The sequence below is a fragment of the Agarivorans gilvus genome (assembly GCF_001420915.1).
Lineage (GTDB): Bacteria > Pseudomonadota > Gammaproteobacteria > Enterobacterales > Celerinatantimonadaceae > Agarivorans > Agarivorans gilvus.
The window spans coordinates 3328195-3377500 of sequence record NZ_CP013021.1; the positions used below are offsets into that span (position 1 = coordinate 3328195).

Annotated in this window: 45 protein-coding genes, 3 tRNA genes, 1 rRNA gene and 1 pseudogene (2 of these 50 running past the window's edge); 28 read left to right on the top strand and 22 right to left on the bottom strand. The window is 46.9% G+C overall.

The window, feature by feature from the left end; translation table 11 throughout:
• A protein-coding gene (epmB, locus tag AR383_RS15795) for an EF-P beta-lysylation protein EpmB (protein WP_055734001.1) crosses the window boundary here: on the bottom strand, positions 1-260 show its beginning. The gene continues 763 nt to the left of window position 1, outside the view; 260 of the gene's 1023 nt are visible here — the first part of the coding sequence; its start codon is at positions 258-260; its stop codon lies beyond the left edge, outside the window.
• 33 nt (positions 261-293) lie between these two features.
• Here epmB and efp point away from each other — a divergent pair, with 33 nt between their 5' ends.
• The gene (gene efp / locus AR383_RS15800) at positions 294-860 is read left to right on the top strand and encodes an elongation factor P (protein ID WP_055734002.1); all 567 of its coding nucleotides are present in this window, start codon (positions 294-296) and stop codon (positions 858-860) included.
• A gap of 231 nt (positions 861-1091) precedes the next feature.
• Positions 1092-1313 (top strand): hypothetical protein, encoded by a 222-nt coding sequence (locus AR383_RS15805; protein ID WP_157051760.1) that lies wholly within the window; start codon positions 1092-1094, stop codon positions 1311-1313.
• 28 nt (positions 1314-1341) lie between these two features.
• On the opposite strand, the gene frdD is transcribed toward AR383_RS15805, so the two are convergent.
• The 4 genes from frdD to frdA are packed head-to-tail and all read right to left on the bottom strand — an operon-like array spanning position 1342 to position 4626.
• A complete protein-coding gene (gene frdD / locus AR383_RS15810) occupies positions 1342-1695 on the bottom strand; it encodes a fumarate reductase subunit FrdD (protein ID WP_055734004.1) in 354 nt (117 codons plus the stop codon).
• A 9-nt stretch (positions 1696-1704) separates the two neighbouring features.
• Positions 1705-2094, bottom strand: a complete 390-nt coding sequence (locus AR383_RS15815) for a fumarate reductase subunit C (RefSeq protein ID WP_055734005.1) — start codon at positions 2092-2094, stop codon at positions 1705-1707.
• A gap of 2 nt (positions 2095-2096) precedes the next feature.
• Complete coding sequence (locus AR383_RS15820; RefSeq protein ID WP_055734006.1) at positions 2097-2831, bottom strand: succinate dehydrogenase/fumarate reductase iron-sulfur subunit; 735 nt, start codon at positions 2829-2831, stop codon at positions 2097-2099.
• A gap of 1 nt (position 2832) precedes the next feature.
• The gene (gene frdA / locus AR383_RS15825) at positions 2833-4626 is read right to left on the bottom strand and encodes a fumarate reductase (quinol) flavoprotein subunit (protein WP_055735071.1); all 1794 of its coding nucleotides are present in this window, start codon (positions 4624-4626) and stop codon (positions 2833-2835) included.
• A gap of 197 nt (positions 4627-4823) precedes the next feature.
• On the opposite strand from frdA, the gene epmA reads away from it, so the two are divergent.
• Positions 4824-5798: an elongation factor P--(R)-beta-lysine ligase gene (gene epmA / locus AR383_RS15830; protein WP_055734007.1), complete on the top strand. Its 975-nt coding sequence runs from the start codon at positions 4824-4826 to the stop codon at positions 5796-5798.
• A gap of 32 nt (positions 5799-5830) precedes the next feature.
• On the opposite strand, the pseudogene AR383_RS15835 reads toward epmA, so the two are convergent.
• The 4 genes and pseudogenes from AR383_RS15835 to rsgA all read right to left on the bottom strand — a co-directional run bounded on the left by AR383_RS15835 (position 5831) and on the right by rsgA (position 12622).
• Positions 5831-7233 (bottom strand): annotated as a pseudogene (locus AR383_RS15835) (SLC13 family permease).
• Between the two features lie 68 nt (positions 7234-7301).
• Positions 7302-10568, bottom strand: coding sequence for a miniconductance mechanosensitive channel MscM (gene mscM / locus AR383_RS15840; RefSeq protein ID WP_083481643.1), 3267 nt, complete (start codon positions 10566-10568; stop codon positions 7302-7304).
• Positions 10569-10695: 127 nt separating this feature from the next.
• Positions 10696-11547, bottom strand: a complete 852-nt coding sequence (gene asd, locus AR383_RS15845) for an archaetidylserine decarboxylase (protein WP_055734009.1) — start codon at positions 11545-11547, stop codon at positions 10696-10698.
• Between the two features lie 31 nt (positions 11548-11578).
• On the bottom strand, positions 11579-12622 hold the full coding sequence (rsgA, locus tag AR383_RS15850; protein WP_055734010.1) for a small ribosomal subunit biogenesis GTPase RsgA: 1044 nt from the start codon (positions 12620-12622) through the stop codon (positions 11579-11581).
• A 91-nt stretch (positions 12623-12713) separates the two neighbouring features.
• On the opposite strand from rsgA, the gene orn reads away from it, so the two are divergent.
• The 4 genes from orn (at position 12714) to AR383_RS15870 (ending at position 14411) form a co-directional block, all read left to right on the top strand.
• Positions 12714-13268, top strand: coding sequence for an oligoribonuclease (gene orn / locus AR383_RS15855; RefSeq protein WP_055734011.1), 555 nt, complete (start codon positions 12714-12716; stop codon positions 13266-13268).
• Positions 13269-13395: 127 nt separating this feature from the next.
• Positions 13396-13471, top strand: a tRNA-Gly gene (locus AR383_RS15860).
• A gap of 310 nt (positions 13472-13781) precedes the next feature.
• A tRNA-Gly gene (locus tag AR383_RS15865) sits at positions 13782-13857 on the top strand.
• Positions 13858-14335: 478 nt separating this feature from the next.
• Positions 14336-14411: transfer RNA gene (locus AR383_RS15870), tRNA-Gly, on the top strand.
• A 119-nt stretch (positions 14412-14530) separates the two neighbouring features.
• Here AR383_RS15870 and ppgK read toward each other — a convergent pair.
• The gene (gene ppgK, locus AR383_RS15875; protein ID WP_055734012.1) at positions 14531-15283 is read right to left on the bottom strand and encodes a polyphosphate--glucose phosphotransferase; all 753 of its coding nucleotides are present in this window, start codon (positions 15281-15283) and stop codon (positions 14531-14533) included.
• A 58-nt stretch (positions 15284-15341) separates the two neighbouring features.
• On the bottom strand, positions 15342-16475 hold the full coding sequence (gene queG, locus AR383_RS15880) for a tRNA epoxyqueuosine(34) reductase QueG (protein ID WP_055734013.1): 1134 nt from the start codon (positions 16473-16475) through the stop codon (positions 15342-15344).
• On the opposite strand from queG, the gene AR383_RS15885 reads away from it, so the two are divergent.
• The 11 genes from AR383_RS15885 (at position 16474) to AR383_RS15930 (ending at position 27911) form a co-directional block, all read left to right on the top strand.
• Positions 16474-17976: an NAD(P)H-hydrate dehydratase gene (locus tag AR383_RS15885; protein WP_055734014.1), complete on the top strand. Its 1503-nt coding sequence runs from the start codon at positions 16474-16476 to the stop codon at positions 17974-17976. The two genes, queG and AR383_RS15885, sit on opposite strands and share 2 nt — an antisense overlap.
• A gap of 4 nt (positions 17977-17980) precedes the next feature.
• Entirely contained in the window at positions 17981-18451 is a 471-nt protein-coding gene (gene tsaE / locus AR383_RS15890) for a tRNA (adenosine(37)-N6)-threonylcarbamoyltransferase complex ATPase subunit type 1 TsaE (protein WP_055734015.1), read from the top strand.
• Positions 18441-19790, top strand: a complete 1350-nt coding sequence (locus tag AR383_RS15895; protein ID WP_055734016.1) for an N-acetylmuramoyl-L-alanine amidase — start codon at positions 18441-18443, stop codon at positions 19788-19790. Before tsaE ends, AR383_RS15895 begins: the two co-directional genes overlap by 11 nt.
• A 4-nt stretch (positions 19791-19794) precedes the next feature.
• Positions 19795-21618 carry a DNA mismatch repair endonuclease MutL gene (gene mutL / locus AR383_RS15900; protein WP_055734017.1) on the top strand — a complete coding sequence of 608 codons (1824 nt, stop codon included), beginning with the start codon at positions 19795-19797 and terminating at the stop codon, positions 21616-21618.
• Positions 21608-22534, top strand: coding sequence for a tRNA (adenosine(37)-N6)-dimethylallyltransferase MiaA (gene miaA, locus AR383_RS15905; protein WP_055734018.1), 927 nt, complete (start codon positions 21608-21610; stop codon positions 22532-22534). The genes mutL and miaA overlap by 11 nt, the downstream gene beginning before the upstream one ends.
• A gap of 86 nt (positions 22535-22620) precedes the next feature.
• Positions 22621-22869, top strand: coding sequence for an RNA chaperone Hfq (hfq, locus tag AR383_RS15910; RefSeq protein WP_055734019.1), 249 nt, complete (start codon positions 22621-22623; stop codon positions 22867-22869).
• 50 nt (positions 22870-22919) lie between these two features.
• Positions 22920-24212: a ribosome rescue GTPase HflX gene (gene hflX / locus AR383_RS15915; RefSeq protein WP_055734020.1), complete on the top strand. Its 1293-nt coding sequence runs from the start codon at positions 22920-22922 to the stop codon at positions 24210-24212.
• Between the two features lie 28 nt (positions 24213-24240).
• The gene (hflK, locus tag AR383_RS15920; protein WP_055734021.1) at positions 24241-25425 is read left to right on the top strand and encodes an FtsH protease activity modulator HflK; all 1185 of its coding nucleotides are present in this window, start codon (positions 24241-24243) and stop codon (positions 25423-25425) included.
• A 3-nt stretch (positions 25426-25428) separates the two neighbouring features.
• Positions 25429-26307, top strand: a complete 879-nt coding sequence (gene hflC / locus AR383_RS15925; protein WP_055734022.1) for a protease modulator HflC — start codon at positions 25429-25431, stop codon at positions 26305-26307.
• A gap of 32 nt (positions 26308-26339) precedes the next feature.
• Positions 26340-26528: a DUF2065 domain-containing protein gene (locus tag AR383_RS21370; protein ID WP_083481645.1), complete on the top strand. Its 189-nt coding sequence runs from the start codon at positions 26340-26342 to the stop codon at positions 26526-26528.
• Between the two features lie 87 nt (positions 26529-26615).
• Entirely contained in the window at positions 26616-27911 is a 1296-nt protein-coding gene (locus AR383_RS15930) for an adenylosuccinate synthase (protein WP_055734023.1), read from the top strand.
• A 75-nt stretch (positions 27912-27986) separates the two neighbouring features.
• On the opposite strand, the gene ispB is transcribed toward AR383_RS15930, so the two are convergent.
• A complete protein-coding gene (gene ispB / locus AR383_RS15935; protein WP_055734024.1) occupies positions 27987-28958 on the bottom strand; it encodes an octaprenyl diphosphate synthase in 972 nt (323 codons plus the stop codon).
• Between the two features lie 243 nt (positions 28959-29201).
• Here ispB and rplU point away from each other — a divergent pair, with 243 nt between their 5' ends.
• The 6 genes from rplU to folA all read left to right on the top strand — a co-directional run bounded on the left by rplU (position 29202) and on the right by folA (position 32927).
• On the top strand, positions 29202-29513 hold the full coding sequence (gene rplU, locus AR383_RS15940; RefSeq protein WP_055734025.1) for a 50S ribosomal protein L21: 312 nt from the start codon (positions 29202-29204) through the stop codon (positions 29511-29513).
• Between the two features lie 17 nt (positions 29514-29530).
• Positions 29531-29788: a 50S ribosomal protein L27 gene (rpmA, locus tag AR383_RS15945; RefSeq protein ID WP_055734026.1), complete on the top strand. Its 258-nt coding sequence runs from the start codon at positions 29531-29533 to the stop codon at positions 29786-29788.
• Between the two features lie 122 nt (positions 29789-29910).
• Complete coding sequence (gene cgtA / locus AR383_RS15950; protein ID WP_055734027.1) at positions 29911-31074, top strand: Obg family GTPase CgtA; 1164 nt, start codon at positions 29911-29913, stop codon at positions 31072-31074.
• A gap of 48 nt (positions 31075-31122) precedes the next feature.
• The gene (locus AR383_RS15955; protein ID WP_083481646.1) at positions 31123-31944 is read left to right on the top strand and encodes a threonine/serine exporter family protein; all 822 of its coding nucleotides are present in this window, start codon (positions 31123-31125) and stop codon (positions 31942-31944) included.
• A gap of 1 nt (position 31945) precedes the next feature.
• Positions 31946-32413, top strand: coding sequence for a threonine/serine exporter family protein (locus AR383_RS15960; protein WP_055734028.1), 468 nt, complete (start codon positions 31946-31948; stop codon positions 32411-32413).
• Between the two features lie 25 nt (positions 32414-32438).
• Positions 32439-32927, top strand: a complete 489-nt coding sequence (folA, locus tag AR383_RS15965) for a type 3 dihydrofolate reductase (protein WP_055734029.1) — start codon at positions 32439-32441, stop codon at positions 32925-32927.
• On the opposite strand, the gene AR383_RS15970 is transcribed toward folA, so the two are convergent.
• From AR383_RS15970 to lptD, 6 genes are all read right to left on the bottom strand, one after another.
• Positions 32917-33750, bottom strand: a complete 834-nt coding sequence (locus AR383_RS15970) for a symmetrical bis(5'-nucleosyl)-tetraphosphatase (protein WP_055734030.1) — start codon at positions 33748-33750, stop codon at positions 32917-32919. The two genes, folA and AR383_RS15970, sit on opposite strands and share 11 nt — an antisense overlap.
• Before the next feature lie 12 nt (positions 33751-33762).
• Positions 33763-34146 carry a Co2+/Mg2+ efflux protein ApaG gene (apaG, locus tag AR383_RS15975; protein ID WP_055734031.1) on the bottom strand — a complete coding sequence of 128 codons (384 nt, stop codon included), beginning with the start codon at positions 34144-34146 and terminating at the stop codon, positions 33763-33765.
• A complete protein-coding gene (rsmA, locus tag AR383_RS15980) occupies positions 34136-34969 on the bottom strand; it encodes a 16S rRNA (adenine(1518)-N(6)/adenine(1519)-N(6))-dimethyltransferase RsmA (protein ID WP_055734032.1) in 834 nt (277 codons plus the stop codon). The genes apaG and rsmA overlap by 11 nt, the downstream gene beginning before the upstream one ends.
• Positions 34962-35960 (bottom strand): 4-hydroxythreonine-4-phosphate dehydrogenase PdxA, encoded by a 999-nt coding sequence (gene pdxA / locus AR383_RS15985; protein WP_055734033.1) that lies wholly within the window; start codon positions 35958-35960, stop codon positions 34962-34964. The genes rsmA and pdxA overlap by 8 nt, the downstream gene beginning before the upstream one ends.
• Complete coding sequence (surA, locus tag AR383_RS15990) at positions 35957-37234, bottom strand: peptidylprolyl isomerase SurA (RefSeq protein WP_055734034.1); 1278 nt, start codon at positions 37232-37234, stop codon at positions 35957-35959. The genes pdxA and surA overlap by 4 nt, the downstream gene beginning before the upstream one ends.
• Positions 37235-37295: 61 nt before the next feature.
• Positions 37296-39572 carry an LPS assembly protein LptD gene (lptD, locus tag AR383_RS15995; RefSeq protein WP_188407571.1) on the bottom strand — a complete coding sequence of 759 codons (2277 nt, stop codon included), beginning with the start codon at positions 39570-39572 and terminating at the stop codon, positions 37296-37298.
• Positions 39573-39722: 150 nt separating this feature from the next.
• Here lptD and AR383_RS16000 point away from each other — a divergent pair, with 150 nt between their 5' ends.
• Genes AR383_RS16000 through djlA form a run of 3 tightly spaced genes read left to right on the top strand, consistent with a single transcriptional unit; the run spans position 39723 to position 42203 of the window.
• Positions 39723-40721: an aminoglycoside phosphotransferase family protein gene (locus tag AR383_RS16000; protein WP_055734036.1), complete on the top strand. Its 999-nt coding sequence runs from the start codon at positions 39723-39725 to the stop codon at positions 40719-40721.
• Complete coding sequence (murU, locus tag AR383_RS16005; RefSeq protein WP_055734037.1) at positions 40708-41382, top strand: N-acetylmuramate alpha-1-phosphate uridylyltransferase MurU; 675 nt, start codon at positions 40708-40710, stop codon at positions 41380-41382. Before AR383_RS16000 ends, murU begins: the two co-directional genes overlap by 14 nt.
• 8 nt (positions 41383-41390) lie before the next feature.
• The gene (djlA, locus tag AR383_RS16010) at positions 41391-42203 is read left to right on the top strand and encodes a co-chaperone DjlA (protein WP_055734038.1); all 813 of its coding nucleotides are present in this window, start codon (positions 41391-41393) and stop codon (positions 42201-42203) included.
• 401 nt (positions 42204-42604) lie between these two features.
• Here the strand turns inward: djlA and AR383_RS16015 are convergent, their stop codons facing one another.
• The 4 genes from AR383_RS16015 to rapA all read right to left on the bottom strand — a co-directional run bounded on the left by AR383_RS16015 (position 42605) and on the right by rapA (position 48124).
• Entirely contained in the window at positions 42605-43561 is a 957-nt protein-coding gene (locus AR383_RS16015; RefSeq protein WP_055734039.1) for a D-2-hydroxyacid dehydrogenase, read from the bottom strand.
• Positions 43562-43641: 80 nt separating this feature from the next.
• A complete protein-coding gene (locus AR383_RS16020; RefSeq protein ID WP_055734040.1) occupies positions 43642-44421 on the bottom strand; it encodes a DUF3530 family protein in 780 nt (259 codons plus the stop codon).
• Positions 44422-44482: 61 nt separating this feature from the next.
• A complete protein-coding gene (locus tag AR383_RS16025; RefSeq protein WP_055734041.1) occupies positions 44483-45133 on the bottom strand; it encodes a pseudouridine synthase in 651 nt (216 codons plus the stop codon).
• A 72-nt stretch (positions 45134-45205) separates the two neighbouring features.
• Positions 45206-48124 (bottom strand): RNA polymerase-associated protein RapA, encoded by a 2919-nt coding sequence (rapA, locus tag AR383_RS16030; RefSeq protein ID WP_055734042.1) that lies wholly within the window; start codon positions 48122-48124, stop codon positions 45206-45208.
• A 578-nt stretch (positions 48125-48702) separates the two neighbouring features.
• On the opposite strand from rapA, the gene AR383_RS16035 reads away from it, so the two are divergent.
• A 16S ribosomal RNA gene (locus tag AR383_RS16035) occupies positions 48703-49306 on the top strand (it continues 937 nt past the right edge of the window).

Consider the following 49306-nt stretch of genomic DNA (forward strand, 5'->3'; position numbering starts at 1 on the left):
GCGGCTTCAATAAATTCTGCGCGTAGGGGTAATACTTGCAGGAGCAAGGGGTCATTCGCTTGGCCTTTTTGCATGCGTTGGGCGAAGCTGAGTGGAACACGCATCGGGAACAATTTACGTGCTGCTATGTCTTGCTGATAGTTTTCTGCGTCTAGTTGCAGGTAATCCAGTAAATCTTTGGGATCTGTGAAGGCATTTGCCAGCTCTTTTTGCCAATTTCCCTGCACAGCAGCGCCGTTTCGCGGTATTATTCGCAGCATTAAATTGAAATTACCTTGTAAGTAGAGGACCAAATGGCGTCATATAGTACCAGTGAATTCAAAGGCGGGCTAAAAATTATGCTCGACGGCGAGCCTTATGCAATCTTAGAAAATGAATTTGTTAAGCCAGGTAAAGGGCAGGCATTTAACCGCGTTAAGTTACGCCGCTTGTTAACTGGCAAGGTTATTGAGAAAACCTTTAAGTCGGGTGAGTCTGTAGAGTCGGCCGATGTAATGGATCACGAATTGGCCTATCTATACAACGATGGTGAATTCTACCACTTCATGAACAACGATACTTTTGAACAAATTGCCGCTGATGAAAAAGCCGTGGGCGAAGCTGCCAAATGGTTGGTTGAGCAAGATGTTTGTGTCATCACCACCTGGAATGAAAACCCAATTGCAGTGACGCCACCTAACTTTGTGGAGTTAGAAGTGACAGAAACAGACCCTGGTCTTAAAGGCGATACTGCAGGCACCGGCGGTAAACCTGCTACTTTGAGCACTGGTGCCGTGGTTCGAGTGCCGTTGTTCATTCAAATTGGTGAAGTGGTAAAAGTGGATACGCGTAGCGCTGAATACGTAGGCCGTGTGAAGTAAGCCAATAGCTTAAAAATGCGGGAAAAGGGTGGCTTAGGTCACCCTTTTTTTATGTGGCGTTACTTATCCAAACTAGCGATATTCGCTGTATTTATAGATGAAAATTATGTTTTCCAGTTGAAAAAATAATCACTATCTCTCATTTTGATTTAGGTCAAAATTCAACTTTGCTTAAACCGAGCTTGTCTGCAATGCTTAATCTACCACCCACTTAGTGATAAAAAGGTTAAAATGATGGATGTAGTTGCTGACGCGCCCACCGCACATATTAACAAACGCTATTCAAATCGATTGAGTTTCGCCAAAGGTGGAGGGGATTACCCTACCGGCGTGTTTGAGCAGTTGGCATGTAAAGAAGCAGAGTTAGAATTACTTAAACAAAGAGAAATGCAATTAGAATCAGAGATCCACTCACTCAAGCGAAACTGTCAGAGAGATTTAAAAGCGGGCTAAAATTAAGCCCGCTTGTTTTAATGGCTATTTACAGTAAGCCTAGTAAGAGCAAGGTGGCGCAGGCTACTGAACCTGCAAAGGCCACTCCATAAAAGATCGCTTTTACTAGGTTTCCCGCATGTATCCCAAAGTCATGTAGCGCGTGGTATAAGCGGTGCATGCAAAGCCACAGCGGCAAGCTAACAATAATCCAAATTAGCGCGGCGCCAAACCAGTTTTGTGAAAAGGCTAAGATCCGCTCGTAGGAGAACTGCTCTATTGGAATAATGCCCAGCGGCACCAATAAGCCAGTAATTAATATTGCGATAGGTGTAAACAGGGCCGCTACCATGCCGCCGGCGCCAAACATTCCCCAAAATACCGGTTCGTTAGAACGTTTCATTTGTTTCTCCTAAATCAATACTAAAACTAGGCCAGCTAAGCTAATCAGCGCTAGAGCTGCGTACATCCCTGTCACAATCCAGTTGTCTGGAATGCGCTTTTGGCCAATCCATAGGTTGGCTGCTTTGGGTGCTAGATTAAACCAGGTGACGCTGTGGTATAGCGTCCACACTAGGCTAAGCAGATGAAACAGCAGCCAAGCAGGGTGGCTCATTACCTCCAACCAGCTGTTAAATGCTGCTGCGCCTTGGCTTAAACGAAACAGGCCAAATAACAATACGAAGCTGTAGATGGCAATAACGAGGCTGGAGCCTTCACGAATAATGTACTTGGTATGAAAAGTATTCTTGAGCCACCAAGTTGCCCCCATTTTTCGAACATAAGGTTTACGTTTGCTCATGCTTACTCTCCTGGTTTGAACATGGCTATCACATAGTCTTTGGCGCTTTCGACTTTGCCAAGTTGAATCGCTGCCGCGGGATCCACGTCTTTTGGACAGACTTGCGAGCAATAACCAACAAAGGTACAACCCCATGCGCCTTCTTCAGCGTTAACGATTTTCATTCGCTCGGCCTTGCCCTTATCGCGGCTATCTTGGTTGTAACGATGCAGTAGAGCCAGCGCTGCCGGTCCAGTGAAAGAGTTATCTAGGCCGTATTGTGGGCAAGCTGCGTAACACAAGCCGCAATTTATACACATAGAAAATTGTTTATACTGGGCCAGCTGTTTCGGACTTTGATTATGACAACCGTCTTCGAGAGAGGCTGGTTGATCATTGATGATGTAGGGCTTAATCGCTTCCAACTTCGCAATGAAGTCACTCATGTCTACCACTAAGTCTCGCTCGATGGGGAAGTTGGCTAAGGCCTCTATTTTCATTCCCTCGGGGTAGTCACGCAGGAAGGTTTTACAACCAAGCTTAGGAATGCCGTTGACCATCATGCCGCAGCTTCCACAAATTGCCATGCGGCAAGACCAGCGGTAACTAAGGGTAGGATCTAATTCGTCTTTAATGTAAGCCAGTGCTTCGAGTACCGACATTTCGCGAGTGTAAGGCACGTCGTAGCTTTGCCAAACAGGTTCTTGGTCGGTTTCTGGGCGGTAGCGCAGAATATCGATTTTCATTACATCAGCCATATTAGTTTGCCTCCGCTTGTTTTTTTGCAGCTTCTTGAGCATCGGCCGCGGCGCCATATACGCGCTCGGCAGGCGCCGATTTAGTGATTTTTACATCACTGTAGCTAATTTCGGGGGCGTCATCTGGGCGGTATTTTGCCAGTGTATGCTTCAAGTAATTTTCGTCGTCACGCTGTTCGTAACCGTCGATACGTTGATGCGAACCGCGGCTTTCTTTACGGTTGATAGCCGATACAGCCATCGCTTCGGCTACATCGAGTAAGTAGCCTAGCTCTACTGCATATAACCACTCGGTATTAAATACTTCGCTATCATCAACTAGCTTGATGTTTTTATAGCGTTGTTTTAATTCGGCAATTTTATCAATGGTTTGCTGCATGGTTTCTGCGGTGCGGTAAATGCCTACGCCCGCTTCCATGGTGCGGCCTAATTCATTACGAATGTCGGCGGGCTTTTCTTCACCTTGGGTATTCTTTAGTGCTTGGTAGTTGGCCAAAATTTGTTCGGCTTTGGCTAGCAATGGGGCGCTGTCATCGTGCTCAGTGACAATGGCGTTGCGCGCAGCCGATTCGCCGGCGACTTGACCGAATACGGTAATTTCGGTGAGAGAGTTAGAGCCTAAGCGGTTAGCGCCATGTAGACCCACTGAAGAACACTCGCCGGCGGCATACAAGCCTTTCAAGGATGTGGCGCAACGACCATCGGTTTCAATGCCACCCATGGTGTAGTGAACGGTGGGGCGCACTGGAATCGGTTCTTTTACTGGGTCAACGCCCATGTAGGCCTTAGCCAATTCACAAATAAAGGGTAGACGCTCGTGTAAGTAATCAGCGCCTAAGTGAGTTAAGTCAAGATTGACATAGTCGCCGTTGGGGCCTTCTATGGTGCGTCCTAGTTGTGCTTCTTGCCAGAAACATTGGCTTAAGCGATCACGTGGACCCAGTTCCATGTATTTGTTTTTAGGCTCGCCAACTGGGGTTTCTGGCCCTAAGCCGTAGTCTTGTAGATAGCGGTAGCCGTCTTTGTTGGTCAAGATACCGCCTTCGCCGCGACAGCCTTCGGTCATTAGAATGCCTGAGCCGGGTAAGCCAGTGGGATGATATTGAACAAATTCCATATCGCGAAGCGCGACCCCGTGGCGGTAGGCCAGCGCCATACCGTCACCGGTCACGATGCCACCGTTAGTATTAAAACGATATACGCGGCCGGCGCCACCGGTGGCAATAATTACCGATTTTGCTTGAATCAACTTAGCTATGCCTTCGGCGATGTCTAAGGCGATTACGCCTTTGGCTTGCCCATCTTCTACGATTAAATCGAGAACGAAGTGCTCATCAAAGCGTTTGATACTGGGATACTTGGTTGAGGTTTGAAATAGCGTATGAAGAATATGAAATCCGCTTTTGTCTGCGGCAAACCAAGTGCGTTCTATTTTCATTCCACCAAAACGGCGCACATTTACCGTACCGTCGGGGCGACGTGACCAGGGACAACCCCAGTGTTCTAGTTGAGTGAGTTCTTTAGGCGCTCGCTCTACAAAGAATTCAACCACGTCTTGCTCGCATAACCAGTCACCGCCGGATACGGTGTCATTAAAATGGTTATCGTAGCTGTCATGGTCTTGTGCGACACCAGCTGCTCCGCCCTCTGCGGCAACGGTGTGGCTGCGCATTGGGTAAACTTTTGAAATGAGCGCTACCTCAAGCTCTGGGTGTTGCTCTGCTACTTCAATAGCGGCTCGCAAACCTGCCCCACCTGCGCCAACAATAGCGACATCGGTTTTGATTACTTCCACGCTTTTCTCCTCACGAAATAAGCCTACAATGATTGTGCGGGTATTCACTTTTTGATGCTTGACCAAAATCAAATATTGACGCTACTTTGGCCAAGTCGCTGAGATAATTTAGCTTTTGCGATATAACTCCCGATTTTGTTAGCAAAATGGTATAAAAGCCCGCGATATTATCTAACCCTCTGCAGGAAACAATTTGCATGTCTGAAACACTTTGGCAACCCTCCGCCAGCATCGAAGTCCTAAAACACAAAGCTAAAATTATTAGTGAAATCAGGCGTTTTTTTGCGCAGCGACAGGTTTTGGAAGTCGACACGCCTAGTTTGAGTCAAGCCTGTGTAAGTGACGTGCATCTACATAGTTTTTCCACCACGCTTACTGGGCCTGCTGCACCTCATTCCCAGCCGCTGTATTTACAAACTTCTCCCGAGTTTCATATGAAGCGTTTACTGGCTGCGGGCAGTGGTTGTATCTATCAAATTGCGAAGGCTTTTCGTAATGAGGAGGCGGGGCGCATACACAACCCTGAATTTACTATGTTGGAATGGTATCGCTTGGGCTTTGATCATTTCGACTTAATGGATGAGATAGACGTTTTGCTTGAGCAAGTGCTCGCTTGGCAGCCAGCGGAGCGTTTGTCTTATGTAGAGGCTTTTGAGCGGCATCTGGGGATTAACCCCTTAAACGCGACACAAGCTGAGTTTATTGAATCGGCAAAAGCCTTCAATGTGGCAGATTTGGTGGCACAAGAAACGAATAGAGACACTATTTTGCAACTGTTATTTAGCTATGCAGTGGAACCTAAAATTGGTCAACAACGTCCTTGTTTTGTGTATCACTTCCCGGCCTCTCAGGCGGCGCTAGCTAAAATTTCTGCTCAAGATCCGCAAGTGGCTGAGCGTTTTGAACTGTATTACCAAGGGGTAGAGCTAGCTAACGGTTTTCATGAGCTTACCGATGCCAGTGAACAAGCACAGCGTTTTGCTAAGGATCAGCGCGTAAGAGCGGCTCAGGGCTTAGCGCCAGCACAAATCGACCAGCGCTTCTTGGCCGCCTTGAGTGCTGGTTTACCCGCTTGTGCGGGAGTGGCCTTGGGAATCGATCGTCTATTGATGCTAGCTTTAGATGAGCAGCACTTGGCTGCGGTACAAAGTTTCAGCATTGAGCGGGCATAACAAAGGGGGGGGGCACCAAGGCCCCCAAATGATTACAGTAATACCATCATTGCAATGTAGAGAAGCGCAAGACCTGTGCCACCGATGATGCCGCCGACTTTAATTAAGTCTTTGGTTTCGATGAAACCAGTGGAGTAAGCCAAGGCGTTTGGCGGCGTACTCACCGGTAGCATCATGCCTAGCGAGGCTGACAAAGCCACAATGACCAGTAGGGTAGTTATGCCACCGTCGCCATCTAAACCGCTTAGGCTGGTGGCCACGGCTGCGGCAATCGGCATAATTAAGTTAGCGGTGGCAGTATTTGACATAAAGTTGGCCATCACCACACAAATGATGGATAGCACCACGATTACCGCCATGGTGGGTAGAGCAGTAAAGTCGATGGAGGTGGCTATTTTGGACGCTAAGCCGCTTTCTTCCAAGGCCATGCCCATGGCTATCCCCCTGCAACTAACCACAATACATCCCAATTGAATAATTTGAGATCTTCTTTGCTAATCACCCCGGTGAGGGTAAATATTGCCAGAGGAATAATCGCCACCACATAGCTGTTCATGCCATGCCATGCGGTACTAAGCCAAAGTAAAATGGTTAACGCAAAGGTGAAATAAACGATGTAAGCGCGTGGACTTCTCTGAAATTTTCCATCCAGTTTTAATTCTAGTACGCCAGTTTTAGAGGGATAAAATTTACATAGAATGAACCACGCAATTGCTAGTTGAACTACTACGAAGGGAATACCAAAGGACATCCATGAGGCAAAGGTCACTTGCCCTTCAGGAATGTATTGCAGGGCAATCGCATTGGGCGGTGTACCGATGGGGGTGCCTATCCCACCGGTATTAGCTGCAACCGGAATAGCTAAAATAAGTCCTTTCATGCCTAGGTCAGATTTAGGTGCAGCGGCGATTAACGGCCCGACAATGGCTAGCATCATTACGGTGGTGGCGGTATTACTCATAAACATACTGAATACAGCGGTAATCAACATGATGCCAAGCATGATCATAGGAATGCGTTTACCAAAGGGTTTTAGTAATACTCGCGCTAGGTTGTTATCTAGTTCAAATTTGGAAGCCGCAATGGCTAAGGCAAAACCGCCCATAAATAGAATAATAATGGGCGATGAAAAGGCATTAAAGATATGGCTGTAGGGGATCAGCTCGCCCATCGGAACAGGGCCATTGTCGATAACGAAAGCGTTTATCCCCTGATTGGATATCAGCACTAATTCAAGCGTGATAATGAGCAGTGAGGTGGCAAATACCGGCACCGGCTCAAATATCCATAGTAGCGCCGCCAATACAAAAATCGCGATGATTCTATGCTGAATTATCGTCAGTTCAGGTAGCGGAATGGTGCTGGTGGGAAGAGCTAAGATAAGAAGTGGAATTACAAAACAAACCAAGAGCTTATAGTTTTTATGCAGGGCCATGTTATTCAGTCCTAGACTAATCAATTGGGGTAGCGAGGTTTACCCCACTACGATACCCAAAGCCCTGTTTAGGTATTGAGAGATATATCTAATTGTGGGTAGGCTATCTCTATGTTATTTGCCTTAAACTTGTCATTGATCAAACTGTAAAGCTCGTGACTCATCGGTAAGCGGTAATTCATTTCGCTTACGTGCACTCGCATCTCAAACTTCAAGCCGTTGTTGGTAAATTCGGTGAAGTAGATCTCGGGCGGCGGGTTATCTAAGACTAAACTGTTTTCTTGTACCGCTTGTTGCAATAACTCGGTGACCAATTGGCAATCTGAGCCTTGTTTTACTTGAACTTTTAATACCACACGAGTGATCGGATCGGTTAGTGACCAGTTTACAAACTGCTCGGTAATAAAGGCTTTGTTGGGCACAATAATTTCTTTGCGGTCCCAGTCAACAATGGTGGTGGCGCGAGTTTCAATATTAGAAATGGTGCCGGTGAGCTCACGTATCGTCACGGTGTCACCAATACGAATGGGTTTCTCAAATAAGATAATTAGGCCGGAAATAAAGTTGGCAAAGATTTCTTGTAAACCAAAGCCTAAGCCCACACTGAGCGCGGCGACTAACCATTGCAGCTTAGACCACTCGATACCCAGCAAGCCAAATCCGGAAAAGATACTAAATAAAATAACCAAATAGTTAACAATGGTGGTAATCGCAAAGCCGGTTCCCGGTCCTAGGGATAGATGCTGCAGCAACATTAATTCCAGTAAGCCGGGCAGATTGCGAACCACCACTACGGCGAAGGCAAAAACCAATAAGGCTGAGCCTAGCGAGCGTAAGGTGATGGCATCAACCGTGGCAATGCCCGCGCGATTGCTGCTGCTTTCCCATAGCGTGACATTATCAAGAAAAGAAAACGCGCTGGTCATCTCAGACCAAACAAACAATAACACTAAGGCCAGTGATAACAGCAAGGCGACTCGCAGTAGCCCTAAGGATTGAGCACTGATGGTATCTAAGTCGATCTCTGGCTCTTCGATGTTTTCGCTTAGCGTAGGGTTGCCAAGTTCTTCTTCCGCATGTTGTTGGGCAATCATCTCTGCTCGACGCGTTTTAGCGCGATCAAAGGCAATCCTGCGACGTTGCAACAGCATCCAGCGATGAACCAGTAAATAAGCCAGTAGGAATACACTGGCGATAACGAAGCTAATTACGATTTGCCAGTAGACGCTTAAGGCGGTGGCGAAAAATCCTGCTGCGACGGCTGTCGCCGCGATTAAAGGAACACTAATCAAACTTCCCCAAATCAGCTTCTTGGCTAGTTGCGGCGCTTTAATGATATCTAAGCGGTAGTCCACTGGCAGTTCAAGTTTATAGATAAGATGGAAGCCATAGGCTATCCATAACATGAGGGCGATAAAGCTTAAGCGCGCTAAGCCGCTATAGGCTGGGTGAGAGCTTTGTAAGATGCCAAGGCTCAGCACAAACACCCCCGGTAAGCTGGTATAAACTAGGCGTCTAATTAAGCTTATGGCTTGGCTGATATTGACTAAAGGCCATTTAAAATGGGTATTGAGTAGGCCATTTTTCTGGCAAAACTGTTGTAACAGTTGGAATAGCCATAAGACTGTGGCCACTTTCATTAGTGCTTCGCCCACATCACGAGCAAAGGGGTATTCCCAATTGTAATTGAGTGCAAAACCAAGACTGCCGATAAATAAGGCTAGGGGAGTTGCAAAGGCCGCACTCACTAATAGATTGGTGAAGGTATAACTGTATTTGTCGCGAGTAATATTGCCTATCTTTGACGCGATACGTTGTAAATAGGCTTTTAGCCACTGTTGCTTTAAATAATGAACATAGATGATGCTGGCAAAGACTAGACAGAACCATAGCAACCACCACCAAGATAAACTCTCTAAGGCTTGGCTTAGTTGGCTAAGTTGTTGGGGGGAAAATAACCAGATAACAGCTTGGCGAATCTCACTGAAAAAGCTCAGATCGATGGCTTTTACATCGGCCGTCCAAAACAATTCTTGGTTGGCTTCTTGATTGATGGAGTGCAGTTGGTCATTGAGCTTGGAGTAATCGAGTTTTAGTCGAGCTAGCTCAAATAAGCGGGCATCTAACTCTAACAAATACTTGTCGGAGAGCTGCTGATTAAGCTTGAGCTGTTGGTTTAAAGTTTGTTGCTGAGCTTCCGTTAAGCTTTTAATAAACGCTTGCTGCTGCTGTTGCTCGATCGCGCGTTGGCTGTATATCAGATTTTGATGGCGGTGTTTGTTGATCCGCACTTGAATGATTTGTTGTTCAATTTGCGCTACGGCTTTGGGCTTAGGCAGGCTAGCAATTTGCTCACGTAAGTACTCGCCGTAAGAGCGGGTTACCTTAAGCCAAGAGACCTGCTCTTTGAAGTTAGCGAAGGTTAGCTTGATGTAATCAAGCTCTTCATTAACCTGCTGCTGTAGGCTAGCGATGTGCTCGCTTTGTTCAAACAAGGCTGATAATTGATTTTGTAAATATTGGTTTTGTTGTAATAGCTCTTCAACAAAAGGTTCCTGCATTAATTCAGGAGAGGAAAAAGCCAATTGCTGAGAAAGGTTTTTAGCTTCCGCACGGTGTTCCTCGGTTAAACGGTTTTTCAGGCGCTCTACAATGCGCTTTTCAGCAAGCTGCTTGCGGTGTTGCAGGCTAAGTTCCAGTTGCAATAATTCATTGCGATGGTTGGCACTTTGGGCTGCCAATTCGAGCATGGCTATTTGCGCGCTGAGGCTAGCCTCATTCACTTGGGCTTTTACCCGCTGTGCTTCTTCAATTTCACTTAATACGCCAAATTGCAATTGCTCTAGTTGGCGACGAACAGTTTTTAGTTGTTCACGCAGGGGGCCACTGCGCTGGTGGCTTTCACTGACATCGAGATCGATGGCGTATTGTTGCTGTTTTAGCTCGTCAATTTTGAGGTTGGTATTGTTGAGCTGGGTCTGCCAAGAGACTAATTGAGCGTTCAGTTGCTTGGTATTGTAGCGACTCAGTTGCGGTAATTGCGGGGCTTGGTATTGATTTATCTCGTTTTGAATATTTTTACGTAATTGAGCAAAGTTGTTGATGACATTACGGTAAGTTTTGGCTTTTTCACGATATTGATTCCCTTCTTTGAGCAGGGCTAGGGATTCTTCGTAAATTAGCTGCTGTTGCTGAGTATTGAGGTTGTTGGGCTGGGTATCAAGGTTGCTTATTAAGCCTTTTAAATGAGTTTCGCCGGCGCTATTGGCTAACACCGAAGTGCTTAACAACAGTAGGAAAAAAACGAGACATTGGCGAAGAAGTTTTGAAGTCATGAGGAGCAGCCTAGCTGAGTCGCGTTTGCCATATTAATACAGCCCTAGTGTATATTAAATCAATGAAATTAGTGTATTGATTGTAAAAAGGATGGCCCAAAGCTGATTGCTTGGGCCAATTTAGGGACTAGCGTTGGGTGGCGAAATGACTACCCATGACGGTGGCCTTGCCGGGGGCTAAAGAGGCTTCAAATTCAACGGCATCTTTAGCAAACAACATCACCACTGTTGAGCCTAACTTAAAGCGCCCCATTTCATCGCCTTTATCTAGGCTGATGTCTTGATCTTGATAATCCCAAGTGAAGACTTGTTTCGCTCCTGGCGGGGTAATAGTGCCAGACCATACGGTCTCAATGCTGGCAACGATGGTGGCGCCAACCAATACCATGGCCATGGGGCCTAAGTCGGTGTCAAAAATGGCGACTACGCGTTCGTTTCTGGCAAACAAATTCGGCACGTTAGCCGCGGTTAGCGGGTTTACCGAAAATAGCTGGCCGGGTACATAAACCATTTTACGTAGCTTGCCTTTACAGGGCATGTGAATGCGGTGGTAGTCTTTGGGGGCTAAATAAATCGTAGCAAATTCGCCATCGGCAAATTCTTCAGCGAGGGCTTTATCGCCGCCCAGTAAATCGCGAGCGCTGTAGTCATGGCCTTTAGCCTGAATAATTCGGCCATGTTGAATTTGTCCTAACTGGCTAACTGCACCATCTACTGGGTGGGCTAATTGCTTAGCATCAGCCACGATGGGGCGGGCGCCTGATTTTAGAGGGCGAGTAAAAAAGGCGTTAAAGCTAGCATAGTCGCTGGCCTCACCGTGCAGTGCATCGCTCATATCCACCTGATAGTGATTGATGAATTTTTGGATGAGCCAATGGCTGAGTTTTCCGGCTTCTGCTTCAGCGAGTTTTCCTACTAAACGGGATAAACCATGCTGGGGAAAGCAGTATTGAGCGGTAACTTTGATTTTGTCTAACACACTTCACTCTCGTTATATTAAATTTATTCAGTTAGTTATTTTTACCGGGAATATTCCGGTTGGGTTTGTTGGCTTCCATCGTTTCTAGGATCCGCTGATAACTATCAAAGCGTTGCTGTGAAACGCTGCCAGAGTCTATGGCCTCTTGTATTGCACAACCAGGATCGCCTTGGTGCTTACAGTCGCGGAAACGGCATTGGTTTAACCAAGGCCGCAACTCTATAAAGCCCCATGCGACCCTTTCTTTGGCTAAGTGCCAAAGCTGAAACTCTCGCACTCCTGGAGAGTCAATTAATCTGCCACCACAACTTAAGTGATATAACCGGGCGGTAGTGGTGGTGTGTTGTCCAAGGCCAGAGACTTCCGAGACTTCTTTGGTATCGATGCTTTGTTCTGGCAATAATGCATTTACCAAGGAGCTTTTTCCTACCCCCGATTGGCCAACAAAAATACTGGTTTTATTGTTTAAGTATTGGTTTAAATCATTTAAACCTTCAACTTGCTTAGTACTGGCGAACACCACCTTATAACCCAGTCCCTGATAAAGTGATAATTGGCGCTCTATGGCTTGGCGCTGCTTGGTATCGAGTAGGTCTACTTTGTTGAGCAGAATCACCGGCTCTAAGCCTACGTCTTCAACTGCTACGAGGTAGCGGTCAACAATGCTGGTGGAAAACTCGGGAAGAACAGCTGAAACGATCACTACTTGATCGATATTGGCGGCGATGGCTTTGATGCCGTCATAAAAATCGGGACGGGTTAATTCTGAACGACGCTCGTGGCGAGCTTCAATTACCCCGCGAATGCCGGACTGCTCTTCACTACCGGCGCGCCATACCACTTCGTCTCCGGTGACTAAAGAACCTAGAGAGCGGCGCATATTGCAACGAAAAACCTCGCCAGTACTAGACTCAACGTCAGCATGTTGGCCAAAGCGGCTGATGATGGTGCCTTCCTGTTGAGGCCCTAATTGCTCATCAAGCCATTGATGGGTTTCTTGCTTTTTTAAGCGCTTTTGTTGGTTGCTGCGCACTCGGCGAAGCTGACCTTGGCTCAGTTTCTTTCTCTTTGTCACGAAAACTGCTATTCAAGTAAGGGTAATAAATCGCTATGATACCGCTTATCAAAGATTTGCGGAAAATTTTTCCACATTAAATAGGGTTCACATGAGTGTTAGCGAACAGAATTTAGTTTGGGTTGATATGGAGATGACAGGTCTCGAGCCCATGAGTGATCGTGTTTTAGAGATCGCGACCATTGTTACCGATGCACAATTAAATATTTTAGCTGAAGGGCCAGTGATCGCGGTTCATCAGCCTGATGACGTGCTGGCGGGCATGGATGAATGGTGCACCAATACTCATACTGGGTCTGGTTTGGTTGACCGAGTGCGAGCCAGTAAGGTGAACGAGCAGCAAGCGGCTGAACAAACGATTGAGTTCATCAAACAGTGGGTTCCCAAAGGCGTATCACCGATGTGTGGTAATAGCATTGGTCAAGACCGTCGCTTTATGCATCAATACTTGCCCGAATTAGAACAATTCTTTCATTATCGAAATATTGATGTGAGCACCGTTAAAGAATTAGCGCGCCGTTGGCGGCCTGAAGTTTTAAATGGATTCAGCAAAAGCGGTACCCATTTAGCTTTAGATGATATTCGCGAATCCATCGCGGAAATGCAGCACTATCAGAAAACTTTCTTTAAACTGGGCGAAAACTAAACAAACAGTTTTAACGACGTGTTTTTTTTAATTTCAGCTCTTGCAAAGGTAAAAATTCCTCGTATAATTCGCAGCCCTAAACAGCGTGAAGCCACGGCTTGAGCTTGTTTAGTTATTGCTTATTTAAGCGGCACTAGCTCAGTTGGTAGAGCGCAACCTTGCCAAGGTTGAGGTCACCGGTTCGAACCCGGTGTGCCGCTCCAAACTAAAGCGCACTGGCTTTGAATGTTTTAAATATTCTAAATAGTGATACAGGATTAAGCGGCACTAGCTCAGTGTGGGTATAAAGAGTAGCGCAACCTTCGGGTGAAGCGAAATACACACAAAATAGTGATATAGATTTAAGCGGCACTAGCTCAGTGTGGGTATGAAGAGTAGCGCAACCTTTGGGTGAAGCGAAATACACACTAAATAGTGATAAAGATTTAAGCGGCACTAGCTCAGTGTGGGTATAAAGAGTAGCGCAACCTTCGGGTGAAGCGAAAAACACACTAAATAGTGATAAAGATTTAAGCGGCACTAGCTCAGTTGGTAGAGCGCAACCTTGCCAAGGTTGAGGTCACCGGTTCGAACCCGGTGTGCCGCTCCAAACTAAAGCGCACTGGCTTTGAATGTTTTAAATATTCTAAATAGTGATAGAGAATTAAGCGGCACTAGCTCAGTGTGGGTATGAAGAGTAGCGCAACCTTCGGGTGAAGCGAAATACACACTAAATAGTGATAAAGATTTAAGCGGCACTAGCTCAGTGTGGGTATGAAGAGTAGCGCAACCTTTGGGTGAAGCGAAATACACACTAAATAGTGATAAAGATTTAAGCGGCACTAGCTCAGTGTGGGTATAAAGAGTAGCGCAACCTTCGGGTGAAGCGAAAAACACACTAAATAGTGATAAAGATTTAAGCGGCACTAGCTCAGTGTGGGTATAAAGAGTAGCGCAACCTTCGGGTGAAGCGAAAAACACACTAAATAGTGATAAAGATTTAAGCGGCACTAGCTCAGTGTGGGTATAAAGAGTAGCGCAACCTTCGGGTGAAGCGAAAAACACACTAAATAGTGATAAAGATTTAAGCGGCACTAGCTCAGTTGGTAGAGCGCAACCTTGCCAAGGTTGAGGTCACCGGTTCGAACCCGGTGTGCCGCTCCAAATTTAAAGCCCTGCATCATTGATGTAGGGCTTTTTTATTGTGGTGAAACGGCCTTGCAAGGGAATAACCCTTATGGGTCATATGAGTCATAAGGCTATTCCTTTGGACAGACTGTGGTTTAGTTTTTAATCAGGGATAGTTGGTGTTGAGCGTACATGGCGGCACCAACAATGCCCGCTTGATTTAAGCCTTGGGCTGGCAGCACTTCGGCTTTTACATCTAATTGCTCGGAAAACTTCTCAAATTTTTTGCTGGCGCCGCCGCCAATAATGAAGCAGTCGGGAGACATTAAGAACTCCAAACGCTGTAAGTACAGGTTAAAACGCTTCCCCCACTTTTTCCAACTTAGGTCTTCGGCTTCGCGCACACGGGCACTGGTGTAGTGTTCAGCTACTTTATCTTTCAAAATAATGTGACCAAATTCGGTATTGGGTAGTAGCTCACCATTAACAAATACGGCGCTACCTAGGCCCGTGCCCACGGTGATAATGACTACTACACCTGCGTGGTGGGAGCCTGCACCAAAGTCCATTTCAGCCATGCCGGCTGCATCGGCATCGTTCACCACATAGCAGGGGCAATCGGTAAATTCGGCGAACAAGGCTTCAACATTGGTACCGATCCAGCTTTTATCGATATTTGAAGCTGTTTGGGCTACCCCATGGGTGACGGTAGCGGGAAAACCGCAACCAATCGGACCTTGCCAAGCAAAGTGTTCGACCATTTTTTTTAGCGTTGCCGCGACAGACTGTGGCGTTGCCGGTTGGGGGGTAGCAATGCGGTGCCGCTCGCTGACGAGTTGACCCGTTTTTGAGTTTACAATAGCGGCTTTTATACCAGTGCCACCTATATCAACGCCAAGTAAGTGCATAAGCTGTTTCCAATTATTTTAGTTTGAAAAGTGTAACAGAACCTTATTTGTTGAGGCACTAAGCGTCGCGGCTTAAGCCTTTTTCTATAATACGGATCAAGCGAGCGGTTTTTCTAGCGTTTTTTGCCGCTTTTGTTTGTTGTTGAGTGATGGCCCAATCAACATGGAGCTGTGCTATTTCGCCTAAACCTTGTTTGTTTTGCAAGGCGGCTAATATGGACTCGTCATAGTTAGCATTACCTAGGGCAATGGCGATATTACGCATCCATTGTTGGAAACCGATACGGCGAATGGCTGAACCCTCGGTGTGTTTTAAGAATTCTTGTTCAGTCCAGGCGAATAGCTCTAATAAGCGAACCTGATTGAGTTGGCCACGCGCGGCAAAATCGGCCTCTTGGCTAAGTTGGGCATAGCGATTCCAAGGGCAAACCAATTGGCAGTCGTCACAGCCATATATTCGATTGCCCATCAGTGGCCGCAGCTGTTCATCAATTACACCATCGTATTCAATGGTGAGATAAGAGATACAGCGGCGAGCATCTACCTGATAAGGTTCAACAATCGCTTGAGTAGGACATATAGTTAGGCAAGCAACACAATCACCACACTGTTGGTTTACAGCTTGGTCAATTGGCAGCGGTAGGTCAATAAACAGTTCGCCTAAGAAAAACCAAGAGCCGGCATCTTGGTTAATCAGTAGGCTGTGTTTACCAGTCCAACCCAAACCGGCTTTGGTCGCCAATTGGCGCTCGAGCACAGGGGCTGAGTCTACAAAAGGGCGGGTATTGAGTTGCTGCTGGCAAAACTCGCTAATTGCTTTGGCTAGCTGGTTTAAACGTTTGCGCATTAGCTTGTGGTAGTCGCGGCCTAAGGCGTAGCGGCTAATATAGGCTTGTTGGTCGTCTTTGAGGCTGGCGGCGAACTTGGCATCCTCTGGTAAATAGTCCATTCGTACCGAGATAATTCTTTGAGTACCTAGATGCAAGAGCTCGGGGTGTTTACGTAATTCTAGATTACGCGCTAGGTAGTCCATTTCACCGTGATAATTCTTGGCTAACCACTGGTCTAGGTCTGAGTGATGTTGACTGAGATCCACATCTGTTATGCCGATCTGCTGAAAACCTAGCGATTTAGCGGTTAGCTTGATATGTTGAACCAGCTTTTTTAAGTCGATTTCGGTTGGTAGGGACATGGCGCAAACGCAAGAATTATTTTCCAGTAGTTTACCACAGACTTTGTGGTGCGCCGAGCAGGTGAAAACTCAGGAAGCTTTGCTGGCTAAGCAGCAAGGTATTTCTTTGTCTCAGTTAATGGAGCGGGCAGGGCAAGCGGCGTTTGCTTACATGCAAAGCCGTTGGCCAAAAGCACGGCAAATTTTGGTGTTAGCTGGCGGCGGTAACAATGGTGGCGACGCTTATGTGTTAGCGCGTTTAGCTAAGTTGTCCGGTAAGCAGATCCAACTATTGGAACTAGGCCAAGTGGAAGGTCTGCCAGAAGAAGCTCATCTGGCGCGCGAGGCTTGGTTGGCTGCGGGCGGCCGAGCAGAAAACTTGGAGCGAATAAATTGGCAGTGTGATGTGGTGGTTGACGGTGTGCTAGGCACGGGGCTCGCATCACCACTGAGAGAGCCCTTAATGGAGCTTTTTTCCCGAGTTAATCAAACCAAGGCTGAGGTGCTGGCTCTAGATATTCCTTCAGGCTTGTGTGCCGATTCGGGGCGAAACTGGGGACAGGTGATTCAAGCTACCGCCACGATTACCTTTATTGCCTTAAAGCAAGGTTTATTCACAGGACAAGCCGCCGAGTATGTGGGGGAGTTAGTACTCGCTGACTTAGGTGTGGGTGAGGCGTTTGAGCAGCAAAACCAGTCTAGCGTGAAGCGTTTGCCAAGGCATTTACTTGATCCTATGTTAGCGCCTCGCTCACGTTTAGCGCATAAAGGTCATTGCGGTCGAGCACTGTTAGTGGGCGGTAACCAAGGAATGGCTGGCGCGATACGTATGGCTGCTGAAGCCTGTTTACGCAGCGGCGCTGGCTTAGTAAATGTACTCACTCATGGTGACAGTATCGGCACTGTTAGTTATGGCCGTCCCGAATTGATGGTGAGCGCAGCAGCGCTTCGCCAAGATCAGTTTTTACAGCAGGCGACTTGTTGCGTTATTGGGCCAGGCTTAGGGCAAGATGATTGGGCTAAGCAGTTATTTATATGGGCTTTGGATGCCGCCGTTCCTTGTTTGGTGGATGCCGATGGCCTAAATTTACTGGCAAAACAATCGCTGCATCGGGTTGATTGGATTTTAACGCCGCATCCAGGTGAGGCTGCTCGCTTACTGGCGTGCTCGGTGGCCGAAGTCGAAGTTGATAGGGTTAGCGCAGCGCGGCAAATTCAAGCTCGTTATGGTGGGGTTTGTGTACTCAAAGGCGCTGGAACGGTGATTGCCGGAGAGGAGCAACAGCTGAGCATCTGCTGCGCGGGTAATCCGGGCATGGCTTCGGGTGGGATGGGCGATGTATTGTCTGGTATAATCGGCGGCTTGCTTGCTCAACTGGCCGAGCGCTACAGCCTATTTGAAATTGCTTGTTTAGCTGTCAATATTCATGGGCAAGCGGCAGATTTGGCAGCGAAGCAAGGTGAACGAGGAATGTTAGCCTCAGATTTAATGCCTTTTATAAGACAACGAGTGAATCCGTAGAATAATGAAAACGTGGCAAATTGATTTAAGCGATGCAGAACAAACCGTAGCCTTAGGCGCTCGACTAGCAAGAGCCTGCCAGCAAGCCTGCGTGATCTATCTGGAGGGTGATTTAGGTGCGGGAAAAACCACCTTAACTCGTGGTTTTATTCAAGGAAAGGGGCATTTAGGCAAGGTAAAAAGTCCCACCTATACTTTAGTTGAGCCCTATCAGTTAGGGGAGTGGCGAGTAAATCATTTTGATTTATACCGTTTAGCCGATCCTGAAGAGCTTGAGTTTATTGGGATCCGTGATTATTTTGCTGATGACTGTTTGTGTATAGTGGAGTGGCCTGAGAAGGGTCAGGGCTTTTTGCCTGAAGCTGATTTATTAGTTGAATTAGTATACTGTGGTGAGCAGCGCCGTGCTGAAGTGAGCGCGTTGACCGAACAAGGACAACAAATAGTGGAGTGGTTGAGTCAAGATGAGGCGTAGCCGAGTTATAAGCTCATGGGTTGGCTTATGTTTATGTCTAATGTGCAGTCTGGCCTTTGCATCCAGCAAAGTGTCGGGGGTTCGCGTGTGGAGCGGTCCAGATAATACCCGGATCGTTCTGGATTTGTCTGCCGCTGTAGAATTTAGCCACTTCAATTTAAGCCAGCCGAATCGCTTGGTGCTTGATCTCAAAAACAGCCAAATGGCGACTAAGCTAAGCGAGGTTGAGCTTAGCGGTAACTTAGTGAAGAAACTGCGCCCTAGTACTCCCAAGGCTAAACAAGACTACCGCTTAGTGGTTGAGCTAAACCAAGCGGTTAATCCTACTATTTTTTCTTTAAAACCCACGGGTAATTATGGTCATCGTTTGGTGATCGACCTGCCCGATAAAGCGGGTAAAGAGCAAACCCAAAAACAACAGCAACAGATCTCTAAGGTTAAAAAGCAGCAGCAATTGGCCGGTAATCGCGACATTATTATTGCTATTGATGCGGGGCATGGCGGGGAAGATCCCGGCGCCATTGGCAGGCGAAAAACCTATGAAAAAAATGTCACCCTGGCGATAGCCAAACGGGTGCAACGTTTAATCAATCAGGAGCTGGGTTTAAAAGCGGTACTGATCCGTCAAGGCGATTACTTTGTAAACTTGAATAAACGCTCGCAAATTGCCCGTAAAAACAAGGCCGACTTTTTAGTTTCTATTCACGCCGATGGCTTCACCTCTTCACAGCCTAAAGGTGCCTCGGTGTGGGTGGTATCCACTCGTAGAGCTAAGAGTGAAGTGGGGCGGCATTTAGAAGAGCACGAGGCCGAGTCTGACCTGCTGGGTGGGGTTGGCGAAGTGATGGGAAGTGTGGAAAATGATGCTCATCTCAACTTCGCCCTGATTGATATGCAGATGGATTATTCCATGAACACGGCATACGAGGTGGCTAGTAAAGTATTGGGTGAACTGGGGCGCGTAACCAGTTTGCATAAGAAACGGCCAGAACACGCCAGCTTAGCGGTACTTCGTTCGCCTGATATCCCTTCTATTTTGGTAGAGGCGGGCTTTATCACAAACCTTAACGAAGAGAAATTACTCAACTCTGGCAATCATCAAGAGCGTATTGCTCAGGCTGTGGTGAAGGGGATTAAAACCCATTATCGTAACAAGCCGCTGGCCGGCACTTTGTATGCCCAAACCTATGGGGTACGCAAGCATACTGTGCAAAAAGGCGAATCACTGTCGGTATTGGCTGCCCGCTATAATACCAGTGTGGCGGGGCTGAAAAAGGCCAATAAATTGTCTTCAAATACGCTGCGCATTGGTCAAGTTTTGACAATTCCTAATAGTTAATTTCATGCCTATTCAAATATTGCCAGCCCAGCTGGCGAACCAAATTGCCGCCGGAGAAGTGGTAGAACGCCCTGCTTCGGTGGTGAAAGAACTGATTGAAAATTGCCTCGACGCTGGTGCGACTAGAATCGATGTGGAAATCGATAAGGGCGGCGCCAAGCGGATCCTGATTCGCGACAATGGCTGCGGCATCGAAAAAGAGCAATTGGCCTTGGCTTTAAGCCGTCATGCTACGAGTAAAATTGGCAGTTTAGATGACTTAAGCGCAATTGCTACCTTAGGATTTCGTGGGGAAGCTCTAGCCAGTATAAGTTCGGTCTCGCGTTTAAGTTTAAGCTCAAGAACGTTAGAGCAAGAGCAGGCTTGGCAAGCTAGGGCCGAAGGGCGAGATATGCAGGTGAGCTTGCAGCCCTGTGCTCATCCGGTGGGCAGCTCGGTTGAGGTGCTCGACCTATTTTTTAATACACCGGCTCGGCGAAAGTTTTTACGCACCGAAAAAACCGAGTTTTCACACATCGATGAATTGTTAAAGCGCCTTGCCTTAAGTCGTTTCGACGTGGCTGTTAGCCTAAAACACAATGGCAAGCTGATTCGCCAATACCGTATTGCTAAGGATCTTGATAAGCAATTGAAGCGAGTGGGAGCGGTGCTTGGCGCGCCGTTTATTCAGCATTGTTTGCATATTGATAACCGACATGATGATTTACGTTTGCATGGCTGGCTTGGATTGCCAGAGGTGGCGCGAGCGCAAAATGACCAACAGTTCTTTTATGTGAATGGCCGGATGATGCGCGACAAATTATTGCAGCATGCGATTCGTCAAGCTTTCGCCGCCTATCTACCGGAAGAATTACACGCTAGCTATGTGTTATTTCTGGAGTTGCCGCTAGAGCAGGTCGACGTCAATGTTCATCCTGCCAAACACGAAGTGCGTTTCCATCAAGCTCGTTTGGTACACGATTACATTGTACAGGTGTTAGGTTCTGCTTTGGCGAAACTACCACAAGCTGAGAGCTCGGCTGATTTGTGGCAGGGGGACGATGAGCAAATTGCTGATGAAACTTCTGTTATGGAGCCTTTAGCACAGCATAGTTACGCGGCGGTGCCTCGCTCTGAGTCGTCTGGGGCTAGCCGAGGCTCTTATCAATCGCCACTGTACCGCGCCGACCGCCCTCGAGCGAGTGAGCGGGAGGCTAACCACCAATGGTTGAGTCGTAGTGCCGCGTTTGACGCACCTAGCCTTGCTGGCGAGGAAAACACGAGTAGCTCTAGTCCGTTATTAAGTCCGCTACACCTAGAGCAGCAACGCTATTTATTGGCTCGTTATCGCGATGAGCTGGTGGTATTGGATTTATCGGTTTGTCAGCAAAGTTTGGCGTTTAAATTAGCCTTACAGCAATGGCCTCAAGGCTTAGATTCGGTACCTTTATTGTTGCCTTTAAAGCTGAGTTTAGAGCAAGACTTGGTGCAGCTAGTTGAACAACAAAGCGAAGCTTTGCGCCGTATGGGCTTTGCTTTTAATATTATTAATCGTCAGCAGTTAGCATTGACTCAGGTACCGAAGTTGTTCCGTAAGGTGGATTTCGCTCAGCTCTTACCGCGCTTGCTTGGTGCCATGATTCAGCTTCCTGAAGCCGAGTGGCAACAAGCTGAAGCCTTGCTAAGTGGCCTAATTAAGTTACAGCCCAATGCAGATGACTTTACTTGGCAGCAGGCCTTGGAATTAATTCAGCAGCTACAGCAACAGTACCACCACGAACTCCCCAAAGTGTTTTGGCGGCGGCTGGATTTGACAACTTGTATACAGGGGTTTGCTAATGAGCACTAAGCTGCCGGTGATTACACTGATGGGGCCCACGGCTTCTGGCAAGACTGCATTGGCCATTGACTTACATAAGCAATATGGCATGGAAGTGGTGAGCGTTGATTCGGCCTTAATTTATCGAGGCATGGATATTGGCACCGCCAAGCCCACCCCAGCCGAGCAAGCAGAGGCGCCGCACGCCCTAATTGATATTTGTGAGCCCACGGAAGTGTATTCGGCTGCAGATTTTCGCAAAGATGCTTTGGCGGAAATTAATGCAATTCACCAGCGTGGCAATATTCCCTTGTTAGTGGGCGGGACCATGCTGTATTTCAAAGCCTTGGTAGATGGCATTGCCGACTTGCCAGAAGCTGACGCTCAGCTTAGAGAGCAGATTAAGCAGCAGGCTGCAGCTAGCTCTTGGCAAGCCTTGCATCAGCAATTGGCGAACTTTGACCCTAACAGTGCGGCGCGAATTAATGCTAACGACCATCAGCGTTTAATGCGGGCCATTGAAGTGTATCGACTAACTGGTAAAAGCTTAACTGAGTTAAACCAACAACCAGTGGCCAAGTTACCTTTTGATATTCATCAGTTTGCCATTGCACCTCAAGAAAAAGCCCAATTACATCTCTTGATTGAGAAACGTTTTAAGCTGATGTTGGAACTTGGCTTTGAGGCTGAGGTCAAAGCGCTGATGCAGCGTGGAGACCTTGATCTTAGCCTGCCATCGATGAGGAGTGTTGGTTATCGTCAAATGTGGCAATATCTCAGTGGCGAAATAGAGTATGAAGAGATGGTATTCCGTGGCATAGTGGCCACCAGACAATTAGCCAAGAAACAAATGAATTGGCTGAAAAGCTGGCCCTCTCTTACTTGGTTACGCAGTGGGGAAGCTACAAACAGTAAAATTATTACCCAATCACTTAGTGATACTTGAAATTGCAGCTATAAGGCTCCAAGTTAGTGGTATATAATCGATTTTGAACGATGCCAAATTAATTTATAAGAAAAAGGAACAATAACATGGCGAAGGGGCAATCATTACAAGACCCATTTTTGAATGCGTTACGACGTGAGCGTATTCCCGTTTCAATTTATTTAGTAAACGGTATTAAGTTGCAAGGCCAAGTTGAATCATTTGATCAGTTTGTCATCTTGTTGAAGAACACTGTCAGCCAGATGGTATACAAACATGCTATCTCTACTGTGGTACCAGCGCGAGCTGTTCCTCACCATACCCCAGTACCTGGCGAAACCAAAACCGACGAATAGCACCTTGCGAAGGCGTATTAGCCTTGGTAAGTGCCAAGGAGTAAATTAGCTTGTTTGACCGTTATGAAGCAGGTGAACAAGCCATCTTAGTGCATGTAAATTTTACTGACGAAGATGAGCGAGAAGACCTGCAAGAACTGAAGATGTTAGTCAGTTCAGCAGGCGTTAACGCGGTCGCTACCGTTACTGGTAGCCGAGTTTCTCCTCACCCCAAGTATTTTGTTGGGGCGGGGAAAGCTGAAGAAATCGCAGAATTAGTAAAAAGTGCCCAAGCAGACGTGATTATTTTCAATCATGCTTTGTCGCCAGCACAGGAGCGAAATTTAGAGATGCTCTGTGAGGCGAGGGTGCTAGATCGAACTACCCTCATATTAGACATTTTTGCTCAACGTGCGCGTACCCACGAAGGTAAGCTACAGGTTGAGTTAGCCCAGTTGCGCCACATGTCGACACGTTTGATTCGTGGCTGGACTCACCTAGAGCGACAAAAGGGCGGTATTGGCCTACGTGGTCCGGGGGAAACCCAGTTGGAAACCGACCGTCGATTACTCCGAGCACGAATTAAGCAAATCATGCAGCGCCTAGAAAAGGTGGGTAAGCAGCGCGAACAGGGGCGAAGGGCACGGCAACGGGCTGAAGTACCTACGGTGTCTTTAGCTGGTTATACTAATGCTGGTAAATCAACTCTGTTTAATCGTATGACAGAATCGACGGTGTATGCGGCCGATCAGTTGTTTGCGACACTTGACCCTACTCTGCGGAAGATCGATATCGACGATGTTGGCAAGGTGATTCTTGCTGATACCGTGGGCTTTATTCGCCACCTCCCTCACGATCTGGTGGCTGCATTTAAAGCGACCTTAACCGAAACTCGAGAAGCTCAGCTATTATTACATGTGATTGATTATAGTGATGAAAGAATGGCTGAAAATGTTGAACAGGTTGAGGTAGTATTGGATGAAATTGGGGCTGGAGAAACCCCGTTTCTGCAAGTGTTTAATAAGGTGGACCAACACCCCGATATGAGTCCTCGTATCGAGCGTGACGAAAATGGTTTACCGCAAAAAGTGTGGGTATCGGCCTTAACGGGTGAAGGTTTGCCTTTGTTGTACAAGGCAATCAGTGAACGTTTGGTCGGTGATATGGTTAACCATACTTTGCGTTTGCCGCCAAGTGAAGGACGCTTGCGTAGTCGTTTATATCAGTTAGACTGCGTAGCAGGTGAACGTTTAGACGATGAAGGCAACATCGTTGTGGATATTCGGTTAGATGCCATTGCATGGCAGCGACTGGATAAGCAATTCGACCATAATTTAGATAGATTTATTGCTCAATGTGAGTAGGCACTAACTTTAATTTCTGGAGACACAGATGGCCTGGAATGAGCCTGGCAACAAGGGTGGCGGAGACCGTGACCCTTGGGGCAATAACAATAAGAACGGTAATCAGGGGCCCCCTGATTTAGACGAGGTTTTCACTAAACTTAGCCGTAAGTTTGGCGGCATCTTTGGCGGAAAGAAACCACCAGTAGGTGGCGGGAGCGGCGGCGTTAGCGGTTTTGGTATTGCTGTCATCGCTGTGATTCTCGCCGTTGTTTGGGTGGCTAGTGGGTTCTACACCATTGAAGAAGCGGAGCGCGGCGTAAAACTGACCTTTGGTAAGTACGACGTTGCAGCGGGTCCCGTTGAGCCTGGTCTAAATTGGAAAGCAACTTTTATCCAAGAAGTGATTCCTGTGGATGTTGAGACCATTCGTTCCTTACCTGCTTCAGGCTTTATGTTAACTGAAGACGAAAATGTAGTGCGGGTAGAAATGGACGTGCAGTACAAAGTTGTCGACCCTAAAGCTTATTTGTTTAGTGTCACCGCGCCTGATGACAGTCTTGCCCAAGCTACCGACAGTGCTTTACGTTACGTTGTGGGTCATACCAAAATGGATGACATTTTAACCACCGGTCGTGAAGTGGTTCGTAGCGAAACCGCTGCGATGCTTGACGAAATTGTTGAGCCTTACAATTTAGGTATTCAGGTGACCGATGTGAACTTCTTGCCAGCACGTCCACCTGAAGAAGTTAAAGACGCTTTTGATGATGCGATTGCCGCGCAAGAGGATGAGCAGCGTTTCATTCGTGAAGCAGAAGCTTACCAACGTGAAATTGAACCTAGAGCGCGTGGTCGTGTTCAGCGTATTGAACAAGAAGCTCAGGGTTACCAAGAGCAGGTTGTGCTAAGAGCCCAAGGTGAAATTGCTTTGTTTGAGCAGCTGCTGCCTGAATATGAGTCGGCTCCAGATGTGACTCGCCATCGTTTATACCTAGAAACGATGGAAGAGGTTTATTCGAAAGCGAACAAAGTATTGGTTGATGGTTCAAACAATAACAACATGCTGTATTTGCCGATTGATAAGTTGATGGAACAAGGTAGTAAGAACACTGCAAACAAAGTAAACAGAAGTTCTACGAATACCAATAAAATGGGTTCGGAACCTGCTACCTCTATACCATCTAGTCCTTCTACGATTAGAAGCAGCACTCGTTCAACATCGGGGAGAAATTAAGCCATGAAACAGTTTGCAATTTTTGGCGTGATTTTAGCCTTGTTGGTGGCTTACTCTTCAGTCTTTGTAGTGAAGGAAGGCCAGCGCGGTATTGTAATGCAATTCGGTAAGGTTAAACGTAGTGACGACGGTGAAGCGCGTGTCTACGAACCGGGTTTACAATTTAAGGTGCCATTTATCGATTCAGTAAGAAGGCTGGATGCGCGCATTCAAACCTTAGATGGCAACGCCGATCGCTTTGTAACATCTGAGAAAAAAGATTTGATCATCGATTCCTACGTTAAGTGGCGAATTTCTGATTTCTCGCAATTTTACCTACGTACTGGCGGTGGTTCTGTCGCTCAGGCAGAGTTATTGTTAACCCGTAAAATTAACAACGGTCTGCGGAGCGAAATTGGTGCTCGCACCATTCGTGACATCGTTTCTGGTGAGCGTGGTCAAGTGATGGAAGATGCTTTGAAGCGTATGGCGCGTTCTGCCGAAATTGGTATTGAAGTGCTAGACGTACGCATCAAGCAAATTAACCTGCCAGATGAAGTCAGTAATAGTATCTTCCAGCGGATGCGAGCAGAACGTTTAGCCGTGGCTAAAGAACACCGCTCTCAAGGTCAGGAGCAAGCCGAGATTATTCGTGCTAACGTTGACCGTCGAGTGAATGTGATGTTGGCCGATGCCGATAAACGTGGCCGCCAAATGCGCGGTGAAGGTGATGCGACAGCGGCAAAGATTTACGCCGATGCTTACAAAAAAGACCCAGACTTTTATAAGTTCTGGCGAAGTCTAAGAGCCTACCGCAATAGTTTTGAAACTGGCGGTGATGTAATGGTATTAGACCCTAATAGTGAGTTCTTCCGCTACATGAAAGAACCAGCTTCTAACTAAACTTGAGGGCCCAGTGTAAGCTGGGCTTTTTTATGACAGATTCTTTTTTACTCGCCGTCGCTTTGCTATGCCTGCTTGAAGGCCTAGGTCCTTTATTGTTTCCTAAGCGATGGAAACGGCTGTTAAAACAGATATCTGAGACACCAGCGACTAGTATTCGACAGATAGGCCTTGGCTTAGTGACAGTTTCTATTGTCCTGCTCTATGTGATTAATCTTTGACCTTAACGCATAAAATAGGTATAAATTGCACCCCTTGACTGTCCGATTTCTGCTAGAATCGCTTTTTAACTGAGACGACGAAAGACAATGGGAAAGAACGTAGTGATCCTCGGCTCTCAATGGGGAGACGAAGGTAAGGGTAAAATCGTAGATTTACTCACTGATAAATCAAGCTATGTGGTGCGCTATCAAGGCGGTCACAACGCTGGACATACCCTAGTTATTGACGGCGAAAAAACCGTCCTTCATTTAATCCCTTCTGGGGTACTTCGTGATAACGTGACCTGCGTTATTGGTAACGGAGTCGTATTAGCTCCTGATGCGCTATTTAAGGAAATGGCTATGCTCGAAGAGCGTGGTGTTCCGGTGAAAGAGCGTTTAGTGATCAGCGAAGCTTGTCCACTTATTCTGCCTTACCATGTTGCCCTTGATATGGCGCGTGAAAAAGCCCGTGGTAAAAAAGCCATTGGCACTACCGGGCGTGGTATTGGTCCCGCCTATGAAGATAAAGTGGCTCGCCGCGGTTTGCGCGTGGGTGACTTGTTCGATATGGAGCAGTTTGCTACCAAGCTAAAAGAAGTCATGGAATACCATAACTTCCAGCTTAATCATTACTACGACGCGCCAAGCGTAAGTTATGAAGAAGTGCTTGAGCAAATGACGAAGATGGCGCCGGTACTTATAGCCATGGTTAAGGACGTTACTGACTTATTAGATCAAGCGCGTCGTGGTGGTGATTCAATTATGTTTGAAGGCGCCCAAGGCACATTGCTTGATATTGACCACGGTACTTATCCTTACGTGACTTCTTCTAATACCACTGCTGGTGGCGTTGCCACAGGAAGTGGTTTCGGTCCGCGTCATTTAGATTATGTATTGGGTATTACTAAGGCTTACACCACGCGTGTTGGTTCTGGTCCATTCCCTACCGAGTTAGATGATGATATTGGCCAACATTTAGGTGAGAAAGGGCATGAATTTGGCGCGACAACTGGGCGTAAACGTCGCTGTGGTTGGTTAGATGCCGTTGCCATGCGTCGTGCTGTGCAAATTAACAGTTTGTCTGGTATCTGTTTAACTAAACTAGATGTATTAGATGGTTTGGAAGAGTTAAAAATTTGTACTGGTTACAAAATGCCTGATGGTGAAGTTTTACGTGTTCCACCTATGGCTGCAGAAGGCTATGAAGTGGCTGAACCGGTATACGAAACTATGCCTGGTTGGTCGGAAAGTACCTTTGGTTTGACGGCTAGAGAACAATTACCACAAGCTGCACTAGACTATATTGCACGCATTGAGGCCTTGTTAGAAGTGCCTGTTGATATTATCTCAACTGGCCCAGACCGCGTAGAAACGATTATTTTGCGCCACCCATTTGCTTAAGTTATTAAGCTGAAGAAAAAAGGCTGCCACAGGCAGCCTTTTTTGATCGTTAAGCATGTTGCTTGTCGCTAGCGCTTATGCGGCTCGGTCGGCCGCGATATTGGCTAAACTGATCAACGCCTGCTTGTATTCGCTATTTTCTAAGATGTCCAAAGCTAGAATTGCTTTTTGTGCTTCTTCTGCCGCTTTAGCTCGGCAATAGTCCAAGGCTTTGGTCTTTTCTAATATCAACAGAATTTCGTCTAATTGGGCTCTAGAACCGCCCTGTTTAATCGCTTCGGCAATCGTGGTCTTATCACCTTCTTCAGCTTGCTGCATTGCGTAGATAAGCGGCAGAGTGGGTTTTCCTTCGGCCAGATCATCACCAACACTTTTGCCCATTTCTTCTTGGTCGGCAACGTAATCGAGCACATCGTCCATAATTTGAAAGGCTGTGCCAAGATACTTACCGTAGTCTTGCATGGCTTCTTCAATGCTCTGGTCTAATTCTCCAATTACCGCAGCTAAGCGAGTGGCGGCCTCAAACAGTTTGGCCGTCTTACAGTAGATGACCTCGAAGTAGCGTTGCTCGTCAGTATCTGGATCGTTGCAATTAATCAATTGCAACACTTCCCCTTCAGCAATAACGTTAGTGGCATCGGCAAGGATGTCCATGACCTTAAGGTTTTGCAGTTGGGTCATTAATTGAAAAGAGCGCGAATATAAGAAATCGCCTACCAACACACTGGCGGCATTACCAAAGCGGGCATTGGCGGTATCTTTACCGCGGCGCAGCTCTGACTCATCAACTACGTCGTCATGCAATAAGGTTGAAGTGTGAATAAATTCGATAATCGCCGCCAGCTTAATATGTTGCTGTTGCTGGTAACCAAGGGCGCGTGCGGCTAATACGGTAAGTAGTGGGCGGATCCTTTTGCCACCGCTATTTACAATGTAAAAAGAAATTTGATTAATAAGAGCAACATCTGACTCGAGCTCTTTAAAGATGAGATCGTTTACTGCTGTCATATCTTGGTGTGACAGCTTTTTTATTGCATCCAATTGCATAATTTATCTTTAGTACTTCGAAGTGAAGCTTCAATAGCTTATTTTGATAATTTGATGTTGCAATAATATCTCAATTTAGTGGTTTAAGCAGCTTTAGTAGGGGAAAATTCTTGGGCTTGGGTGAATTTTAAACTTTTTTGAATTTCCCCTTGCGGGAACAGATCTTTTTCCGTAGAATCCGCCGTCATTGTTGAGAATTATAGACACCTTGAAATATCAGGTGTACAGCGGAGTTTGAAAAAAATGTACGCGGTTATCCAAAGTGGTGGTAAACAGCACCGTGTGGCCGAAGGCCAAACACTTCGCCTTGAGAAACTAGACGTTGAAACTGGTGAAACAGTTGAATTTGATAACGTATTACTAGTTGCTAATGGCGAAGACGTTAAAGTAGGCGCACCTTACGTAGATGGTACCAAAGTAACAGCAGAAGTTGTTTCTCATGGTCGTGGCGATAAAGTTAAAATCGTTAAGTTCCGTCGTCGTAAACATTCACGTAAGCAACAGGGCCACCGTCAGTGGTTCACTGAAGTTCGCATTACAGGCATTAACGGTTAATTTAGAGGAATATACTCATGGCACATAAAAAGGCTGGTGGTAGTACTCGTAACGGTCGCGATTCGGAAAGTAAACGCTTAGGTGTTAAACGTTTCGGTGGCGAGTCTGTATTAGCGGGTAGCATTATTGTTCGTCAACGTGGTACTAAATTCCACGCGGGCACCAACGTTGGTATCGGTAAAGACCATACTCTTTTCGCAACTGCCGAAGGCAAAGTGAAATTTGAAGTTAAAGGTCCTAAAAACCGTAAGTTTGTTAGCATCGAAGCTGAATAAACGTCCAATTTGTTATTCAAAAAGCCCCGCACTAGCGGGGCTTTTTTTTTCCAATAAGCCACTATTTCGCTCACGAAATAGCCATGGTGCATTATAGTTAAGCGATAATGCTGGAGTAGAAAATGAAATTTGTAGATGAAGCGGTAATTAAAGTTGATGCTGGTGATGGTGGCAATGGCACCATTAGCTTTCGCCGTGAAAAATATGTCCCGCGTGGTGGTCCTGACGGCGGCGATGGTGGTGACGGTGGTAGTGTTTATTTGGTGGCCGACGAAAACCTTAATACCCTAATTGACTATCGCTTTGAGCGCTTTCACAAAGCTGAGCGTGGCGAGAATGGACAAGGCTCTAACTGTACCGGTAAACGCGGTGAAGATTTAGAGCTGCCTGTACCCGTGGGTACCCGTGCTCGAGACCAAGATACTGGGGAGATCCTCGGTGATCTTACTCAGCATAAACAGCGTCTATTGGTGGCCAAAGGTGGTTTTCACGGTTTAGGCAATACTCGCTTTAAGAGTAGTACTAACCGTGCTCCGCGGCGTAAGTCGAATGGTACTCCGGGTGAAGTTCGTAACCTACAGTTAGAGTTATTACTGCTGGCAGATGTGGGCATGTTAGGCTTGCCCAATGCGGGTAAATCTACCTTTATTCGTAGTGTTTCCGCTGCCAAGCCTAAAGTAGCCGATTATCCATTTACCACGCTTATTCCTAATCTAGGCGTGGTTCGTCAGTCTGAGAATCGCGGTTTTGTTATTGCCGATATTCCTGGTTTGATTGAAGGGGCTGCCGATGGAGCTGGTCTTGGGGTTCGTTTCTTAAAGCACTTAGAGCGTTGCCGTGTATTGTTGCATATGGTGGATGTATTACCCGCTGATGGCAGTGACCCTGTGGAGAATGCCTTAACTATCATTAGCGAGCTTGAGCAATATAGCGAGAAGTTGTTTGAAAAGCCGCGTTGGTTAGTATTCAACAAGGTTGATTTAGTTTTAGAAGAAGAAGCCGATGAGATCCGTCAGCGAGTGATTGACGCATTAGGCTGGGAAGGCGAAGTATTTTCTATTTCCGCTTTGGAAAATAATGGAACCAAAGAAATCTGTAAGGCAATTGGCCAATTCTTAGAAACCTTACCGGTGGTAGAAGAAGAGCTGGCCGAACGGGAAGAAGTTAAGTTCCAATGGGACGATTACCATCAGCAGCAAATTGAGCAAGCTGAGTTTGAAGACTGGGACGATGATGATTGGGATGATGACGATGATCATGGTGTAGAGGTTATTTACCAGCCATAGTAAGCTATTCATTTGTTGTTAGTTGTCGTGATACTCGGATAGTTAAACATGTTACGCTCATTTAGGAAATATACGGGGCCTGTTCAGGCTCCGGTTCGTAATATCGATTTAGAGCAGCAAACTCGCATCTGTCGAGTGGTTGTATTGGCTGGGCGCATCATGCAACAGCATGGTGCAGAAAGTAAGTTAATCGAAGAAACCTCGGTTCGTTTAGGTCTCGCCCTAGGCTTAGATAGTGTCGAGTTGGCGATAACCGCAAATGCCTTAGTGCTTACTGGCCTATCCAAAGGACGTTGTATTACTACTACCCGTCGAGTTTATGACCGTGGTATTAACATGCACATGGTCTGCGAAGTACAACGTATTACCATCATGGCTGAAAAGCAGTTGTTGGATGTAAATGAGGTAGTCAAGCGTTTAGAGCGTTTACAACCTTATAAGTACAATCGTTGGCATGTGGTATTTATGATTGGCCTATCATGTGCCTGTTTTAGTCATCTGTTTGGTGGTGATTGGACGGTATTTGCTATGACGTTTATCGCATCAGCTATCGCTATGTTTTTCCGCCAAGAAATGGCTCACCGCCATCACAACCCCATTCTTAATTTCGGTATGACCGCCTTTGTGGCCACGTCGGTGGCAGGTTTGGCGGTTCGCTATGACTTAGGTAATCAACCGCAAACGGTGATGGCCGCCTCGGTATTATTATTAGTTCCTGGTTTTCCGCTTATTAATGCGGTGTCGGATATGGTTAAGGGACATATTAGTATGGGGATTTCCCGGTGGTTTTTTGCCTCGCTATTGAGTTTGGGGGTTGCCATGGGCATTGCCCTTTCGATGTGGGCAACTGGCGTCAGCGGGTGGTTATAAGATGTTAGAATTATTAGCAATTTTAGTTGAAGACGCGATTTTTTCATCGGTTCCCGCGGTGGGCTTTGCGATGGTGTTTAATGTGCCTTCGCGAATGTTGCCACTGTGTGCCATTGGCGGTGCGTTTGCTCACTGTTTACGAACCCTGTGTATTCACTGGGGCGTGCCCTTAGAGTGGGCCACTTTGGTGGCTTCAACCAGTGTCGGTTTAGTGGGAGTTTATTGGTCGCGTCGTTACTTGATCCCTCGGCCGGTATTTACTGTGGCCTCGATAATACCGATGATTCCCGGTAGTTTTGCCTTTAAAACCATGGTGGGTATTATTGGCCTATATAGCGGCGGTTTTAGCGAAGCATTGCTGGCAACAGTTATCGAAAACGGCTTGCGTACTTTGTTTATTTTGATGGCCTTGAGTTTTGGCTTAGCGATTCCCTCTGTGGTGATCTATCGCGGCCGACCGATTGTTTAGTAAATGATAAAAATAAGGTAGTAGAGTGAAGCTAGCGATGATTGCTGCAATGACCAAGCAGCGGGTAATAGGTAAAGATAATCAAATGCCTTGGCATTTACCCGCCGATTTGGCGCATTTTAAACGGGTAACCATGGGCAAACCGGTGATTATGGGACGTTTAACCTATGAATCTATTGGGCGCCCTCTGCCTGGGCGTTTAAATATAGTGGTCAGTCGTAATCCCAAGCTTAGCATTGCTGGCGTTGAAGTGCTCAGTAGTGTTGAGGCCGCCTTGGAGCGGGTTAAGGATGAAGCGGAAGTAATGATTATTGGCGGGGCAAACATTTATCAACAATGTTTGCCTTTAGCGGATTCACTCTACTTAACTTTTATTGATACCGAATTAGAAGGGGATGCTTATTTCCCTGATTATCTGCAACAAGCATCTTGGCAAACGCTTCACCGCGAAAGTCATCCCGCGGATGATAAAAACCCTTATGATTTGGAGTTTGTTAGCTTAGCTAGGGCTTAATCATATTTTTGTTGAAGCAAGCTTGAGTATACATGCGCTGGTCGTCCCAGCGCAGCATCGACAAATAGTTTCCCCATACACAACCGGTATCTAAGCCAGAAACTAAAGCATGTTTGCTTTTCCCCATTAGAGCCGCCCAGTGACCAAAAATGATGTGGGTTTGCTTAAGGTGTTTACCGGGTATTTCAAACCAAGGTTTTAAGTTTGGGTTGTTATTTTTATTGGGTGGCAGTTTAGAGTCAAAATCTAAGCTGGCATCGGGAAAGCAATACCGCATACGGGTAAACACATTGATAATACAGCGCAATCTGTCATAGCCGACCAGTTCGTCTGTCCAATGAGCTGGTTCGTTACCGTACATATTCTGTAACAACTGCAGGTAGTTGTCGCCAGCTAGCTCTGCTTGTACCTCTTTAGCTAACTTTAAGGCCTTGCTGACTTTCCATTTGGGGTAAATGCCGGCATGCACCATTACTACATCAAAGTCAGGGTGTTTCTTTATCAGTGGTTGTTGGCGCAGCCAGTCGAGCAGTTCGTCGCGGTCCGGCGCATCCAATAGGGCTTGCAAATTATCGCGGCGTTTAGCTCGGTGAATGCCATTGGCAACAGCCAGTAGGTGCAGGTCGTGGTTACCCAGTACGATGTGCGCAGAATCGCCTAAGTCTTTTACAAAACGCAAAGTCTCCAGAGACTTAGGGCCTCGCGCTACTAAGTCCCCGGCTAGCCATAGCTGATCTTTTTTTCGAGAAAACTTACATTGCTCGAGTAAGGCTTGCAGTTCGTCCAAACAGCCTTGGACGTCGCCAACGAAATAACTTGCCATTGGTTTTCTCTATTAGTGAAGTTTGTTGGGCAAGGACAAGCGAAATGGCGGTATTTCTGCTTCAAATTCATTGCCTGATTGGTCGACTAAAGTGTAGCTTCCCTGCATCACACCGACCTCGGTAGCGAGCACAGCACTGCTGGTGTAGCTAAACGGCTTTTCTGGTTTAAGCAGTGGCTGTTTACCCACTACACCATCTCCTTTTACTTCTTTCACTTCGCCGTTGCCGTCGGTGATTAGCCAATGGCGGCGCAATAGCTGTAAGTCTTGCTCACTGGTATTGCGAATGGTGATGGTGTAATAAAAGGCATATTGTTGCTGCTCAGGAACAGAATGTTCAGGTAGAAAGCCAGTTTCTACCTGTATATCCAAAGCGTATTCTGGGCTATGAGTCATCGCTACTAGAGGCCTGCAATAATTGTTCTTTATCTATGTAATTAGCAATATCACAAAATTGCTCAATAGTTAAATTTTCAGGGCGTAGCGTAGGTTTTAGTCCAAGGGCTTCGAGGTGTTCAACACTGAGTAGATTACCTAAGGCATTGCGAATGGTTTTGCGGCGCTGGTTAAAGGCTTCTTTACATACGCGATCTAAGGTAGCTAGAGAGTTGAGAGGGTATAGAGTGCTTTCATAAGGCTCTAAACGAACCACTGCAGAGTCTACCTTTGGTGGTGGCATAAATGCTTCAGGCGGCACTTCTAATGCCGGAAAAACACGACACTGCACTTGAGTCATGACACTAAGGCGACCATAAGCTTTACTGTCTGGCCCGGCGGCCATGCGATTGACCACTTCCTTTTGCAACATAAAGTGCATGTCAGAGATGGCGCTGCTAAAGCTTAATAAATGGAAAATTAGCGGGGTAGAGATATTGTAGGGCAGGTTACCAAATACCCGCATTTTTTGCTGGGCCTGGCTTAACTGCATAAAGTCAAACTTTAGGGCATCAATCTCATGAATAGTGAGCTTATCAGCTAGGCGTGGATGTTCGCGCAGGCGTTGAGCTAAATCGCGGTCTAATTCCACTACATGTAAACGCCCTGCTGCATTGGCAACGGGCTCGGTCAATGCGCCCAAGCCGGGGCCAATTTCTACTAAGTTTTCCCCTTCTTGAGGGTAGATCGTAGCAACGATTTGGCTAATCACTGACTCATTGTTCAGGAAGTTTTGGCCAAAACGTTTACGGGCGCGATGCCCTTGATGAACTTGTTTATTCATGTTCTCGCTCTACCATGTCGATGGCGTGTTCTAAGGCTGTAATCATACTTCCATGATCGGCTTCACCAGTTCCCGCCAGCTCAAGCGCTGTTCCATGGTCAACTGAGGTTCTTATAAAGGGTAGGCCAAGGGTAATGTTTACTGATTTGCCAAAACCCTTATATTTCAATACAGGTAAACCTTGGTCGTGATACATCGCTAACACGGCGTCGGCTTCGGCGAGGTATTTATCTTGGAATACCGTGTCTGCTGGCAATGGCCCAATTAAATTCATGCCATGTTCTTCACGCATTTGTTCCAGAAGAGGAATAATGATGTCGAGTTCTTCGCGACCTAGGTGGCCATCTTCGCCAGCATGAGGATTGAGACCACACACATAAATTTTAGGTTGTTTAATCGCGAATTTACTTTGTAAGTCATGATGCAAAATACTGATGATATTGTACAAACGCTCATGCGTAATGGCTTTAGCCACATAGGCTAAAGGTAAGTGGGTGGTGGCAAGGGCCACTCGTAAGCCTTCGGTGGCTAGCATCATCACTACATCTGAGCAGCCCGCTTGTTGGGCGAAAAACTCAGTATGTCCGCTGAATGATACTCCCGCTTTATTAATAATGCCTTTATTGACGGGGCCGGTAACCACCGCGGCAAATTGCCCATCCATGTTGCCTTTACAAGCAAACTCCAGCGTTTTAAGTACGTAATGGCCGTTGGCTTCATCTAGCAGTCCGGGCACGGCTGGAGCACCCATGTTAATAGGGGCAATGGTGAGAGTACCGGCGGCCTGCGGCTTAGCTGCTTGTTCGGGTTGATAACTCAGCAAGCGAATATTAATTCCTAACAGTTTGGCGCGTTCTTCTAAGAGCTGAGGGTCGGCCACCACTACTAGTTCCATCGGCCAAGCTTGCTGGCTAATCGCCAGCACTAAGTCTGGACCAATACCGGCAGGCTCGCCCGGAGTGAGCGCGATTCTGGCGACAGTGTTACTCATGCGTCACCATCCAAAATCTCAACATAGGCTTCTTCGCGAAGCTCTTCTTGCCAAGCTTGCATCTCTTCGTTGTATTTACGATTAAAGATTAATTGGCGAGCTCGGTTTTCGCTGGCTTGGTTGGTGGTATCGGTGGTGCGCTTATCGAGCACTTCTAATAAATGCCAACCGAAGGTTGAACGAAACGGCTGACTAATTTCACCAACGGCTAAGCGAGTTACCGCATCTCTAAATGCTGGAACATAAGCGCTGGGATCAGACCAACCTAGCTCGCCACCACGCACCGCTGAGCCTGGATCTTCAGAGTATTGGCGAGCCAGCTCTGCGAAGTTGGCTTCCCCAGAAATAAGTTGTTCACGAAACTCTGACAGTAGGCTTTTGGCCTTTTGGTCGCTCAGAATAATCGAAGGTTTAATTAGAATATGGCGCGCATTAACCTCTAAGGTTTCTACCTTTTGTAGCCCTTCTGCATCTAACACCATCACAATATGTAAGCCAGTGTCGGTACGGATTGGCCCCAGTACTGACCCTTTGGTTTGGTTGGCTACTACGCCAGCAAATAGGGTGGGCATTTCTTCTATGGTCATCCAACCCCAGTCACCGCCTTCTAAGGCTTTGGGGCCTTGAGAGTAAGTCATGGCTAGCTGATTAAAGTTTTCACCTTGCTTAAGTTGTTGCACTATCTGCTCGGCTTGTTGCTGTGCGGCAGCCTCATCGTTACCGATACGGATCAAAATGTGGCCGACTTGGTAACGTACGGTACCTTTGTCTTGCTCTTCGATGAGTTTGATTAAAGCCTGTACTTCTTGGTCTGAAATGGATACTCGACGTTGCACTTGGCTACGACCCACTTCACCCAGAATAATCTCGGTGCGGATTTCATCTTGGAATTGTTGGTAGCTCACCCCTTGTTGCTCTAGCTCAGCTAGAAACTCTTGGCGAGTCTTTTTTTCTCCCGCGATGATGTTATCAATAGTATTTTCTAACTGGGTGTCACTGATCTTGATACCTAAGCGTTCGGCGAGTTGTAATTGCAGGCTTTCTTGTATCAGTCGATCCATCACTTGCTGCTGCAATTCATTTTCCGGTGGTAGGGCTTGTCCCTCTTGCTTAGACAAGCGTGTGACTTTATTGGTGAGCTTTTCTACCTGAGTTTGGGTGATCACATCGTTATTCACAATGGCAACAACCTTATCCAGCAACTGTTCTTGTGCCTGTACTAGCCCAGTATTAAGCAGTAATATACTCAAACTAAGCAAAATTAATTTCTTCATCTTGTTCCTATCATTACGGCAAGCAAAACGCGGCTACTTTACCATATTTGTACTAAAGGTTTTAATGGTTGAGGTAAAAGGGGCGACCATATTTAAAGTTACCGCCTTCTAACATTCGTTCACGGGCACTGGGGTCATTACCGCCAAGGCCTTTTATTTCAAAATCTAGGCGAACGGAAGTATCAAATTCTCCCACGCGGTCGATGTTGGAGTTGTAATCAACATAGGTGCTTTGCAGGCCTCGTTGGTAGGTCAATCGAATCCCCCAGCAACAGGCGTTATATTGCACTCCTAAATAGCTTTCTATGCTGCGGTCTAGAATCATATCGCGATAGTAGCTACCTACCGCTGAAATTGTAGGGGTGATTGGCCAAGCCACTTTACTGCCAAGCTGGTTAACGTCACCGATCATGGTTTCATCGGCGAGCGAGTAGCGATAGTTCAATTGCACTAGTTTTTCGGTTTCGGGGCGCCATTCGATGGCGGCATTGGCTTTATTGAGACGACCCTCGCGCGTATCAATTTGCAAACCGGTGTGACCATACCAATCTTCACGAATATTGGCGTCCATTTCAAAGGCTAGGGCAGAACTGGAGTTGCTAGAATAGTCACTATTCGGCACTAGAGTAGTCTCGCTTGGTTCAAAATAAATGATCTGTCCTAAGCTTAAGCGCAGTGTTTCTTGGTTATTGGCTGAAAGAAAGCGCGAATGAACCCCTAAGGTGATTTGATTGGCATCCGCTATACGGTCTAGACCACTATAGCGTTGGTCGCGAAATAGCCCGTAGTAATCTTGTTGTAGGCTAGCGGTATCATACAAACCGATATCATCTTGGTTGGTATAAGGAATGTAGAGATATTTAATCACTGGCTCTAGGGTTTGAGTGTAGTCTTCGCCAAACCAAAGGGTATCTCTATCAAAGTTAAGCCCCCCATGCAGGCTCAGCTTAGGCAAGGTGCGACTGGTCGAGGCGGCTAAGTAGCGGTAGTTAATGTCATTGCCTTGGTCTTGTCGGTAATAGGTATGCATTAAAGCGAAGTCCGCTTGAAAAAAGCCTGCTGGCACCACGTAGGGCAAACTTAGGCTGGGCTCAAGGTGTAAACGCTGTGCGGTATAGAGGCTTGGGTCACTGTGGTCAAAATTACTCAGTTCAGAGCTAAAGCCTGCTTGCAAGTTATGCCAATTGAGATCCCAATCTCCAACAAAGCTTAATTGTGGCAATAAGGTATGAGGTTGCTCAGTATTACCAAGCACCTGAAAATCTTGCACTAATACTTGGCTATACCAATTCTTGGTGTGGTAACCAACACTACCAGTTTGAATCAGCTGGTTTTCGTTGAGTTTCCCCAGATCATCACCCAAGTCGTTAAAATAGTTGTCATCACTAATTTTGCTGTAGTCGCTGTTGAAGCGCCAATGACGTCGATACTGGCCTTGATGTTCCCAATGTAATAAGTAACGGTCGCGGTCTAGTAAGTCGTCATTGGGCAGGTAGTCTGCGTTGATTAAACCGCTATGTTGGCCCAATAAATAGCGGAATTCATTTTGTAATTGCACGCCGCGACGAGTCATTAGACGTGGTGTAATCGTAGCATCGAAGTTAGGCGCAATATTCCAATAATAAGGTACTGAGATATCTACACCGTTTTTGGTGGAGGTAGAAATGCTTGGAAATAAAAAGCCACTATGGCGTTGGTCCCCAATTGGGTAAGAAAAATAGGGTAAGTACAATACCGGTACATCGAACAGCCTTACGGTGGCGTTTCTGGTGGTAGCCCATTCTTGTTCGGTATCAATGTCGATTTTCTGTGCTCGAATTTCCCAACTAATATCATCGGGAGGGCAAGCGGTATAACTTGCATCCTCTAAGGAAACATTTTTTTGGTCATTGATGGTTAGGTTTTTGGCTTGGCCATGTCCCTGTTGCTCAAACAGCTGGTACTCCGCCGAATTGAGCTTCGCTTTGTTGTCTTTTAAGTTAGCGCTAAAAGTATCACTTTTAACACTGACCAAATTGTCCTGAAATTCAATTTTACCGTTAGCTTCCAGTGTTTGCGCTTGTTCGTCTAATACGGTGCTTTCAGCTTTTAACACACGGGCGCCTTGGGAAAATTCAACGTTGCCGTTAAAGCTGGCTCGCTCACCTTGAGTGGCCTGTACCTGGTCCGCCTTTACAACGTAAGGAGCATTAGGGTCTACGGGGCCACGGTCAATACGCTCGGGGATGTGGGCGCGACATTGAGGTATGGATAACGGTGTTTCTGCGTTAGCACCAAGGCTGGAAAGCAACAGCGCTAATCCTAGCGATGTTTGCAGGCACCGAGTAGTTACGAACATATAAATATGCACCATTCCCTGATATAAACAAATTCTAAGCGCGCGATATCAACGTTGTGCTTAATGAATTCTGTGGTTAAAGTTAGCCGCATATAATACTGGATTTATTGGTAAGCGGCTATTTAAAGGCTGTTTTTAGTATAAGAAATTATGAGTAAACTACAGCGCCAAGCCGCTTTACAGCAATGGCTGTCAAAAACCTTCAAGATTGCTTCTCCTGATTTGCAAATGGTCAGTGGTGATGCCAGCTTTCGTCGCTATTTTCGTTTTGAGCTTGCCGGGCGCTCGGCCATTGCCGTTGATGCGCCGCCAAGCACTGAAAAAAATCATCAGTTTGTCGCCTTAGCTGAGGCGCTAAGCCAGCAAGGCCTTGCTGTGCCTAGCGTTTATGCTGCTGATTTGGAAGACGGTTTTTTATGCCTTCAAGATCTCGGTTCGAGTCTGTTAGAGCAGCAATTAACCCCAAGCAATGCTAAGCAACTGTATAGACAAGCCTTACGGCTAATTGTTCAATTACAACAAACACCAGTTCAGAGTTTGCCTGAGTTAGAACGTTTTGACGCGGCGTTCATTCAACGAGAGCTGGATATTTTTGCTGATTGGTTTGTTGGTCAAGAGTTAGCCTTACCCGATACGTGGCAACAGCAAGCCGATTGGTCAAGCTTGTGCCGTGAGTTGAGCGAGGCGATTATGCAACAGCCCTATGTGGCGATGCATCGTGATTTTCACTGCCGTAATTTAATGCTCGAGCAGCAGCGCCTGGTTATGATCGACTTTCAAGATATGGTTGAGGGGCCGATCTGCTACGACCTAGTGTCTTTGCTGCGAGATTGTTATGTGGGCTGGCCTGAGAGTTTGGTTCAGGACTTAAGTTTGGAGTATTTTCAACACTTGCCAGCTCCGTTGGCTCAATCTGTCAGTGAAGAGCAATGGCAACGTTGGTTTGATTTAACCGGCTTACAGCGCCACCTCAAGGCGATTGGAATTTTTTGTCGTTTGGATCATCGAGATGGTAAAGCGGCTTATCGGGCAGCTATTCCCCAAACTCTCAGTTATGCCTTGAAAGTGAGCGCTGCCTATCCAGAACTACAGACATTTCATCAGTGGTTGGCTAGCGTGACAAAGGGGCTTAGCGATGAGCTGCATTAATACCGCGATGATTTTGGCGGCTGGGCGTGGTGAGCGGATGCGCCCGCTCACCGACCATTGCCCTAAACCTTTATTAGAACTTGCTGGTAAGCCATTAATTGAATGGCATATTGATAAACTTCAGGCTGCCGGTATTCGGCGCATTGTGGTGAATACCGCTTATTTAGGCGAGCAGATTGAAGCTCGTTTGGGAAATGGGCGGCGTTGGGGGCTAGATATTTTATACAGCCGAGAAGTTGAGGCTTTAGAAACCGCTGGCGGGATCGTTCAGGCCTTAGACTTATTAGATGCTGAACAATTTTTAGTGGTTAATGGCGATGTGTGGACCGATTGGGATTATCGCCCGCTATGCCAGCCAAGTCTTGAGCAGCGTTTGGCGCATCTATATTTAGTGAGTAATCCCAGTCACCACCCGAAGGGCGATTTTGCTTTGCAAGGCCAACTAGTGGTGGATAAACCAGCCTTTACCTTCAGCGGTATCGCACAGTACCACCAGTCATTTTTTGCCGGTTTAGCACCAGGCCGACGCGCCCTTGCCCCTTTGTTAAGAGCGGCGATGCAACAGCAGCAGGTTAGTGGGCAGCTGCATCAGGGCTTATGGGTCGATGTTGGCACGCCGCAACGACTGCAACAGTTAAATCAGAAATTAGTTAAAGATTGAGACGAATTATGCGTATTTGGGGAAAACTTCTAGGAGTATTTTTTGGGCTGATGTTTGGTGGCGTATTTGGGGCGCTGCTCGGTTTGTGGCTAGGTCACCGTTTCGATAAAGCAGTAGGGGGGAGTTTTGGCTTCTCTTATGGTAATGGTAAGTTGGTGCAGCAAGAGTTTTTATTCTCTACCTTTGCGGTACTTGGCCATATTGCTAAGTCGAAGGGCGTAGTCACTCAGCATGAAATTCAGGTCGCCTCGTTGTTAATGGATAAGATGGGCTTGCAAGGCGAAGTGCGTCGTCAGGCTCAAGACGCTTTTCGCCAAGGTAAAGATCCCGATTTTCCTCTTGATGAACAAGTTGCCCGTTTCGTTAAGTCCGCTGGTGGACGTTGGGACTTGTCGCAGATGTTTATGGAGATCCAGCTGCAAGGCGTGTTTGCCGATGGAGTGGTTGATGCCAGTGAACGAGCCTTATTGCAGCGAGTGGCAAAAGGTTTAGGTTTTTCAGAGCGCCAGTTAGAGTCGATGATTTCTCGCTGGGAAGCGGAACTGAAGTTTCGCCAACATTATAATCAAAATTACACTCATCAACAGCGGGCACAAGCGAGTACTCAGCAGTTACAAGAAGCCTATCAAATACTGGGTGTTGACTCGCAAGATAGCGATCAACAGGTGAAACGAGCCTATCGAAAACTGATGAGCCAACATCATCCAGATAAATTGGTGGCTAAGGGCCTACCGCCAGAAATGATGGAGTTGGCGAAACAGCGCACTCAAGACATTCAACAAGCTTACGAGTGCATAAAGCAGCACCGTAAAAACCTTTAATTGGCGAACACTTGGTTGCGAGGAGCACCCGCTATAAAGGCTTCGATATTGTCGGTCAGTTGATCGGCCAGCTGCTGCATGTTTTGGGTGCTTGCTCATGCCACATGGCGGGGAATAACTTGTCTCACCTAAGCGCTTCCATTCTCAAGACATTCAACAGCCTTACTAGAGCATAAAGCAGCACCGTAAAAACCTTTGATTGGCGAACTTTTGGCTGCGAGGGGCTCCCGCTATAAAGGCTTCGATATTGTCGGTCGGTCGATTGATTGGCTAGCTGCTGCATACTTTGGGTGCTTGCCCACGCCACATGGGAGTGAGAATAAAATTATTTAGCCTAAGCGCTTCCATTCTCAAGACATTCAACAGCCTTACTAGAGCATAAAGCAACACCCTAAAAACCTTTAATTGGCGAACACTTGATTGCGAGGGTCGCCAGCCACAAAAGCTTCGATATTATCGATCAGTTGGTCGGCTAACTGCTGCATATTCTGGGTGCTTGCCCATGCCACATGGGGAGTGAGAATAAAATTATCTAGCTTAAGCGCTTCCTTCAAGGGGCTATTGTCAGCGGGCGGCTCTAGCACCGACACATCACTGGCTGCGCCGGCAATTTGCTTGCTTTGTAGGGCATTTAACAGTGCTTGTTCATCAACAATGCCGCCACGAGCAGTATTGATGACAAGGGCATTGGGTTTCATTACAGCAAACTCTGGCTGCTTAATTAAGCCTTCGGTTTCGGAGTTTAGTGGGCAGTGTATGCTGAGCACATCGGCCATGGCTAAGGCTTCCTCAAAGGCGACTTTCCCTGGGCGAGGGGAGCGTAGCTTGCGCTCGGCAAATACTACTTGCATGCCGAGTTGTTGCGCTAATTTAGCGGTGGCTTGACCCAGGTTGCCGCCGCCGATTAGCGTTAAGGTTTGCCCCGCTAAGTTGTCGATGGCAAAGTCGAAGAAGCAAAATTGTTGGGCTTGTTGCCAGCGGCCTCGTTGGATGGCGTGGTGGTACGCCATAATATTACGGCGCAGATTAAACATCAGCGCGATGCTATGTTCAGCGACACTTTGCGCGGCGTAATCGCGAATATTAGAGACCACGATGCCTTTTTGCTGAGCATAGTTTAGGTCGACGTTATTGGTGCCGGTGGCCGCGACCGCAATCATCTTTAGCTTTGGAAGTTGGGCTAAGCTGGCTGCTTGCAGCGGTACTTTATTGACTACGATGATATCTGCATCTTGAGCGCGCGCTACTACTTGTTGCTCTAGGCTAGTCTCAAAATTGAGCCATTGATGGGGGAAGTTTGCGGTTCTTAAATTAATTTGTTCGGCGAGGGTGGCGCGGTCTAAAAAAACAATTTTCATCGTAAGCTTGAGCTAGTTGGGGTGTTTTTAGCATAACAAGATTCGTTCAAACCGCCTACCGCCATTGGAAAGCGTTTAATTTAATACCAACCTAAAGCATTAAACCAACCGTAAACGGCTTTATTGAGTTTAGCGCTGTTGGGCTGAGTTTGAGCCGTAGCCGGCAGCTCGGTTTGTCGATAATTGAGCTTTTGACTTTTAGTGCTGGCGATTAGCCGTTGCTGCCGAGCAGTTTGCTGCCAATGGTTGTAGTCGTCAGCGTAAATATCGAGTATTGGCAGCGACAGTTGCGCAGCTTGTTCTGCCAGTTGTTGATTAAGTTGCTGGTCGGGATAGTAGGCACTGACTAAGACTAAGCCATCGGGAGCTGGCAACTGCTGCTCTGCCAATAGCTCTACCAGCCAAGCTCCCATTACGCCTTGAGCCACGATAACCTGAAAACCAAATTGTTCTTGCTGAGCTTGCTTGGCTGCTTCCAATAGCGTTTGTAAATCTTGTTTATATTGTTGGCGGGCTTCTTCTTGCTGAGTAATGGCGCTGCTTTGCATTAAACCGGCCATGGGAGAAGGGGGAAGAATGGCGCCGGTTTCCCAACCCCATTGTGGTAAGGCCTGGCGAAGCGAATCGATGCTATTGGCCGCGCTGGGGCTCTCTCCCCAATCAGGTAGTAATAGTATCGAGCCACGCTTTTGAGGGGTTTGTTCTTCTAACCAGAGGCTTACATATTGTTGCTCGGCCACTTGCAGTGGTTTTAGTTCTCCTTGCACTTGCCAATGGGAAAAATCACTCGCCTGCCACTGTGCCCAAACGGCGGAGCTAGAGATTGAATAAGCAAGTAAGCAGGCTAGAAGTTTTCGCAAAATAAGCAGTTCCTTTAGTGAGCACTTCTATTATATCGGGTCAACACCGCTCTAGCTTTAGTTAAAAAGGAGGCGGGCAGTTAAACTCCATCCATTGCTCGGTTTGCGGGTGATAAAAGCCCAGTTTAGCGGCGTGTAAGTGCAGCCGCTCACTGAGTGCTTTGGCTGCAGTTGTCGCGTAAAAACCATCACCAACAATTGGGCAGCCAATTTGTTGCATGTGCACCCGTAATTGATGAGTACGACCGGTTATGGGTTGTAGCTCCACCAAGCTGCTATGTGGGCGAGTTTCTAGCACTTTCCATTTGGTTAAGGCGTGTTTGCCCAGCTCAAAGTCAACTATTTGCTTGGGGCGGTTAGGCCAATCACAGCGTAGTGGTAGTTCCACTTCTCCCTGTTGTTGCTGGGGGTGGCCATAAATTTCTGCGTAATAGGTTTTGGCAGTTCTACGCTGTTGAAATTGACGGCTGAGGTGGCTTTGGGCCGGTTTACCTAAAGCCATCACGATTAAACCCGAGGTGGCCATATCGAGACGGTGAACCACTTTAAGTTCTGGCCAAACCCGCTGGGCACGCTGCCATAAGCTGTCTTTTTCTATCCTACCGGGCACCGATAACAAACCACTGGCCTTGTTAAACACAATCACCGCATCGTCTTTATATACGATGCTGAAGTAGGGGGACGTGGGCGGGCGATATACAAAATCTGGCATGACAAGCGCTCTAAAAATTAAGGCCTTAGTGTAAGCTAAGGCCTCAAGGTAAATAAACCGAAATCAAGCTATTTAGTTATGAGAAACCAAAATGACGCGTAAGCTGTCTAGCTTAACTTGGGCTTTTTGTAAGTAGTTATCGGCATTATCCCTTAGCTCACGCATAGTGGCCAATTCATCTTGGCGGATGCTCGGGTTCACTGCGCTTAGGGCTTCTAGTCGTGCCAGTTCAGCATTCAAACTCTGTTTCATCTTGTTGCTGGCTTGAGCGACAATGTCACTGAGCTGTTGTTGAGCTAGCTTATTGGCTTGGGCCAACAGGGGATGGATCTGCTGCTGAGAGGCACTGACTAATTTCGCTGCTAAGTGACGATTTACCGCAGAAAGCTGCTGGTTAAATTGCTCAAAACCTACCTTATCAGATAGGTCGCCGCCATTTTTATCAAGCAGGATCCGCACCGGTGTGGCGGGTAAATAGCGCTCAATTTGAAATGCCGCTGGCGCACTGGTCTCTACTACGAATATGCCTTCAAGGAATAGACTACCCACTGGCAAAGCGCGGTTTTTCAATAGGGCAACCGAACTAGTACCTAGATCGGCACCAAGAATGGTATCGATACAACTTTGCAGTAATGGGTGTTCCCAAGACATAAGCTGAATTTCATCACGACTTAAGGCGGTGTCTCTATCGTAGGTAATGGTACAGCCGTCTTCTGGTAGACCATTAATAGAGGGCACTATCATTTGTTCACTGGCATGCAATACTAGGGCATTTTCACCTTTATCGTCTTGATTGATGCCAATACTGTCAAACAAGCGTAGGCTGAAAGTCACAAAGTGCGGGTCTTGCTCGGCGCTTTGAATTTTTTCAATCAGTTGCTGGGCTTTAGTTCCGCCACTAGAGTGGATTTCTAATAAACGGTCTCGTCCGGCATCGAGCTTTTGTCTTAGCTCTTGGTAGCGCCGTGCTGTGTCTTTGATTAAGGCATCTAGTTCAGCGGGGGCTGCCTCAGCGCTGGCTAATATAGTGTTTAAGCGCTCGCCAAACTCTTTATATATTTCGCTACCAGCAGGGCAGGTGTGTTCAAAAGCATTCAGCCCTTCATGGTACCAGCGTAATAAACTTTGCTGAGGCGTGTCTTGTAAATAAGGAACATGAATTTGAATATCATGTTTTTGGCCAATTCGGTCGAGGCGGCCAATTCTTTGCTCAAGCAAGTCTGGGTTGGTAGGCAAATCGAATAATACTATGTGTTGAGCAAACTGGAAGTTGCGACCTTCAGAGCCAATTTCGGAACATACCATTAACTGAGCACCCGCTTCATCTTGGGCAAAATAGGCAGCGGCTTTATCGCGCTCTAGTAAGGACATATCTTCATGGAATACAGTGCCGCGAATACCTTCGCGGGTACGCACCGCATCTTCGATGGCTAAGGCGGTGGCAGCCTTCGCACAAATCAACAGTACCTTCTTTTGCTTATTGGCTAGCAAAAAGTCAATTAGCCAATCGATACGGGGATCATACTGCGTCCAACTGGCGCTGTTTTCCGTTTCACCTTCAAACTGTTGGTAGAGCTCTTCTGGGAACATCAGCTGGTTATTCAGCCCACTGTTGTTACCCTGCATCATCTGTTGCACTTTCAAAGCCGTTTTATATTGGCTGGGAAGATTGAGCGGATAAGCGCTGAGCTGTCTTTTAGGGAAGCCTGCGATAGCATTGCGGGTATTACGGAATAATACTCGCCCTGTGCCATGGCGGTCTAACAGGTGTTGTAATAGCTCTTGCTTAGCTTGCAGTTGCTGCTCTTCAGTCGCTTGTTTATCGTTAATTAAGTTAATCAATGGCTGAATATCATTTTCACTTAACAACTCCGTAAGCTGATTAGCGTGCTGATCGCTTAAGCGCCCAGTATCAAGTAGAGCCTGAGCGGCTTCGGCCACCGGTTGATAGTGCTGTTCTTCTTCTAAAAACGCTGCGTAGTCGTAGAAACGGTCTGGGTCGAGTAAACGCAAGCGAGCGAAGTGGCTTTGGTGGCCCAATTGATCCGGCGTCGCGGTGAGCAACAGTACGCCAGCAATTTGTTGCGCTAAATGTTCAATGACCTGATATTCTCGGCTAGGGTTTTGTTCATCCCATTGTAAGTGATGGGCCTCGTCTACCACTAGTAAGTCCCATTCTGCCTCGGCCACTTGTTCAAAGCGTTTTTTCTTGCGGCGTAGGAAGTCTAAGCTACATAAGACCAGCTGCTCAGTTTCAAAGGGATTTTCTGCGTCGGCATAGGCTTCGATGCAGCGGTCTTCATCAAATAAACTGAAATGCATATTAAAGCGGCGTAGCATTTCAATCAGCCATTGATATTGCAGCGCATCGGGTACCACAATCAGGACGCGTTTAGCTAAGCCGGCAATTAACTGCTGATGAATGATCAAGCCCGCTTCAATGGTTTTACCCAAGCCAACTTCATCAGAAAGCAATACCCGTGGAGAAATGCGCCGACCGACTTCGCTAGCAATGTATAGCTGGTGGGGGATCAGGCTTACCTTGCCTCCCATTAAACCTTTTAATTCTGATTGCTGTTGTTCGAAGCGCTTCACTAAGGTTTGGTAACGCACCACAAAACTGTCGAAACGGTCTATTTGGCCCGCAAATAGGCGATCTTGTGGTTTGTTGAATTTAAGGAAGTGGCTTAAAAACATCTCACGCAGTTGCACAGGCTCTTGAGTATCGTGGCGAACGCCATGGTAAATAATGAGCTCATCGACTTCTTCTAATTCGCTAATGGTCATCGACCAATCGTCGGTACTGCTAATCTCATCGCCAACATTGAATACTACGCGAGTAACTGGCGCATCAGCCATGGCATAAAAGCGGTTCTCTCCGCTTGCTGGAAATAGTAAGGTCACCATTCGACCTTCTATAGCGACAACCGTGCCTAAACCTAACTCTGATTCTGAATCACTGATCCAGCGTTGGCCGATAGAAAATGACATCAGCAAAGACTCCAAACGACAAAGGGCGGCTATGGTATCCAATACATTTGTGATGTAAACCCAGAATTTACCTAAAATCTCTTTTTATAATCTGCGTCTTTATTATAGAAGCTAGCAAACAGACATAGATAAACTATAGTTATCTAGCTAAGAAGCAGCGAATCATGTCAAATAAGCAGCAAATTGTTTGCTAACTGAGCACTTGAACTAAATCTTGTGATTTTCTTCAAAAAACGCTTGCGCCGAAAGATTCGATGCCTATAATGCACCTCCACTGACACGGCACACAGCGCTTCGCAGCGATGAGGATGCAAGTCAGGGCTGACAAGGCCTAGGGCTGAGTTAGCGACTTTCAAACTGGTTTTTAAAATGTTTTAAAAAAGCGGTTGACAGTCACAGAGGATGGCGTAGAATGCGCACCTCGCTTCGGCAAGAAGCAACGCTCTTTAACAATTTATCAAGCAATCTGTGTGAGCACTCACAGGGCATTAAGCGAAAAAATTAAGCTTAAGTGAACTGGATGCTTGCACTGTAAAACACAGTACTATTTCAGTTTTTAACTTGAGCGAAAGAACTTTTGATTGAAGAGTTTGATCATGGCTCAGATTGAACGCTGGCGGCAGGCTTAACACATGCAAGTCGAGCGGTAACATTTCTAGCTTGCTAGAAGATGACGAGCGGCGGACGGGTGAGTAATGCTTGGGAAACTGCCTGAGAGTGGGGGACAACAGTTGGAAACGACTGCTAATACCGCATAATGTCTTCGGACCAAAGGAGGGGCTCTTCGGACCTTTCGCTTTCAGATGTGCCCAAGTGGGATTAGCTAGATGGTGGGGTAATGGCCTACCATGGCGACGATCCCTAGCTGGTTTGAGAGGATGATCAGCCACACTGGGACTGAGACACGGCCCAGACTCCTACGGGAGGCAGCAGTGGGGAATATTGCACAATGGGCGCAAGCCTGATGCAGCCATGCCGCGTGTGTGAAGAAGGCCTTCGGGTTGTAAAGCACTTTCAGTTGTGAGGAAGGTTGTGTGGTTAATACCCATATAATTTGACGTTAGCAACAGAAGAAGCACCGGCTAACTCCGTGCCAGCAGCCGCGGTAATACGGAGGGTGCGAGCGTTAATCGGAATTACTGGGCGTAAAGCGTACGCAGGCGGCTTTTTAAGCCAGATGTG

What these genes read in the sequence shown, in the direction of transcription:
- hflC (WP_055734022.1), top strand. Translation starts at nt 25,429, where the DNA reads ATGAAACAGTTTGCAATTTTTGGCGTGATTTTAGCCTTGTTGGTGGCT.
- orn (WP_055734011.1), top strand. Translation starts at nt 12,714, where the DNA reads ATGAGTGTTAGCGAACAGAATTTAGTTTGGGTTGATATGGAGATGACA.
- AR383_RS15955 (WP_083481646.1), top strand. Translation starts at nt 31,123, where the DNA reads ATGTTACGCTCATTTAGGAAATATACGGGGCCTGTTCAGGCTCCGGTT.
- AR383_RS15970 (WP_055734030.1), bottom strand. Translation starts at nt 33,750, where the DNA reads ATGGCAAGTTATTTCGTTGGCGACGTCCAAGGCTGTTTGGACGAACTG.
- murU (WP_055734037.1), top strand. Translation starts at nt 40,708, where the DNA reads ATGAGCTGCATTAATACCGCGATGATTTTGGCGGCTGGGCGTGGTGAG.
- hflK (WP_055734021.1), top strand. Translation starts at nt 24,241, where the DNA reads ATGGCCTGGAATGAGCCTGGCAACAAGGGTGGCGGAGACCGTGACCCT.
- djlA (WP_055734038.1), top strand. Translation starts at nt 41,391, where the DNA reads ATGCGTATTTGGGGAAAACTTCTAGGAGTATTTTTTGGGCTGATGTTT.
- efp (WP_055734002.1), top strand. Translation starts at nt 294, where the DNA reads ATGGCGTCATATAGTACCAGTGAATTCAAAGGCGGGCTAAAAATTATG.
- ispB (WP_055734024.1), bottom strand. Translation starts at nt 28,958, where the DNA reads ATGCAATTGGATGCAATAAAAAAGCTGTCACACCAAGATATGACAGCA.
- AR383_RS15820 (WP_055734006.1), bottom strand. Translation starts at nt 2,831, where the DNA reads ATGGCTGATGTAATGAAAATCGATATTCTGCGCTACCGCCCAGAAACC.
- AR383_RS15885 (WP_055734014.1), top strand. Translation starts at nt 16,474, where the DNA reads ATGGCGCAAACGCAAGAATTATTTTCCAGTAGTTTACCACAGACTTTG.
- miaA (WP_055734018.1), top strand. Translation starts at nt 21,608, where the DNA reads ATGAGCACTAAGCTGCCGGTGATTACACTGATGGGGCCCACGGCTTCT.
- rapA (WP_055734042.1), bottom strand. Translation starts at nt 48,124, where the DNA reads ATGTCATTTTCTATCGGCCAACGCTGGATCAGTGATTCAGAATCAGAG.
- rsmA (WP_055734032.1), bottom strand. Translation starts at nt 34,969, where the DNA reads ATGAATAAACAAGTTCATCAAGGGCATCGCGCCCGTAAACGTTTTGGC.
- AR383_RS16000 (WP_055734036.1), top strand. Translation starts at nt 39,723, where the DNA reads ATGAGTAAACTACAGCGCCAAGCCGCTTTACAGCAATGGCTGTCAAAA.
- cgtA (WP_055734027.1), top strand. Translation starts at nt 29,911, where the DNA reads ATGAAATTTGTAGATGAAGCGGTAATTAAAGTTGATGCTGGTGATGGT.
- AR383_RS21370 (WP_083481645.1), top strand. Translation starts at nt 26,340, where the DNA reads ATGACAGATTCTTTTTTACTCGCCGTCGCTTTGCTATGCCTGCTTGAA.
- queG (WP_055734013.1), bottom strand. Translation starts at nt 16,475, where the DNA reads ATGTCCCTACCAACCGAAATCGACTTAAAAAAGCTGGTTCAACATATC.
- AR383_RS16015 (WP_055734039.1), bottom strand. Translation starts at nt 43,561, where the DNA reads ATGAAAATTGTTTTTTTAGACCGCGCCACCCTCGCCGAACAAATTAAT.
- AR383_RS15960 (WP_055734028.1), top strand. Translation starts at nt 31,946, where the DNA reads ATGTTAGAATTATTAGCAATTTTAGTTGAAGACGCGATTTTTTCATCG.
- AR383_RS15930 (WP_055734023.1), top strand. Translation starts at nt 26,616, where the DNA reads ATGGGAAAGAACGTAGTGATCCTCGGCTCTCAATGGGGAGACGAAGGT.
- AR383_RS15815 (WP_055734005.1), bottom strand. Translation starts at nt 2,094, where the DNA reads ATGAGCAAACGTAAACCTTATGTTCGAAAAATGGGGGCAACTTGGTGG.
- rpmA (WP_055734026.1), top strand. Translation starts at nt 29,531, where the DNA reads ATGGCACATAAAAAGGCTGGTGGTAGTACTCGTAACGGTCGCGATTCG.
- mutL (WP_055734017.1), top strand. Translation starts at nt 19,795, where the DNA reads ATGCCTATTCAAATATTGCCAGCCCAGCTGGCGAACCAAATTGCCGCC.
- apaG (WP_055734031.1), bottom strand. Translation starts at nt 34,146, where the DNA reads ATGACTCATAGCCCAGAATACGCTTTGGATATACAGGTAGAAACTGGC.
- AR383_RS15895 (WP_055734016.1), top strand. Translation starts at nt 18,441, where the DNA reads ATGAGGCGTAGCCGAGTTATAAGCTCATGGGTTGGCTTATGTTTATGT.
- lptD (WP_188407571.1), bottom strand. Translation starts at nt 39,572, where the DNA reads ATGTTCGTAACTACTCGGTGCCTGCAAACATCGCTAGGATTAGCGCTG.
- tsaE (WP_055734015.1), top strand. Translation starts at nt 17,981, where the DNA reads ATGAAAACGTGGCAAATTGATTTAAGCGATGCAGAACAAACCGTAGCC.
- mscM (WP_083481643.1), bottom strand. Translation starts at nt 10,568, where the DNA reads ATGACTTCAAAACTTCTTCGCCAATGTCTCGTTTTTTTCCTACTGTTG.
- epmA (WP_055734007.1), top strand. Translation starts at nt 4,824, where the DNA reads ATGTCTGAAACACTTTGGCAACCCTCCGCCAGCATCGAAGTCCTAAAA.
- AR383_RS15805 (WP_157051760.1), top strand. Translation starts at nt 1,092, where the DNA reads ATGATGGATGTAGTTGCTGACGCGCCCACCGCACATATTAACAAACGC.
- pdxA (WP_055734033.1), bottom strand. Translation starts at nt 35,960, where the DNA reads ATGAGTAACACTGTCGCCAGAATCGCGCTCACTCCGGGCGAGCCTGCC.
- surA (WP_055734034.1), bottom strand. Translation starts at nt 37,234, where the DNA reads ATGAAGAAATTAATTTTGCTTAGTTTGAGTATATTACTGCTTAATACT.
- AR383_RS16025 (WP_055734041.1), bottom strand. Translation starts at nt 45,133, where the DNA reads ATGCCAGATTTTGTATATCGCCCGCCCACGTCCCCCTACTTCAGCATC.
- rplU (WP_055734025.1), top strand. Translation starts at nt 29,202, where the DNA reads ATGTACGCGGTTATCCAAAGTGGTGGTAAACAGCACCGTGTGGCCGAA.
- hfq (WP_055734019.1), top strand. Translation starts at nt 22,621, where the DNA reads ATGGCGAAGGGGCAATCATTACAAGACCCATTTTTGAATGCGTTACGA.
- frdD (WP_055734004.1), bottom strand. Translation starts at nt 1,695, where the DNA reads ATGAAACGTTCTAACGAACCGGTATTTTGGGGAATGTTTGGCGCCGGC.
- ppgK (WP_055734012.1), bottom strand. Translation starts at nt 15,283, where the DNA reads ATGCACTTACTTGGCGTTGATATAGGTGGCACTGGTATAAAAGCCGCT.